This window comes from Pedobacter hiemivivus (assembly GCF_004331685.1).
Taxonomy (GTDB): Bacteria; Bacteroidota; Bacteroidia; order Sphingobacteriales; family Sphingobacteriaceae; genus Pedobacter; species Pedobacter hiemivivus.
Genome location: NZ_SJSM01000002.1, coordinates 403,700 through 461,370, shown reverse-complemented (window position 1 = coordinate 461,370; position 57,671 = coordinate 403,700). Strand labels below are relative to the sequence as shown.

At 39.2% G+C, this 57,671-nt stretch carries 53 protein-coding genes (2 of these 53 running past the window's edge); 21 read left to right on the top strand and 32 right to left on the bottom strand.

The features are described from left to right. Positions 1-104: the beginning of a TonB-dependent receptor gene (locus EZ444_RS05025; RefSeq protein WP_225874640.1), read on the bottom strand. The gene continues 2,770 nt to the left of window position 1, outside the view; only the first 104 of its 2,874 coding nucleotides appear in the window; its start codon is at positions 102-104; its stop codon lies beyond the left edge, outside the window. Between the two features lie 155 nt (positions 105-259). On the opposite strand from EZ444_RS05025, the gene EZ444_RS05020 reads away from it, so the two are divergent. From EZ444_RS05020 to EZ444_RS05010, 3 genes are read left to right on the top strand one after another with little or no spacing between them, the layout of a single operon-like run. Continuing rightward, positions 260-2,698, top strand: a complete 2,439-nt coding sequence (locus tag EZ444_RS05020) for a penicillin acylase family protein (protein WP_131607624.1) — start codon at positions 260-262, stop codon at positions 2,696-2,698. 4 nt (positions 2,699-2,702) lie between these two features. Next, the gene (locus tag EZ444_RS05015) at positions 2,703-3,053 is read left to right on the top strand and encodes a hypothetical protein (protein ID WP_131607623.1); all 351 of its coding nucleotides are present in this window, start codon (positions 2,703-2,705) and stop codon (positions 3,051-3,053) included. Between the two features lie 27 nt (positions 3,054-3,080). Next, the gene (locus tag EZ444_RS05010) at positions 3,081-4,064 is read left to right on the top strand and encodes a LuxE/PaaK family acyltransferase (protein ID WP_131607622.1); all 984 of its coding nucleotides are present in this window, start codon (positions 3,081-3,083) and stop codon (positions 4,062-4,064) included. On the opposite strand, the gene EZ444_RS05005 is transcribed toward EZ444_RS05010, so the two are convergent. The 3 genes from EZ444_RS05005 to tyrS all read right to left on the bottom strand — a co-directional run bounded on the left by EZ444_RS05005 (position 4,053) and on the right by tyrS (position 6,376). Next, positions 4,053-4,514: an RES family NAD+ phosphorylase gene (locus EZ444_RS05005; RefSeq protein WP_131607621.1), complete on the bottom strand. Its 462-nt coding sequence runs from the start codon at positions 4,512-4,514 to the stop codon at positions 4,053-4,055. The genes EZ444_RS05010 and EZ444_RS05005 overlap by 12 nt on opposite strands. After that, complete coding sequence (gene parS / locus EZ444_RS05000) at positions 4,514-4,990, bottom strand: type II RES/Xre toxin-antitoxin system antitoxin (RefSeq protein WP_225874639.1); 477 nt, start codon at positions 4,988-4,990, stop codon at positions 4,514-4,516. Before parS ends, EZ444_RS05005 begins: the two co-directional genes overlap by 1 nt. Positions 4,991-5,086: 96 nt before the next feature. Continuing rightward, complete coding sequence (gene tyrS, locus EZ444_RS04995; RefSeq protein ID WP_131607619.1) at positions 5,087-6,376, bottom strand: tyrosine--tRNA ligase; 1,290 nt, start codon at positions 6,374-6,376, stop codon at positions 5,087-5,089. 102 nt (positions 6,377-6,478) lie between these two features. Here tyrS and EZ444_RS04990 point away from each other — a divergent pair, with 102 nt between their 5' ends. From EZ444_RS04990 to dapA, 3 genes are read left to right on the top strand one after another with little or no spacing between them, the layout of a single operon-like run. Continuing rightward, positions 6,479-7,159 (top strand): ACP phosphodiesterase, encoded by a 681-nt coding sequence (locus EZ444_RS04990; RefSeq protein WP_131607618.1) that lies wholly within the window; start codon positions 6,479-6,481, stop codon positions 7,157-7,159. Between the two features lie 53 nt (positions 7,160-7,212). Next, positions 7,213-9,225, top strand: coding sequence for an NAD-dependent DNA ligase LigA (gene ligA / locus EZ444_RS04985; protein ID WP_131607617.1), 2,013 nt, complete (start codon positions 7,213-7,215; stop codon positions 9,223-9,225). A gap of 10 nt (positions 9,226-9,235) precedes the next feature. After that, complete coding sequence (gene dapA / locus EZ444_RS04980; RefSeq protein ID WP_131607616.1) at positions 9,236-10,117, top strand: 4-hydroxy-tetrahydrodipicolinate synthase; 882 nt, start codon at positions 9,236-9,238, stop codon at positions 10,115-10,117. A gap of 70 nt (positions 10,118-10,187) precedes the next feature. On the opposite strand, the gene EZ444_RS04975 is transcribed toward dapA, so the two are convergent. The 19 genes from EZ444_RS04975 to EZ444_RS04885 form a co-directional block, all read right to left on the bottom strand. Next, a complete protein-coding gene (locus EZ444_RS04975; protein WP_131607615.1) occupies positions 10,188-10,364 on the bottom strand; it encodes a histone H1 in 177 nt (58 codons plus the stop codon). 261 nt (positions 10,365-10,625) lie between these two features. After that, positions 10,626-11,867 (bottom strand): aminotransferase class I/II-fold pyridoxal phosphate-dependent enzyme, encoded by a 1,242-nt coding sequence (locus tag EZ444_RS04970; RefSeq protein ID WP_131607614.1) that lies wholly within the window; start codon positions 11,865-11,867, stop codon positions 10,626-10,628. A 167-nt stretch (positions 11,868-12,034) separates the two neighbouring features. Then, complete coding sequence (ftsZ, locus tag EZ444_RS04965; protein ID WP_131607613.1) at positions 12,035-13,672, bottom strand: cell division protein FtsZ; 1,638 nt, start codon at positions 13,670-13,672, stop codon at positions 12,035-12,037. Between the two features lie 129 nt (positions 13,673-13,801). Continuing rightward, positions 13,802-15,163: a cell division protein FtsA gene (gene ftsA, locus EZ444_RS04960; protein ID WP_131607612.1), complete on the bottom strand. Its 1,362-nt coding sequence runs from the start codon at positions 15,161-15,163 to the stop codon at positions 13,802-13,804. Between the two features lie 24 nt (positions 15,164-15,187). Next, complete coding sequence (locus EZ444_RS04955) at positions 15,188-16,129, bottom strand: cell division protein FtsQ/DivIB (RefSeq protein WP_131607611.1); 942 nt, start codon at positions 16,127-16,129, stop codon at positions 15,188-15,190. After that, a complete protein-coding gene (gene murC, locus EZ444_RS04950) occupies positions 16,122-17,477 on the bottom strand; it encodes a UDP-N-acetylmuramate--L-alanine ligase (RefSeq protein ID WP_131607610.1) in 1,356 nt (451 codons plus the stop codon). Before murC ends, EZ444_RS04955 begins: the two co-directional genes overlap by 8 nt. Further along, on the bottom strand, positions 17,477-18,592 hold the full coding sequence (gene murG / locus EZ444_RS04945; protein WP_131607609.1) for an undecaprenyldiphospho-muramoylpentapeptide beta-N-acetylglucosaminyltransferase: 1,116 nt from the start codon (positions 18,590-18,592) through the stop codon (positions 17,477-17,479). The genes murC and murG overlap by 1 nt, the downstream gene beginning before the upstream one ends. Positions 18,593-18,602: 10 nt before the next feature. Then, a complete protein-coding gene (locus tag EZ444_RS04940; protein WP_131607608.1) occupies positions 18,603-19,769 on the bottom strand; it encodes an FtsW/RodA/SpoVE family cell cycle protein in 1,167 nt (388 codons plus the stop codon). A 2-nt stretch (positions 19,770-19,771) separates the two neighbouring features. Beyond that, positions 19,772-21,115: a UDP-N-acetylmuramoyl-L-alanine--D-glutamate ligase gene (gene murD / locus EZ444_RS04935; RefSeq protein WP_131607607.1), complete on the bottom strand. Its 1,344-nt coding sequence runs from the start codon at positions 21,113-21,115 to the stop codon at positions 19,772-19,774. Next, positions 21,115-22,365, bottom strand: coding sequence for a phospho-N-acetylmuramoyl-pentapeptide-transferase (gene mraY / locus EZ444_RS04930; RefSeq protein ID WP_131607606.1), 1,251 nt, complete (start codon positions 22,363-22,365; stop codon positions 21,115-21,117). Before mraY ends, murD begins: the two co-directional genes overlap by 1 nt. Next, on the bottom strand, positions 22,365-23,819 hold the full coding sequence (locus EZ444_RS04925; protein ID WP_131607605.1) for a UDP-N-acetylmuramoyl-L-alanyl-D-glutamate--2,6-diaminopimelate ligase: 1,455 nt from the start codon (positions 23,817-23,819) through the stop codon (positions 22,365-22,367). The genes mraY and EZ444_RS04925 overlap by 1 nt, the downstream gene beginning before the upstream one ends. Position 23,820: 1 nt before the next feature. Beyond that, positions 23,821-25,923 carry a penicillin-binding protein gene (locus tag EZ444_RS04920; RefSeq protein WP_131607604.1) on the bottom strand — a complete coding sequence of 701 codons (2,103 nt, stop codon included), beginning with the start codon at positions 25,921-25,923 and terminating at the stop codon, positions 23,821-23,823. Next, positions 25,913-26,335 carry an FtsL-like putative cell division protein gene (locus EZ444_RS04915; protein WP_131607603.1) on the bottom strand — a complete coding sequence of 141 codons (423 nt, stop codon included), beginning with the start codon at positions 26,333-26,335 and terminating at the stop codon, positions 25,913-25,915. The genes EZ444_RS04920 and EZ444_RS04915 overlap by 11 nt, the downstream gene beginning before the upstream one ends. Continuing rightward, the gene (gene rsmH / locus EZ444_RS04910) at positions 26,332-27,237 is read right to left on the bottom strand and encodes a 16S rRNA (cytosine(1402)-N(4))-methyltransferase RsmH (protein ID WP_131607602.1); all 906 of its coding nucleotides are present in this window, start codon (positions 27,235-27,237) and stop codon (positions 26,332-26,334) included. Before rsmH ends, EZ444_RS04915 begins: the two co-directional genes overlap by 4 nt. Beyond that, positions 27,227-27,700 (bottom strand): division/cell wall cluster transcriptional repressor MraZ, encoded by a 474-nt coding sequence (gene mraZ, locus EZ444_RS04905; RefSeq protein ID WP_131607601.1) that lies wholly within the window; start codon positions 27,698-27,700, stop codon positions 27,227-27,229. The genes rsmH and mraZ overlap by 11 nt, the downstream gene beginning before the upstream one ends. A 201-nt stretch (positions 27,701-27,901) precedes the next feature. Next, complete coding sequence (locus EZ444_RS04900; protein WP_131607600.1) at positions 27,902-29,095, bottom strand: phosphoglycerate kinase; 1,194 nt, start codon at positions 29,093-29,095, stop codon at positions 27,902-27,904. A gap of 42 nt (positions 29,096-29,137) precedes the next feature. Continuing rightward, positions 29,138-29,569 (bottom strand): GNAT family N-acetyltransferase, encoded by a 432-nt coding sequence (locus tag EZ444_RS04895; protein WP_131607599.1) that lies wholly within the window; start codon positions 29,567-29,569, stop codon positions 29,138-29,140. Further along, positions 29,562-30,557, bottom strand: a complete 996-nt coding sequence (gene gap / locus EZ444_RS04890; RefSeq protein ID WP_131607598.1) for a type I glyceraldehyde-3-phosphate dehydrogenase — start codon at positions 30,555-30,557, stop codon at positions 29,562-29,564. The genes EZ444_RS04895 and gap overlap by 8 nt, the downstream gene beginning before the upstream one ends. Before the next feature lie 141 nt (positions 30,558-30,698). Next, on the bottom strand, positions 30,699-31,301 hold the full coding sequence (locus EZ444_RS04885; RefSeq protein WP_131607597.1) for a DUF1269 domain-containing protein: 603 nt from the start codon (positions 31,299-31,301) through the stop codon (positions 30,699-30,701). A 114-nt stretch (positions 31,302-31,415) separates the two neighbouring features. Here EZ444_RS04885 and xrtY point away from each other — a divergent pair, with 114 nt between their 5' ends. Further along, positions 31,416-31,931, top strand: coding sequence for an exosortase Y (gene xrtY, locus EZ444_RS27830; RefSeq protein ID WP_131607596.1), 516 nt, complete (start codon positions 31,416-31,418; stop codon positions 31,929-31,931). A 187-nt stretch (positions 31,932-32,118) separates the two neighbouring features. Here the strand turns inward: xrtY and EZ444_RS04875 are convergent, their stop codons facing one another. Beyond that, positions 32,119-33,699, bottom strand: coding sequence for a M1 family metallopeptidase (locus tag EZ444_RS04875; RefSeq protein ID WP_131607595.1), 1,581 nt, complete (start codon positions 33,697-33,699; stop codon positions 32,119-32,121). 108 nt (positions 33,700-33,807) lie between these two features. On the opposite strand from EZ444_RS04875, the gene EZ444_RS04870 reads away from it, so the two are divergent. Further along, positions 33,808-34,002, top strand: a complete 195-nt coding sequence (locus tag EZ444_RS04870; RefSeq protein WP_131607594.1) for a hypothetical protein — start codon at positions 33,808-33,810, stop codon at positions 34,000-34,002. Between the two features lies 1 nt (position 34,003). On the opposite strand, the gene EZ444_RS04865 is transcribed toward EZ444_RS04870, so the two are convergent. Further along, positions 34,004-35,914, bottom strand: a complete 1,911-nt coding sequence (locus tag EZ444_RS04865) for an AAA domain-containing protein (RefSeq protein WP_131607593.1) — start codon at positions 35,912-35,914, stop codon at positions 34,004-34,006. A 221-nt stretch (positions 35,915-36,135) separates the two neighbouring features. Here EZ444_RS04865 and EZ444_RS04860 point away from each other — a divergent pair, with 221 nt between their 5' ends. Further along, positions 36,136-36,453, top strand: coding sequence for a DUF6686 family protein (locus tag EZ444_RS04860; RefSeq protein ID WP_225874638.1), 318 nt, complete (start codon positions 36,136-36,138; stop codon positions 36,451-36,453). A 69-nt stretch (positions 36,454-36,522) separates the two neighbouring features. Here EZ444_RS04860 and EZ444_RS04855 read toward each other — a convergent pair whose 3' ends face one another. Further along, the gene (locus EZ444_RS04855; protein ID WP_131607592.1) at positions 36,523-39,327 is read right to left on the bottom strand and encodes an FAD-binding and (Fe-S)-binding domain-containing protein; all 2,805 of its coding nucleotides are present in this window, start codon (positions 39,325-39,327) and stop codon (positions 36,523-36,525) included. 102 nt (positions 39,328-39,429) lie between these two features. After that, a complete protein-coding gene (locus EZ444_RS04850) occupies positions 39,430-39,726 on the bottom strand; it encodes a hypothetical protein (RefSeq protein ID WP_131607591.1) in 297 nt (98 codons plus the stop codon). Positions 39,727-39,988: 262 nt separating this feature from the next. On the opposite strand from EZ444_RS04850, the gene EZ444_RS04845 reads away from it, so the two are divergent. The 4 genes from EZ444_RS04845 (at position 39,989) to EZ444_RS04830 (ending at position 44,162) form a co-directional block, all read left to right on the top strand. After that, the gene (locus EZ444_RS04845) at positions 39,989-40,225 is read left to right on the top strand and encodes a hypothetical protein (RefSeq protein ID WP_131607590.1); all 237 of its coding nucleotides are present in this window, start codon (positions 39,989-39,991) and stop codon (positions 40,223-40,225) included. Positions 40,226-40,297: 72 nt separating this feature from the next. Continuing rightward, the gene (locus EZ444_RS04840; RefSeq protein WP_131607589.1) at positions 40,298-41,467 is read left to right on the top strand and encodes an HlyD family secretion protein; all 1,170 of its coding nucleotides are present in this window, start codon (positions 40,298-40,300) and stop codon (positions 41,465-41,467) included. Between the two features lie 8 nt (positions 41,468-41,475). Further along, positions 41,476-43,641, top strand: coding sequence for a peptidase domain-containing ABC transporter (locus tag EZ444_RS04835; protein ID WP_131607588.1), 2,166 nt, complete (start codon positions 41,476-41,478; stop codon positions 43,639-43,641). 92 nt (positions 43,642-43,733) lie between these two features. After that, the gene (locus EZ444_RS04830; protein WP_131607587.1) at positions 43,734-44,162 is read left to right on the top strand and encodes an SRPBCC family protein; all 429 of its coding nucleotides are present in this window, start codon (positions 43,734-43,736) and stop codon (positions 44,160-44,162) included. A 128-nt stretch (positions 44,163-44,290) separates the two neighbouring features. On the opposite strand, the gene obgE is transcribed toward EZ444_RS04830, so the two are convergent. Beyond that, positions 44,291-45,292 carry a GTPase ObgE gene (obgE, locus tag EZ444_RS04825; RefSeq protein ID WP_131607586.1) on the bottom strand — a complete coding sequence of 334 codons (1,002 nt, stop codon included), beginning with the start codon at positions 45,290-45,292 and terminating at the stop codon, positions 44,291-44,293. A 74-nt stretch (positions 45,293-45,366) separates the two neighbouring features. Continuing rightward, on the bottom strand, positions 45,367-45,936 hold the full coding sequence (locus EZ444_RS04820) for an adenylate kinase (RefSeq protein WP_131607585.1): 570 nt from the start codon (positions 45,934-45,936) through the stop codon (positions 45,367-45,369). A gap of 444 nt (positions 45,937-46,380) precedes the next feature. Here EZ444_RS04820 and EZ444_RS04815 point away from each other — a divergent pair, with 444 nt between their 5' ends. From EZ444_RS04815 to EZ444_RS04795, 5 genes are all read left to right on the top strand, one after another. After that, positions 46,381-46,959, top strand: a complete 579-nt coding sequence (locus EZ444_RS04815; protein WP_131607584.1) for an RNA polymerase sigma factor — start codon at positions 46,381-46,383, stop codon at positions 46,957-46,959. A gap of 76 nt (positions 46,960-47,035) precedes the next feature. Further along, a complete protein-coding gene (locus tag EZ444_RS04810) occupies positions 47,036-48,148 on the top strand; it encodes a FecR family protein (RefSeq protein ID WP_131607583.1) in 1,113 nt (370 codons plus the stop codon). Positions 48,149-48,289: 141 nt separating this feature from the next. Next, complete coding sequence (locus EZ444_RS04805) at positions 48,290-51,793, top strand: SusC/RagA family TonB-linked outer membrane protein (RefSeq protein ID WP_131607582.1); 3,504 nt, start codon at positions 48,290-48,292, stop codon at positions 51,791-51,793. 17 nt (positions 51,794-51,810) lie between these two features. After that, positions 51,811-53,358, top strand: a complete 1,548-nt coding sequence (locus tag EZ444_RS04800; protein ID WP_131607581.1) for a SusD/RagB family nutrient-binding outer membrane lipoprotein — start codon at positions 51,811-51,813, stop codon at positions 53,356-53,358. Between the two features lie 8 nt (positions 53,359-53,366). Further along, entirely contained in the window at positions 53,367-53,891 is a 525-nt protein-coding gene (locus EZ444_RS04795) for a TlpA disulfide reductase family protein (protein ID WP_131607580.1), read from the top strand. Positions 53,892-53,946: 55 nt separating this feature from the next. Here EZ444_RS04795 and EZ444_RS04790 read toward each other — a convergent pair whose 3' ends face one another. Continuing rightward, positions 53,947-54,621, bottom strand: coding sequence for a peptidylprolyl isomerase (locus tag EZ444_RS04790; protein ID WP_131607579.1), 675 nt, complete (start codon positions 54,619-54,621; stop codon positions 53,947-53,949). An 86-nt stretch (positions 54,622-54,707) separates the two neighbouring features. Here EZ444_RS04790 and EZ444_RS04785 point away from each other — a divergent pair, with 86 nt between their 5' ends. Both EZ444_RS04785 and EZ444_RS04780 read left to right on the top strand, forming a co-directional pair. Next, positions 54,708-55,505, top strand: coding sequence for a helix-turn-helix domain-containing protein (locus EZ444_RS04785; RefSeq protein ID WP_131607578.1), 798 nt, complete (start codon positions 54,708-54,710; stop codon positions 55,503-55,505). Between the two features lie 67 nt (positions 55,506-55,572). Beyond that, complete coding sequence (locus EZ444_RS04780) at positions 55,573-56,040, top strand: DUF6265 family protein (RefSeq protein WP_131607577.1); 468 nt, start codon at positions 55,573-55,575, stop codon at positions 56,038-56,040. Here the strand turns inward: EZ444_RS04780 and EZ444_RS04775 are convergent. Then, complete coding sequence (locus EZ444_RS04775; protein WP_131607576.1) at positions 56,037-56,900, bottom strand: NAD(P)-dependent oxidoreductase; 864 nt, start codon at positions 56,898-56,900, stop codon at positions 56,037-56,039. The two genes, EZ444_RS04780 and EZ444_RS04775, sit on opposite strands and share 4 nt — an antisense overlap. 405 nt (positions 56,901-57,305) lie before the next feature. On the opposite strand from EZ444_RS04775, the gene EZ444_RS27730 reads away from it, so the two are divergent. Next, positions 57,306-57,437: a hypothetical protein gene (locus EZ444_RS27730; RefSeq protein ID WP_262711241.1), complete on the top strand. Its 132-nt coding sequence runs from the start codon at positions 57,306-57,308 to the stop codon at positions 57,435-57,437. Positions 57,438-57,573: 136 nt separating this feature from the next. Here EZ444_RS27730 and EZ444_RS04770 read toward each other — a convergent pair whose 3' ends face one another. Then, positions 57,574-57,671, bottom strand: the 3' portion of a protein-coding gene (locus EZ444_RS04770) for an MBG domain-containing protein (RefSeq protein ID WP_165503529.1). It continues 4,618 nt past the right edge of the window; the window shows 98 of its 4,716 coding nt (coding positions 4,619-4,716); its start codon lies beyond the right edge, outside the window; the stop codon is at positions 57,574-57,576.

Below are 57,671 nucleotides of genomic sequence, written 5' to 3'. Positions count from 1 at the left end.
TTATCGATAACTGAACCACTAATTAAAACACTTTGTGCAGACACCGTTAGCCCGGTAATGCAGAATAAAAGTGTAAAAATCGCGTTAGTAAACATTTTACTCATACTTTATTTTCGTTAGTTAAATCTTAACATAAACTTAATTAAATTTTTGACATTACCAAATATTTTTCAATTAAATATTTTGAGGACAAAATCTGGTTATTCGTTGGATTTCAATTAAGTTTTATGTTAAATTGCCATAGCAAAACATCCGGTTTATGAAGAATAGAGTAAGAGCTTCCATTTGCATTATCATCCCTTTATTACTAACATATACTTTTAATACAAAATTTGGCAATGTGCCACCGGTTCTAAAATTCTTGAACCCATTTACTGGCTTCTGGCAAAATGCCGAATCAACAACTGTAAAAGCAAATCGAAAGATTATTTTAAAGGGTGCACATCAAAATGTAGATATCGCATTTGACGACCGCATGATTCCCCATATTTTCGCAAAAAATGATCATGATATATATTATGCTCAGGGATATGTGACGGCAATGCATCGCTTATGGCAAATGGACTTTCAAACCCGATTTGCAGCCGGCAGAATATCAGAAGTAGTTGGCAAAAAAGCTATCGAACTGGATAAATATCAGCGTAGAATGGGCATGGTTTTCGGTGCAGAACGATCATTAGAAGGAATGATGAGCGATCCTAAATCCAAAGAAATGATACTCGCCTATACCGCGGGCATCAATGCATATATACATTCCTTATCAAAAGCACAATTGCCAATTGAATATAAAATTCTGGATTTTAAACCTGAGGACTGGAGCCCACTAAAATGTGCATTATTACTGAAACAGATGTCGGCCGTTTTAGCCATGGGCTCCGACGAGTTTTATATGACCAATATCAGAAACAAATTTGGCACTGATGTAGTAAAAGACCTTTTCCCAGATTATCCTTTTAAAGAAGATCCAATTATTCCTGTTGGCACAAAATGGAGTTTCGATCCAGTTCCAACACCCCAGGTTCCTGCATCTTTTAATGAAGCGGTTACTGGAACAATAAAAACAAAACAAAAAGTAGAGGGAATTGGCAGCAACAACTGGGCGCTATCTGGTTCAAAAACAGCTTCAGGGCTACCTATACTGGCAAACGATCCACATCTAGATTTATCACTTCCTTCTATTTGGTACCAGATCCAGTTACATGCACCTGGTCTAAATGCCTATGGGGTATCTCTACCAGGAGCCCCAGGTATTATTATAGGTTTTAACAAAAACATTGCTTGGGGTGTAACTAATGTAGCAGCTGATGTGCTTGATTTTTACCAAATAAAATTCAAAGACAACACCCATAAAAGTTATTGGTACAACAATCAATGGAAAAATACCAGCATCCGATTGGAAACCATTGTCATTAAAAATGACAAGAACATCATAGACACTGTATTTTACACCCACCACGGCCCGGTAGTATACTTACAGGAAGCAAAGGATTTCTCTAAAGCAAAAAATATCCCCATAGGGAATGCCTTACGGTGGATTGCACATGAAAGATCTAATGAACTCAAAACCTTTTACCTTTTAAACAGGGGAAAAAACTACAATGATTACCGCAATGCGCTAACCTATTACACTGCCCCAGCTCAGAACTTTGTTTTTGCATCAGCAGAAAATGATATTGCCATCACTGCAAACGGAAAATTCCCACTTAAATGGAAAGATCAAGGCAAATTTATCCTGGATGGAACCGATCCTAAGTATGACTGGCAGGGATGGATTCCTACGTCGCAAAATCCTACAGTTAAAAATCCAGCTAGAGGGTTTGTAAGCTCTGCAAACCAGTCTTCGACTGACAAAACCTATCCTTATTATATTAACTGGGAGTTTAGTCCATACGAACGCGGCAAGCGTATAAATGACAAGCTAACGGCAATGAATAAAGCTACAGCGGACAGTATGATTAATATGCAAACTGATAGCTATAGCATTCATGCACAGAATATCCTTCCTTCGATTCTGTCAATGGTAGACAAAAGCAAACTCAATGCAACTCAAAAAGAAGCACTCCGGTTTGTGTCCACATGGAATAAATATTATGAAGCAAATTCAATATCAGCAAGCATATTTGATTTCTGGACTAAACGGCTTCAGTTTGATGTATGGGACGATGAATTTAATGTCGCCAATATCCCGATGCGCTATCCATCGAGAGACCGAACGGTGCAACTTATCTTAAATGAGCCTAACTCCAAATGGATAGACAATGTAAATACCCCTAAAAAAGAAACACTTTCGGATTTAGTAAACGAAGCCTTTAAATATAGTTGTGATAGTCTCGAAAGAAAGTACGGTCCGATAGGAAAATCATGGGAATGGGCCAATGTAAAACACACCAACATCCCGCATCTCGCAAAAATACCTGGATTTGGGTCCAAAGTGCTCCTAACAGGGGGTGGTAAAATGACCATCAATGCATTAAATGAAGGCAATGGTCCTTCCTGGCGGATGGTAGTAGAATTAGGCAAAATGCCGAAAGGTCATGGGGTGTATCCTGGTGGGCAATCGGGCAATCCTGGCAGTCCTTTTTACGACAATATGATCGATAAATGGGCAAGTGGCAAGCTATATGACTTGTTTTTCATGCAATCGGCTACCGATACTACCGCCAAAATAATTTCTCAATTAAAAATATCCAAAAAATAGCAATATGGTATTTATAGTGATCCTTATTCTTTCCTTTTTACTCCAGATGGTATTGCCATGGTGGATCATTGTCATCATTTCTTTTGTGACCTGTGGCTTAATTGGCAAAACAAGCAAAATAGCCTTATGGGCACCTTTTTTCGCTATTTTGTTATTGTGGACAGCAGTAGCCCTTTTTAAAAGTCTGCCGAATGACAATGTACTGGCCATGAGGGTTGCCCAAATGTTCGGTGTACAAGCTTGGTGGCTCATTTTAGTCCTTACGGCTTTGCTTGGTGCTTTTACCGCTGGCATTAGCGGCTTTTGTGGATACCATTTCAGAAAAGCCGTACTTGTAACTAAAACGAATCCTTAATTAAAAATTGTTACGTATTTTTGCCTCGTGACTGATCTGACAAAGCAAATCTTTTCTATCAGCAATGTGCGTGAGTTTGAACAAACCAGCCTTGCTATATTTAAACACCAGGCCAAAAATTGCCAGGTTTACAAAGCATACATTTCAAATCTGAGGATAAATCCAGAGGATATAACTAGCTCATCACAGATCCCATTTCTGCCCATCAGTTTTTTTAAAACACATGAGGTGCTCAGCGCTACTGATACTACTGAGATTGTATTTAGCAGTTCGGGCACCACAGGAATGGTACAAAGCCGACACTTGGTTACCGATGTTAAAGTATACGAACAAAGTTTTAATACGGCCTTTGAGCAGTTTTATGGAAAGATAGAAAACACTTGTTTACTTGCCCTACTGCCTTCTTACCTCGAAAGAGACGGTTCATCACTGATATACATGGTTGACGCCTTGTTAAAGCAAAGTAAACATCCCGACAGCGGTTATTTCCTTCATAATCATGATGATCTATACAAAAGACTTCAAAAGCTACAGGAAGCCAATCAAAAAACCATATTAATAGGTGTTACTTATGCTTTATTGGACTTTATCGAACAGCATAAACTGCATTTTCCCAATCTGATCGTCATGGAAACCGGGGGGATGAAAGGCAAAAGAAAAGAAATGGTCCGTGAAGAACTCCATCAGCTTTTGCAGGGGGGATTTGGAGTAAACACCATTCACAGTGAATATGGTATGACTGAATTGCTATCACAAGCTTACTCTTCTGGGATTGGCATTTTCAACTGTCCGCCTTGGATGAAAATCTACCTTCGTGATACCAATGACCCTTTGAGTTTGGCCCCCAATAACAGAACAGGTGGAATTAATGTTATAGATCTGGCCAATATCAACTCCTGCTCTTTTATTGCAACACAAGATTTGGGAAGGTTATTTCCAGATGGTTCATTTGAAGTCTTAGGCCGTTTTGACAATGCCGATATTAGAGGCTGCAACCTGCTAGTTGGCTAAATATAATCGCTTATCAAATAAAAACGGTTTGCTATCTACAATCTTCACCTTAGCTAAAAGAGGGTGATTTACATTTAAAACGTAGTTATATTCATCTTCAACAATTGCCGATGGGACTTTTAGCAACAAAGCACTATTGCTTTTTGCAAAGACATCTCCCTTTTTCTTTAACAAAGATGGAGAAGGGAAACTGTTCCAATTTTTGGGTAAAAGATGCCTTTCTAATTCTTCAATGCTGTCCTCAGGAACTTCAAAAACAGTCATACAAAAACTCTCAGGATCTTGTATAGTTGTTAAATGCGCCAATACTTCAAGGGCTGCCAATGCTCTGCTACTGGCCAAATACAACATAGGTACGCCTACACTGTTCCAGCGTCCACCAAACAATCTGGCACCTTCACCACTCATATCCCTGGCTCTTTTACAAAGCGAAATTCGGTATAGCAACATTAGCTAAAAACGCCGTATTCTATGCGACCAAGTGTTTGTAAGATCAACTCAAAGCCTATAGAGGTATCCAAAAGATTTAAAGGTGTTTCTCCGTTTAAGGTATAATTTGGCGTTTTCATCCAGTCATTAAAATTATCCAGCGTACCAAAAACCTCTGTACCGCGTTGATACAACCGGGCCAGTTCTATGGCCTTTTCGGCGTGTTCGGTTTTAATGAGTGTAGAAGGGGTATAACGCTGTAGCGTACGCTCTGAGATATGCATAATATTGGCCACCTCCTGAATGGTAAGGGAAATTTGTTTGACAAGGCTTACCAATGCCTTTTTAGAAACTCCCTTACGAGCAAGATTTAACAGATCGAAATCTGTTGATACCGAATAATTACTACCTAACAGCCCTATTAATGAGGTTTGATTTAGCGCCCCATAAGCTACGGCTGGTTCTGATACGGTGTTGGTTTGTGCTTTCTTTTTCATATATATCAGACATTACACACAAATATACGTATTTTTGTCCGATAAACCAACACCTCAGCCAAATATAAATACCCTAATCTTAGCTAATTCACATAATTATGAATTAGCGATCAGCAAATAGTAGTTCTTTTTACCTTTTTGAACGATGATAAATTTATCATTCAAAAGGTCATTTGTACTCAGTTTATCTGCCGGATCTTTCAATTTTTCTTTATTTACAGACACGCCACCACCTTGTATCAATTTCTTCGCTTCGCCTTTTGAGGCAAAAACGCTTGATTTTTCAGCCAATAAGGTCGCTGCATCCATGCCGTCTGCTAATTCTGTTTTTGAAATTGAAAATTGAGGAATGCCTTCAAATATTTCTAGAACCTGAGCCTCAGACAACGTTTTGAAAAATTCCAATGAACCATTTCCAAACAAGAATTCAGAAGTTTTTATTGCAGTTTCTAACGCTTCTTCAGAATGGGTTCTGATGGTAATATCTTCTGCCAAAGCTTTCTGCAAAATACGAAGATGAGGGGCCGCATTATGCTCAACCTCAAGCGCTTCAATTTCTTCTTGTGTTTTTAAAGTAAAGATCCTAATCCACTTTTTGGTATCCTCATCAGAAGCATTTAACCAAAATTGGTAGAATTTATATGGAGACGTTTTTTTAGGATCTAGCCATACTGCACCACTTTCAGTTTTACCGAACTTGGTACCATCTGCCTTTTTAATCAATTGAGTAGTGATTGCAAAAGCCGTTCCAGCATCCTTACGTCTGATCAACTCTGTTCCGGTAACGATATTACCCCATTGATCCGAACCACCCATCTGAATAAGACAGTTCATATTTTTCCATAAATAGTAGAAATCATACCCTTGGATCAATTGGTAGCAGAATTCTGTAAAAGAAAGTCCTGAATCCCCCTCAAGACGTCTTTTCACACTATCCTTAGCCATCATATAGTTGACGGTAATGTGCTTACCAACATCCCTGATAAAGGTAAATAGGTTCATATCTTTAAACCAATCGGCATTGTTTACCATCACGGCACCATTACCACCCTCTGCAAAGTTTAGGAATTTAGAAAGCTGTGCCTTCATTCCTGCAAGATATAAATCAATGATTTCTTCGGTTTGAAGATTTCGTTCGTCAGATTTCCCAGAAGGATCACCAACCATTCCGGTAGCCCCACCTACCAAAGCATAAGGTTTATGTCCGGCGCGCTGGAAATGAATAAGCGTCATGATCTGTGTAAGGTGTCCTATATGCAGAGAGTCTGCAGTCGGATCAAAACCTATATAGCCAGAAGTCATTCCTTCACTTAACTTTTCTTCAGTGCCAGGCATCATATCCTGTAACATGCCTCTCCAGCGTAACTCTTCAACGAAATTGGTCATTATATTCTACTTTTGTTCGCAAATATAGGAAAAGCTAGGTTATCTAAAATTTGATAGCCGCTTAAAATGGCTTATTGAACAATAATCGCTATTTTTAGCTCCATGAACTTCTTGTCCCATTTTTATTTTGAAAGAAATAATCCAGATGAAAATATGGTATTGGGAGTTGTATTGCCAGATTTCATTAAAAATGCGCATAAGGATTACAACCTATACCCACTCAAAATCAGGCATCTTTTTGAAAAAGAACCACATCAGGCTTCCATATTAAACGGTTGGAAGAAACATATAGATGTAGATCAGATTTTTCACTCTTCTCCATTCTTTCAGCAACATACCAATGAATTGAAACAGTTAATACTTCCATGTTGCGAAAACAGTCCGGTTAAACCGTTTTTTTTAGCACACATTGGATTAGAGCTGGTTTTGGATCATTTACTAACTGTAGATGGATTGGTCAACATCAATACCTTTTACGATCAACTGAGTAGGGCAAATAAAACAGCATTAAACGACTTCCTACAAACCTCTTCTTTAGAAGATACGGAAGTATTTTTTAAATTCCTCAACAGTTTCATTTCCAGCAGGTATCTCCTCAGTTATCAAAAAATAGAAAACATAGCTTATGCGCTTAACCAAATCTGTAAGCGCTTATGGAACAATCCATTTACAGATACTCAGCTATCCGAATTGACAGTACAGCTTGATCAATTTAAAGACACCCTTAGAAATGACTATTTATCCATTTTTAAGGATATTGAAGAGCAGTTAAAGACGAAGTAAAAAAATCCGCAAATCTAAATCAGCTAAATAGCTAATTTGTATCTTCGCAAACTATGTCACAATTAGAGGTAAAAGACAAAATGGAAGCGTTGGTTAAGGAGCTTAATCAACACAGTTACAATTATTATGTGTTGGCTATGCCCACCATTGCTGATTATACTTTCGATCAAAAACTGGAAGAGCTCCATCAACTTGAACTGGCACATCCTGAATTTGCCGACCCCAACTCCCCTACGCAAAAAGTAGGTGGAGAAATCACGAAGACCTTTACTACGGTAAAGCACAAATGGCCTATGTTGTCATTGGGTAATACCTATAACGAACAGGATTTAAGGGATTTTGATGAACGGATAAAAAAAGCTATTGGTGAAAACTTTGAATATGTATGTGAACTAAAGTTTGATGGACTATCTATTAGTTTAACTTACGACGGTTCGAAATTGGTAAGAGCAGTAACGCGCGGCGATGGTACCAAGGGTGATGATGTAACTACCAATGTTAAAACGATCCATACCATTCCTCATCAATTAAAAGCAGATGCTGCTCCACCCTTGTTTGAAATTAGGGGTGAGATTTTTATGCACCGTGCGGCTTTTGAACGATTGAATAGAGAACGTGAAGAGTTAGGAGAAGTACAATATGCCAATCCTAGAAATTTTGCTGCCGGCACCGTTAAAATGCAAGACTCAAAAGAAGTCGCTAAACGTCCATTGGATTGCTTTTTATATTCATTAAACACAGATAAAGACTACTTTAAAACGCATTGGGAAAGTTTACAAACTTTAAAAAAATGGGGTTTTAATGTATGTGAACATACCAAACTAACCAATAACATTGATTCCGTACTAGAATTTATCCAACATTGGGAAAATGAACGTTTCAAGTTATCGTACGACATCGATGGAATCGTGATTAAAGTAAATAGCTATGCACAACAACAAGAATTAGGCTTTACAGCCAAATCTCCACGTTGGGCTATTTCCTACAAATACAAAGCGCAAGAAGTGGAAACAATTCTGGAAAAGGTGACCTATCAGGTAGGCCGAACTGGAGCTGTAACCCCAGTAGCCAACCTAAAACCAGTACAACTTGCCGGAACAACGGTAAAGCGGGCTACCCTGCACAATGCAAATGAGATAGATCGGTTAGATTTGCACGAAGGCGACAGTGTGTTTGTTGAAAAAGGTGGAGAAATTATTCCCAAAATCATTCAGGTAAACCTGGATAAACGCGAGCCAAATGCAAAAAGAATTATATATCCTACAGTTTGCCCTGAATGCGGCTCAGAACTCATTAGAAAAGAAGGTGAAGTCGCCTTTTATTGTCCAAATGACGAAGCCTGTCCCCCACAAATAGTCGGAAAAATCCAACATTTCATCGGCAGAAAAGCAATGAACATTGATGGATTAGGCGATGAGACGATTGAAACATTTTATCAGCGCGGCCTGGTTAACCACATCAGCGATCTGTATACCTTACATGAAAAAGCAGAAGATCTAAAAACATTGGAGCGCTTTGGCGAGAAATCTATTGAGAACATGCTAAAAGGCATCGAACTATCTAAACTAATGCCTTTCGAGAAAGTGTTATTCGGACTTGGTATCAGATATGTAGGTGAAACTGTTGCAAAAAAACTAGCCTTTGGCACAAAAAATATCGACAACCTGGCAACAGCTACCTTAGAAGACTTGGTGAGCATTGACGAAATAGGTCAACGCATCGCTGAGAGCATCATTGAGTATTTTGGGAAACCCGAACATATACAGCAAATAACGCTTTTAAAATCGTATGGTTTGCAGTTTGAAGCCGTAGAAAATGAAATTACATTACAAAGTGATAAGTTAACTGGAAAAACATTCGTAATTTCAGGCGTTTTTGAAAACTATAGCAGAGAAGAGCTCAAAAACATGATTGAAAGTAATGGTGGTAAGATATTAAGTGGCATCTCTGCGAAACTTAATTATCTTGTTGCCGGAGATAATATGGGACCATCTAAACTGGAAAAAGCAAAAAAATTGAATGTACCGCTTATTTCAGAAGATGATTTATTAGAGCTATTGAAGTAAAGAATAAAAAATGAACAAATTTCACGGAACAGGGGTAGCAATAGTTACACCTTTTAATGCAGATGGAACGGTAGATTATGATGGGCTAAGAAGACTCATCAACCATTTAATTGAAGGAAAGGTTGAATATCTGGTATCATTAGGTACTACAGGAGAAGCCTCAACACTAAATAAAGAAGATAAGCAGAAGATCTGGGAATTTACTGCTGAAGTTAATAATGGCCGCTTGCCATTGGTTGCTGGTATTGGCGGCAATGACACTGCTGAAGTAGCGAACAGCATTAAAACTTTTGAAGTAAATGGTTACGACGCCATATTATCTGCGAGCCCATATTACAATAAACCAACACAGGAAGGAATATATCAACATTATAAAGCCATCAGCGAAAGTAGTGCATTACCTATTTTCTTATACAATGTACCTGGACGTACAGCAAGCAATGTAAGTCCGGAAACAACATGTAGATTAGCTAGCGACTTCAAAAATATCATTGGCACAAAAGAGGCCTCTGGTAATTTTGATCAGTTTAACCAGATCATGCGGGATAAACCTGCTGATTTCCTATTGATCTCTGGAGATGACCCTGTTGCAATGCCTATGATCTCATTAGGTGCTGTTGGGGTGATTTCTGTTATTGGAAATGCTTTCCCTAAACAATTGTCTGACATGATCAGATTAGCACTTAAAGGCGATTATGCTGCTGCTCAGCCAAAGCATTTGAGTTTAATTGAAATTACAAGAATGATGTTTGCAGAAGGAAATCCTGCTGGCGTGAAGGCAGTATTGAAACATTTGGGCGTATGTGATGACCATGTTCGTTTGCCGTTGGTTAAGGTCTCAGATGAGCTTAGAAAAGCAATCATAGCTGAAACCAATAAGATCACCTCTTAAAAAAAGATAACCGCATAAAAAAAGCGTCTCGAAATCTCGAGACGCTTTTTTTTCGGTACAATAAAGCTAATTAGCCTTTGTTTTTAGTGTCCTGAACTTCTAAACGGATAGCCTGAGCCAGGTTTTTAAGATCTTGCATACCTTTACGTACACGAGTTCCAGCAGCACTGTTTGCTTTGTTGTAGAATTTGTCTGCATCAGCCTCTAAGGTTGCAACAAGTTCTTTTACTTCATTAAATTTTTTCATCGTTAATTCGCTTCTTTTAGTTTATTAAGGTTTTGATTAATACTCTGTTACTAAAGTAAGATGTTTATTTTAATAAAAGAATTTTTCCAATAACAAATAAATAAGCGAAAACCCTCTTTTTTTCCACATTAGGCAGGTTTATAAACAATTACCACAACATTAAATAAATCAAAACACTGATTAACAAGCAAATACAAAACAAACTAAACAAAAAACCTCCTTTATGAATACATAAAGGCGGTTTTTTGTTTTTATTAAATATTAGGCTATAGAAAACTGATTTTCTTTATAATACCCACTTTTCAATTTATCAGAGACCTCACTAAAAGCATCTAGCGTACGCTGTACATCTTCCATTGTGTGCATTGCAGTAGGAATCAACCTTAGCTCAATTAATCCCTTAGGGATAACCGGATACACTACAATTGAACAGAATATACCATAGTTCTCGCGAAGGTCCATCGTTAGTGCTGTAGCTTCCAACAACTCACCTTTTAAGAAAACAGGTGTAACCATCGTATTGGTAACTCCCAAATCAAAACCACGATCTCTTAGCCCCTTTTGAAGAGTTAAAGCCACATTCCATAATTTATCTCTTAATTCAGAGTTGTTTTTAAGCAATTCCAGACGCTTTAACAATCCAATAACCATAGGCATTGGCAATGCCTTAGCAAAGGTCTGAGAACGCATGTTATATCTGAAAAAATTAGTCATTTGTTCACTTGAAGCAACAAAGGCACCTATTCCGGCCATCGACTTAGCGAAAGTACCAAAATAAACATCTACCCCATCAATACAATCCTGTGCCTCATGTGTACCGGCACCTGTAGGGCCCATTGTACCAAAGCCATGCGCATCATCAATTAATAAACGGAAATTGAACTCTTTTTTTAAATCAACAAGTTCTTTCAATTTACCTTGAGCACCCGACATTCCAAAAACGCCTTCAGTGATCAACAATATACCCCCGCCACTCTGTTCTACTAACTTAGTAGCTCTCTCCAGCTGTTTACGGGCACTATCAATATCGTTGTGTTTATATACAAAACGTTTACCCATATGTAGGCGTAAACCATCTACAATACAAGCGTGCGACTCTGCATCATAGACAATTACATCATTTCTATCCACCAAACTATCGATAATAGAAACCATGCCCTGATAGCCAAAGTTCAAAAGAAACGCATCCGGTTTACCTACAAATGCTGCAAGCTCCTGCTCTAATTGCTCATGATATTTAGAGTTACCAGACATCATTCTGGCACCCATAGGATAAGCCATACCAAAATCTGCCGCTCCCTGTGCATCAGCTTTTCGTACTTCTGGGTGATTGGCTAACCCCAAATAATTATTCAAACTCCAAACCAAATGCTCTTTACCACGAAAATTCATGTGGGGAGCTATATCGCCTTCTAATTTAGGAAATGAGAAATATCCATGAGACCATTTGTGATGTTGACCAAGAGGTCCCATGTGTTTCGCTATCTTTTCAAAAATATCCAATGTTATATGTATTTTAAGTTATTATTTTTTTACAAAGTTATGTTTAATATACCTGATACAAAATAATTGACGTTCTATGACGCATTACTTACACAAGCATAATATATAGATACCAAAAAGCCTTAACAATAATTGCTAAGGCTTTTTAGTATTCCGATTAGGTTAAATTAATCAACATTATCGTGAAGGAAAGAGTTATTTGGTCTGATCTCAGTAGATCCGTCTTCATCGTTACTTAAAGTAAATCTCGAAACTTGAGATTCCGAAGAATGCTGAACCTGCTGCAATTGCATTTGCTTACGTTTATATGCAGGTTCGTTTTCTAGTTCCTGCAAACCATTACTGGTACGAAGCTTCATGCTCAAATCTTTCAATCTAAGAATTCTCTCTTTAGATTTCTTTAATTGATCTTCAATCGACTCATCATTTTTATCGTCATCAGCACCTGATTCAATAATTTCTTCCCTTTGAGGAACGATGTCATTATTGAACACTGTAGTGGGTGTTTCAAATACAAAATCAGTTTCTGCAACTTTAATCTCAAATTCAAATCCTGAATCCTGCGGAGTAGACTCAACAAATGGAGTTTCCTCTTCAAGCAAAGTATGTCTAACAATAGAATTTGCTGGTTCTTCAGCATTTCTGTTTTTGTTAGGATTAAACAAATCAGCAAAAAGATCTGATTGTTTAATTTCTTCTTTGGCTTTCATTACCGGCTCATTCGTATAAACCGGAGCTTTAGTCTCTATAAATGAATTTACAGGTTCTACCGGTCTAACCAACGGCGCCTCTTCAGGTGTAAGCAAAGAAATCTTTTTTACATTCTTTTTCTCTTCGTCACGTTGCTCAGTAGTTTGGAAACCAGTAGCAATAATAGTAACAGACAACTTATCTTCCAGGTTCTCATCAATACAGTTACCCCAGATTAAATCAGCAGATAAACCTGCTTTTTCCTGAATGTAATCCGTGATAATAGTCACCTCGTCCATGGTTACTTCACGTAAACCAGAACTTATATTTAACAAGATATATCTTGCACCTTCTATCTCGTTGTCTTTTAATAATGGCGAAGCTAAAGCTCCCTCAACTGCATTCAATGCTCTGTTCTCACCATCACATGCAAAACTACCCATGATAGATACACCGCTATCTTTCATAACAGTACGCACATCTTTAAAATCCACGTTGATGTATCCAGGAACAGTAATGATCTCTGCAATGCCTTTTGCAGCAGTTGTTAAAATATCATCAGCCTGAGAGAATGCAGAACCTAAGGTAAGGTTACCGAAGATTTCGCGCAACCTGTCATTAGATATAACCAAATAAGAATCGACATACTTTTTCAGTTCATCCAAACCATCATTTGCTTGCATCTTACGTCTCTTACCTTCAAAGGCAAAAGGTGTAGTTACAATGGCAACAGTTAAAATGTCAAGTTCTTTCGCTGCTTTGGCAATAATAGGACTGGCACCCGTTCCGGTACCACCACCCATACCAGCAGTTATGAACAACATTTTTGTTGTGCTACCAAGCATCTGCTTGATGTCGTCTATATTCTCTATAGCCGAATTTTTTCCAACTTCGGGAATCGAGCCTGCACCCATACCTTCGGTAAGACTAGCACCCAACTGAACCTTATTAGGAATAGGACTAAACTCCAAAGCCTGGGCATCTGTATTACAAATAATAAAGTCTACACCAGTAATTCCTTGACGGTACATATGGTTTACCGCATTACCACCACCGCCACCAACACCAATTACCTTGATGATTGATGACTTATCTTTTAACATTTCGAACTGCATATCTTTATGAATCAGTTATTTAAAAATTCGTTTTACCTGTTCATCTCTCTATGTAATATTAACACTTTTTTAACAGGCGTTTTCCACAAATGTTGATAATGTGGAAAAGTTAGCTATTGTGGATAAATATTACGGTTTTATATAATCTTCGTCACTCACATTCATATCGTCTTTGATAAAATCCTTTGTCTTAGCAAGGAGCTTATCAAACAATCCACCGCCAGAACGCTTAGCTTTTTCCTTAACTTCCTTCGCTTTCTCAACAAAAACACCAGGTTGTTTCATTTCCTCTAATAGCTCTTCTGCCTTTTGGATACCCTTGATCAACAAACCAACACTGGTTGCATACATTGGGCTTTTCAAATCATCATAAATGGTTTTCTGCATGTCTTCGTATTTAGACAAATGCTCATTTGGATAACCAACGCGGCAATCTAAACCAGTTACATATTCTACCAATTGAGATAGGTGTTTTAATAAAGCACCACCACCAGTAATCACCACTCCACCAATCAGTTTTTTCTCGTAACCTGATGATTTGATTTCGTAATACACATGCTCAATGATTTCTTCCATACGGGCCTGGATTACATAAGCAAGGTTTTTCACTGAAATCTCTTTAGGCTCCCTTCCTCTTAATCCAGGAACACAAATAATTTCATTTTCTTTATTTTCTTCTGCCAGGGCCGATCCAAAACGGGTCTTTAATAGCTCAGCCTGGTTTCTCATTACAGAGCAGCCTTCACGGATATCTTCTGTAACACTATTACCACCAAACGGAATAACTGCCGTATGACGGATGATACCTTCATGGAAAATAGCAATATCAGTGGTACCACCACCAATATCAACCAGGGCAATACCAGCTTCTTTTTCTTCGTCGCTCAACACCGATTCTGAAGAAGCCAGGGGCTCTAATATTAGTTCCTGAGTTTGTAACCCGGCATTGGTTACGCACCTCATGATATTTTTCACAGCAGTCACCTGACCAGAAATGATATGGAAGTTAGCTTCAAGGCGTACACCAGCCATGCCAATCGGATCCTTTACACCCGGCTCATTGTCGATCGTAAATTCCTGAGGTAAAACATGGATGATTTCTTCTCCTGGGGGCATAACCAGTTTAAACATATCATCAATTAATTTATCGATATCCTTTTTCCCAATCTCCGTATTCAACTCACGACGGGTTAAAATACCTCTATGTTGCAAACTCTTGATATGCTGCCCGGCAATACCTACATTCACAACTCGGATCTCAACATTTGATTGACCACTTGCCAATTCAACCGCCTGCGATATCCCTTGTACTGTTTTCTGAATATTAGAAACCACACCACGAGTAACTCCCGCAGATTCTGCTTTTCCTATCCCTAAAACTTCTATTTTTCCATGCTGTGTCCTACGACCAACGATCACACAGATTTTAGTAGTACCGATGTCTAATCCGACTACTATTGGAGATTGAATGGTAGATTTTTCTTTGCCCATAACTATATCGATTTGTTGAGTTTATTAATTTTTATTCCTGGTATCTTTTTTAACTTTTTCCTTCTTACTATTCCCTTCACCCTGTATATCCGTCACAATTTGCACTCGGACAACAGAATCAACGACTTTTCTGCTCTGTCTTGCAGTATCTGTTACACGATCCTTAATCACCTCCCCGGTTAAAGAATCAATCTTATTTTTTTCACAAACAACCTGATTGATGTATTTTATGTTAATCGTTTTATAACGATTCCATCCCACCTTGGGGATTGCTTTCTTATAAAACGCCAATAGGTTTCTCATCTTGGTTTCCAGCGAATCCGCTGTACCCAAAACAATACGGTGATTACCTACCCTAGGAATCAACTCTATATCTCTAGCATTATTTACATACAATTGCTCAATCTGAGCATCCCATAACGTATCCCTTTTAACGTATGCAGCCACCTTATACAAATCTACAGCCAACTTTGTGATCAGCGTATCTACTTTACCACTAAAGTGCTCCATAATATCACCGTTTGCAGCCAGTACATTTGCTGTAAAATTAGGTGAAACAGGCATTTTCAATCCGTTACTATCTATATAATAATCCTGCCCAGCTGAGTTAATCACCCTCAAAATAGGCTGTCTTTGTTTAATTTCTATCTGTATTACACCATTCATATCGGCATACACTGTAGCATAAGCAATGTATGGATTGGCGATAATGTTTTTCTCAATACGTTGCAGGTTAATACCGGCCAGGTTCTGACCAATCAATGAACCCTGACTCTGCTTCAAAATTGCATCAACCTCTTCCCGCTCAATAAAATTATCCGCTCCCGGAATCAGGATCTTAACATTGGTACAAACCAGCTTTTTCTTTTTGCCGTCAACGAAACTCATCAGCACGACCAAACCGGCCAGACAAATCATCCAGGCAAAACATTTAAAAATTGGTCTCCAATTAATCCTTTTAAGCATGGGTCAAAATGGCTTTAAGTGGTTGTATCAATGTATCTATATCTCCAGCCCCTACTGTTAAAAGTAACTCAGGCTTATTGTTTTCTATGTACGCAGTTATTAAATCTTTACCACATATCTCTTTGTCTTTCAATGACATTTTATCAAGCAACAATTGCGAATTCACACCAGGAATCGGCAATTCACGTGCAGGATAAATCTCCAGCAACAGCAAATGATCAACTGTACTTAAGACTTTTGCAAAATCATCTGCAAAATCACGCGTACGTGTAAACAGATGTGGCTGAAAGATTACCGTTAACTTTTTATCCGGGTACAACTGTCTAACCGCATCAAAACAAGCACGAAGCTCCTCAGGATGATGCGCATAGTCATCAATATAAATATGCTCCGGTGTATTTACTACATATTCAAATCTTCTTTTAACTCCTTTAAAAGAACCAATCGCCGCTGCAATTTTTTGCGGATCTATTCCAAGTTTAAGCGCAACCGCAATTGCAGCTACCGCATTTTCTACATTATGTTTACCAGGCAACATCAGCTGGATATCAGCAATAGTTACATCAGCATCCACATAATCAAATACAAACCTGGAACCTTCAACTCTGATATTTTGCCCTTTGATTTGCGAAGGCAAACCAACACTATAGCTTATGCCATTTGCTAAAGGAAGCCCGTTTTTAACAAACAATGTTCCACCAGGCTTCAACTGACCAGCAAACATCCTGAACGACTCCTCTAAATGACTTGCATCACCATAAATATCCAAATGATCAGCATCCATTGAAGTAACCACAGCAATATCTGGATGAAGCGTTAAGAAAGAACGATCATATTCATCAGCCTCAACCACTACCACATTGTTATCCCCAATGATGAAATTGCTATTGTAATTCGAAGCTATCCCACCTAAAAAAGCAGTACAACCATAACCACTTGCAATTAAAACATGCGCTACAATTGACGAGGTAGTTGTTTTACCATGTGTACCCGCAACAGCAATACAAAACTGTCCTTTACTAATGATGCCAAGGACCTCCGAACGTTTCTTTAAAATAAAACCATTGTCCTTAAAATAATTTAAGATCTCCGAATTTTTAGGAATCGCAGGCGTATACACGATCAGCGTATCATTATTTTTTTCATGAAATGTAACCGGTAAAACCGCGTCATCATCCATGTAGGAAACAAGAATACCTTCCTGTTCTAAAGCGACAGTTAGGTTAGTCCGTGTTTTATCATAGCCACAAACTACACATCCACGTTTAGCAAAATAACGAGCAATTGCACTCATGCCAATGCCACCAATGCCAACAAAATAAACGCGTTTTATGTTATCCAGTTCCATTAGCTATTACCCCCCCTTTCTGCCAACAACATTACCTCTTTTGCAATCACTTGATCAGCATCAGGCAAAGCCATCTTACCTATATTTTCAGTGTAGATTGAACTTCTATCTTTATCATTCAATAAACTTAAAGCCTCTTTTACAAGGATATCCTCTGCCGATTGATCCACAATCATCAAAGCCGCATTGTTTTTTACCAATGCCAATGCATTCTTTGTCTGATGATCTTCAGCCACATTTGGCGAAGGAACCAGTATAACCGGCTTTTTAATCATACACAATTCAGCAATCGTTCCTGCACCCGCACGTGAAATAATCACATCAGCAGCAGCATAAGCCAAATCCATTTTATTCAAAAACTCCAGAATCCGAACATTAGGATTAAAATCAAGACCCAAACGCTCAATAATTCCATTGTAATAGTACTTACCTGTTTGCCAGATCAGTTGTACATCAGCATCTATAAACTCAAGAATATGTTTTTCGATACTCTTATTTAATGTACCAGCACCCAAACTTCCACCTGTAACCAATATCGTTTTCTTTAATGGGTCAAGTTTCAACAGTTCTGCACCTGCATAATGCTTATTTAAAACATCCACTACATCCTTTCTTACCGGATTACCTGTTTTAAGCAACCTATCAGCAGGAAAAAACTGCTCCATTCCATCAAATGCAACACAAACCTTAGCTGCTTTTTTACCCAGCCATTTATTGGTCATACCTGCATAAGAATTTTGCTCTTGTATCAGGTAAGGAATATTTTTTAATGATGCAGCAAATAAAATTGGTCCGGACGCATAGCCACCGACACCCACAACCACATCAGGTTTAAAATCAGCAATGATTCGCAAGGCTTTACGCACACTTCCAAACAATTTAAACGGCAGCTCTAAGTTTTTCACAATAGAACCTCTTTGTATACCGCTAATATTTAAACCAATAATTTTATAACCAGCAGCTGGAACTTTATCCATTTCCATCCGACCGGCTGCACCAACAAATAAAATTTCACAGCCCGGCTCCATACGCTTTAGCGCATTAGCTATGGATATGGCTGGAAATATATGTCCGCCAGTACCGCCTCCTGAAATTATTATCCTCGTTGGTCTCATCTTTTAATCTTTATGCCATTGCTGGTATTTCACCAACAATTACTTTTTTAGTGCCCTGTTCTTCCACATCTCTGCTTACGCTCAATATAATCCCAAAGGCTATACTTGTAAATATCATCGAAGTACCACCCATACTCACCAGTGGTAGCGGAACTCCTGTAACCGGACCTAAACCTACAGCTACCGCCATATTGGCAAAAGCCTGTATGGTTAAACTAAAGCTTAGCCCTGCAGCCAGCAAAGCCCCAAAAGCCTTTGGGCTTTGGGTTACGATCCGTACACAACGGTAAAGCAACACGAGATACAATAGCATCACCGTCATCGCCCCCATCAACCCATATTCTTCTACTATAATTGCAAAAATAAAATCCGAATATGGGTGCGGTAAAAAGTTACGCTGGGTACTGTTCCCAGGACCTTTACCAAATACCCCACCAGTCGCCAATGCAATTTTTGATTGATCAGCCTGGTAAGTTTTATCCGAATGTTGCAGCTCAGGATGTAAAAATGAATTTACCCTGGATTTATAAGTAGCGGCCCTCGGCCCTAAAAACACAATAAACAACAACAGTACAGCTCCACCTGCGCATACCATACTAATCTGCTTAATACTGATCCTTCCAATAATCAGCAGCAAAATACTTACCCCAAACAGCATAATAGCTGTAGATAAATTGGCCCAGGCAATCAACACAAATACCGCACACACAGATCCCATGATCGGTATAAATGCTTTTCTAACATCCTTAATATTCTCCTGCTTCTTAGTCAGCATTCTAGCCAAGAATGTAATCAAGGCAATCTTCGCTAAATCTGAAGTCTGAAAGGTTAAACCAATTAAAGGAATCTTTACCCAACGGGATGCATCATTAATGTTAGCACCAAAAATAGCGGTATAAAACAAGAGCGGAATCGTAATGATCATTAAGACCTTCGAGATCCCAGCATAATATTTATAGTCCAATAAATGCGCAATATAGATCATACCAATCCCCATTACCACAAAGATCAAGTGCTTAGTTAGCAAAATCTTCTCTACAGTTTTCCCCGTCTTATAAGCATAAGTCCCGGTTGCACTGTAAACGGTAAGTATAGAAATTAGCGACAAAAGGATAATGATCAGCCAAATCCAGCGATCTCCCTTTGTTTTATCTAAAAGCCTATTTATTGTAGTCATAATTACAATTCTTTAACAGCTGCCTTAAATTGGTTACCGCGGTCCTCATAGTTCTTAAACAAATCAAAACTGGCACAAGCTGGAGACAACAATACGGTGTTCCCCTTTTTTGCCAAATGATAAGCTACCTGAACAGCCTCATGCGCAGAAAATGTATTTACAATAATCTCCACGTCATCTTCAAAAGCTTCATGAATCCGCTTATTGTCTTTACCTAAACATACAATCGCCTTAACCTTTTGGCGTACCATATCCTTTAGCATGTCATAATCATTACCTTTATCAACACCACCCATAATTAAAATCACACCTTCACCAACACTTTCCAGTGCGTACCAGGTAGAGTTCACATTGGTCGCTTTAGAATCATTGATGTAATCAACTCCAGAGATTTTTGCGACATGCTCTAACCTATGTTCAATATTTCTAAAATCACCCATACTTTCACGTATAGAGCTATTTCTAATATCTAATACTTTAGCCACTATGCCAGATGCCATAGAGTTATAAATATTGTGCTTTCCCTGTAGGGCTAATTCTGTAATAGACATGATTAATGGATCGTTTAGGTTTATATTGATGTGTATGTTGTTGTCTTCAAGGTATGCACCCGCTTCAATTTTCTTCCGGATTGAAAAAGGGTATTTTTTCGAATTTACTTTAGTGCTTTTCAACGCTTTTAAAGTTTCCTCGTCATCAGCACAGTAGATAAAAATATCATCACTGGTCTGATTTTGAACAATACGCATTTTTGATGCAGCGTAATTGTCCAGCTTATAGTCATAGCGGTCTAAATGATCAGGTGTTATATTTAATAAAACAGCGATATCAGCCTTAAAATCATACATATCATCCAACATAAAGCTGGAAATCTCCAATACATACCAATCAAAATCCGATGTCGCCACCTGCGCTGCAAAACTATGCCCTATGTTACCCGCAAGTCCAATGTTTAATCCTGCATTCTTCAAAAGATGGTAAGTCAACATGGTTGTTGTTGTCTTGCCATTAGAGCCAGTGATACAAATCGTTTTTGCATTGGTATAACGCTTGGCAAATTCAATTTCAGACACTACTGGAATCTGCTTCGCTTTAATCTCCTTGATGATCCCCGCAGTATCAGGTATACCCGGACTCTTAATTACCTCAACAGCTTTTAATATTTCAGCTTGACTATGCTTATTCTCTTCAAAAGGGATATTTAGCTCTTGTAATTTCTCTTTGTATTGCATCGGAATAGCGCCAAAATCAGACAAAAACACATCAAAACCTTGCTTCTGCGCTAGCATTGCCGCACCTACACCACTTTCTCCCCCACCTAAAATTGCGATTCTCTGCTTTTCCATTATCTTAATTTTAAAGTGATGATGGTAATGATCGCAAGCAATATGCTAATGATCCAGAATCTAGTTACAATCTTAGCTTCATGATATCCTTTCTTCTGGTAATGGTGATGTAAAGGAGACATTAAGAAAATCCTTCTGCCCTCGCCAAACCGTTTCTTGGTATACTTAAAATAAGACACCTGAAGCATCACAGATAAGATCTCAATTAAGAAAACACCACATAAAACAGGAATTAGCAATTCCTTTCTAATCATAATGGCAAATGCCGCAATGATCCCACCAATAGCCAAACTTCCTGTATCCCCCATAAACACCTGGGCCGGATAAGAATTGTACCATAAGAATCCTACGCAAGCCCCAACAAAGGCACCCGCAAAAATCATCAACTCACCCGAATTTGGGATATACATAATATTGAGGTAGTCGGCAATTACCGTGTTACCAGACACATAAGCCAACAAGCCGAGTGTAATTCCTATAATCGCAGACGTTCCCGTTGCCAAGCCATCGATTCCGTCAGTAATATTCGCCCCATTAGATACCCCCGCAATAATTATGACAGTGATAAAAATGAAAACCAAGGCTGCATACTTCTCATAACCATCGCCTAAAAACTTAAGCACTTTGGCATAATCAAATTCATTATTTTTATAAAAAGGAACGTTAGTCAAAGTAGATTTCACATCCTGAGTGTAATAAAAGCTCTCCCCCTTTTGTCTCAAAACCATAGGAGCTGTAGCCGCTTTAGCCACACTTACTTCTTCCACTGTTTGTCTAACTACAATATTTGGATGGTAATACATGGTACAACCAATAATTAACCCAAGTCCAACCTGTCCAACAATTTTAAACCTACCGGCTAACCCTTCTTTATTCTTCTTAAATACTTTGATATAATCATCCAAAAATCCGACAGCACCCATCCACACAGTAGTGATGAGCATCAAAATCACATAGATATTGGTTAAGTTGGCCAGCAATAATGTTGGTACCAAAATACCGAGCAAAATGATGATACCACCCATCGTTGGTGTACCTTGCTTCTGCATCTGGCCTTCCAATCCAAGATTCCTTACCGTCTCTCCAACCTGCATTTTATGCAGATAATTGATCAACCTTCTACCATAAACAGTAGTGATAATCAGCGAAAGAATCACCGCCAAAGAAGTACGGAAAGTGATGTATTGAAACAATCTCAATCCCGGGAAATCGTAATGCTGGTTCAGGTATTCAAATAAATAATATAACATTAGCTGATCAAGTTTAATTGTTCCATTAACACTTCCTTATCATCAAAATGATACCTCACCCCATTTATCTCCTGGTACTTTTCATGCCCTTTACCTGCAAGCACAATAATATCTCCGGGCTTAGCCAAATGGCAAGCCGTTTTAATCGCTTCTCTTCTATCTACTATACTCAATGTTTTACGCCTATTTGTTGGAGAAACCCCCTTTTCCATTTCCTCTACTATCGTCTGCGGGTTTTCAGTCCTTGGGTTATCCGAAGTCAGGATCACCTTATCGCTCCAATCACAAGCCACCTGAGCCATAATCGGACGCTTAGTTTTATCCCTATCCCCACCACAACCAATAATGGTAATCACTTGCTCTGTTCCCTTTCTAATGTCATGTATTGTACTCAACACATTCTGAACAGCATCAGGTGTATGCGCATAATCCACAATACCAATAATACCGTTGGCCATCATGTAATCAAACCTACCCTCAGCGCCAGTCAGACTAGTCAAAGTAGTCAATACCGTCAATTGATCCTGATCAAGCAACATCGCAGTGCCATAAACTGCCAATAAATTATAAGCATTAAATGAGCCTACAAGCTTAAAGAAAACATCAGCATGATCAATATTCAGATGCAGACCATTAAAACTGTTTTCAATAATATTGGCTTTAAAATCAGCAAGCTGTTTTAAGGCATATGTCTTTTTTACTGCCTTCGTATTCTGCAGCATAACCATTCCATTTTTATCATCAAGATTGGTTAAGGCAAAAGCCGAAGATGGCAACACGTCAAAAAATGCTTTCTTCGCTTTGATATAATTATCAAACGTTACGTGAAAATCCAGGTGGTCATGCGTAATGTTAGAAAACACACCACCAGCGAAACTCAATCCTTCAATTCTATGCTGAACAACAGCATGAGAACTCACTTCCATAAAGCAATAATCACAACCCGAATCAACCATATCCTGCAAAAGCATATTCAATGCTATTGGATTTGGGGTAGTATGCGTCGCCACAATCACGCGATCATTAATGTGATTATCAACAGTCGAAATCAGACCAACTTTATAACCCAGCTCACGAAACAATTTAAACAATAAAGTGGCAATGGTCGTCTTGCCATTGGTGCCAGTAATACCAATCAACTGCAATTTAGCAGAAGGATTACCATAAAAATTAGCAGCCATTTTACCAAGCGCAACCGAACTATCAGCCACCTGAATATAAGTTACACCAGCAACAGTTTCCTCAGGAATCTGTTCACAAACCACGACAGAAACACCCGCACTTACAACACTACCGATGTAAGCATGACCATCAGACAAAGTACCTTTTATCGCAAAAAACACATCATCCTGAGTCACCTGACGAGAATCAAATACCAAAGCACTCACCTCCTTGTTGGTATTCCCAACCAGGTTAGTTATTGCTATTCCATATAAAATTTCCTGCAGCTGCATCTTATTGTAAATCTATTTGTACTGATAAACCTTTTCCTATTTTATTTCCGGCTGCGATGGATTGACTCACAACCTTTCCGCTACCTTTCACTCTGGTCTTTAAACCAGCATTACCCAAAAGATACAAAGCATCTTTTAAGCCCATCCCATTCACATCAGGCATCACTCCTTTTATCAAGTTAAATTCTTCGTAAACTATACCATTACTGGTATCCACACTATTAAAGTAATCCGATTTAGCCGCATATAAAGCTTTAACACCTAAAGCATTGTACACCCTTTTAACCGCCTTACTATGACCAGCTTTAGCTTCCGGATTAATCGTATTACCAACATAATGCTCCGAAATGTTGTTATACATTTCCATGTCACTTGCATAAATACGATCCGCTATTTCTTTAAATACCGGACCAGCAACCGTTGCTCCGTAATAACCATTTTTAGGCCCATTGATAGACACTATAATTGAATACTTCGGTTTCTCTGCAGGAAAATATCCGCAAAACGAAGCTTGATAGCTTGGCTTACCCTTATAACCTTTACGCCCATCAGCAACCTGAGCTGTACCTGTTTTTCCTGCAACCCTATATAATGGAGAACCCATCAGTTTACCGGTCCCCTTGGTCACAACCGATTCTAACATCGCCTGTAACTTTTTAATCGTTTTTTCAGAACAGATACGATCAGAAATTACTCTTGCCTGATACTGCTCTATCGGATTACCCAAACGTCTGATCTCTTTCACAAAAAGCGGCGCAATGTATTTCCCATCGTTAGCAACCGCATTATAAAATGTCAACATTTGCAATGGCGTAATCAGCATTTCGTAACCATAAGCCATTTGCGGCAAGGTCAAATTCTTGTTCCAACTTTTAAACTTCGGATTCTTAATCACCGGTTTTGTTTCACCCGGAATCTGCAATCCCAAGCGCTCATTCATATGAATATCATAAAAGTGATCTGTAAACTGAGATGGATCATCCTGATAATGCATATTTACCAACTTAGCAACCGCCGTATTTGCCGATTGCTCAAAAGCTTTCATCACTGTAACTGTACCTATTCCACCATGAGAATCCTTAATCGTATGCCCCTTAACCCTGTAAGTACCATCACCCGTAGACACCAGTGTGTTTGTATCTACTTTTTTGTCTTCCAACAAGGCCATATAAGAAGCCAACTTAAAGGTTGAACCTGGATCCTGACTACCACCTATAGCGTAATTAAACTGCTCCTCATAAACCCCCTCACTTACCCGGGTATAATTAGCCACAGCCCTAACTTCTCCGGTAGCAACCTCCATCAAAATAACCGTACCATAATCAGCATCGCTAATTTTCAATTGCTTTTCCAGCGCTGTTTGCACAAGGTCCTGCATATTGATATCAATCGTAGATATAATATCAGCTCCTTCTTTAGGCGCTACCTCAGCCTCATCATTAACAGGCATCCAAACACCACCCGAAATACGCTGAACCAATCGTTTACCACTTTCGCCGTTAATATATTCTCCAAAAGCACCTTCCAAACCAACGCCATTCGGAACATTCTCGTTCTTATAACCAATGGTTCTAGCCGCTAAAAACTTAAACGGTCTGATTCTTTTATTTTGCTGAACAGCAATCAAACCCCCAGTATATTTTCCGATATTAAACAAAGGGAAAGTTCTGATGGTCTTCAATTCCTGATAACCAACTTTACGCTTAATCAACAAGTAACGAACACTATCCCTACGTGCAGCACGCAGGTAACGCGAATACTCTTTAGGTGATTTATCTTTAAAAAACTGAGACAAGCTAAATGCTAATGAATCTACTTTTTCATTAAAAACATCCTTATCCTGTATTCCACCAGCAAACAAATCCATCCTCAATTCATACTCAGGAATAGAGGTTGCCAGCAGACTACCATCTACTGAATAAATATTACCCCTTGCAGCTTCAATATTGATATACTTTGTAGAGAGACTATCGGCCATGGCACGCCATTTATGTCCCTCCACAAACTGTACATCGCACAGTCTGACCAATACCGCCACGGCAAGCAGTACAATCAGCCCGAAGGACAGATAAACACGCAATAAGATGTTATCTCTAATATTCATTAGTGTTTATTACAATTTTTTTAGGTGGCTCAGTCAGTTCTTTTATCCCTAAAGTGTCTACTTTTTTTGCTACTTCCGTCAGTTTACTCTTAAACATCAGGTCGGCCTTTAGCGACTTATATTCCCAACTCAGCTCTTTTACTTCTTTATTTAACTTATCAATACTCCTGATATTCTTAACAGCCATATGGCTATTGGCTATGTATAGCATACATAAAACCGAAAGAAATATCAAAAACGGCAACATCTCCGTTGCAGCCTCTTTACTTACTACCCCCTCAGTAAACAGCTTTTTAAAAAAAGCATTACTACTTTCAGGCTCTTTTTGTTTCGGTTTAGGTTTAACCTTAACATCGATCTCCTCTTCTAATTCCGGTTCTTCATCTAGATGTTCCCTAAACCTGTTGTTCATAACCGCTCTCCCACTCTTAACTTAGCACTCCGCGACCGACTATTACGTTCCAACTCAGCCTCATCAGCCACAATAGCTTTCCTCGTAATCGCTTTAAACGGTTTTTGCTCGTTACCAAAAAAATCTTTATCTACTTCACCTCTAAACTTTCCTTTTGCAAGGAAATTCTTAACCGGCCTATCTTCTAATGAATGATATGACATCACCACCAAACGACCTCCTGGTTTTAAAACATCAGCAGTTTGCAACAGAAAATCTTCCAACACTTTCATCTCGGCGTTCACCTCAATGCGTAAAGCTTGAAAAACCTGCGCCATATATTTATGCTCTTTACCTTTAGGAATGTGCGCTGCAGCAACCACCTTAAAGTCAGCCAAGGTTAAAACCGGACGATCAACACGACCAGTAACAATAACCCTAGCTAAAGATTTTGCATTTTTAACCTCACCATAAATACCAAAAATTTTATGTAACTGATCTTCAGTATACGTATTCAAAACATCGGCAGCTGTCAACTTACCTTGTTTATCCATACGCATATCTAAGGCAGCATCAAACCTGGTAGAGAAACCTCTTTCTGGCTCGTTAAACTGATGAGAAGAAACTCCCAAATCAGCCAAAATACCATCTACAGTTTTATAACCCAACAAACGCAGGTTATTTTTAAGAAAAGCAAAATTCTGATCTACAAAATGAAAACGGGGATCATCGATCTTATTTCTTTGCGCATCAGGATCCTGATCAAACGCAATTAAAACTCCGTCTTTACCTAATTTTTTAAGGATCTCACGAGAGTGTCCACCACCACCAAAAGTCACATCCACATACACTCCATCCGGCTTAATATCCAAGCCTTCCATACACTCCTTCAACAAAACAGGAACATGATAACTATTTTCCATCTTCCCCCCTGTTTTTATTTCCCATTACTTCCTGAGCAAGAAAAGCAAAGTTCTCAGGCTCCTCATCAAACAAAGCTTCATAAGCCTTTTTCGACCAAACTTCCACCTTATCAAACTGACAAGCTAAAACAAGATCTTCACTAATTTCAATACCCACAGATTCCAATAAAGACTTCGGTAAATTCACTCTTCCGGCAGCATCCAACGTCAAAGACGTCGCGCCGCGAGTGAAATAACGAATAAACGCTCTTGTTTTTGGTTCGTACTGGTTCAACTTACTCATCTCCTCCACCATGCTTTCCCAAACTTTTTTGGGATAAATAACCAAATGCTTCTCAAAGCCCCGGTTAATCACAAGTCCCTCATCCTCAACATTAGGCAATTGTTTTTTTAGACTCGAAGGGACCATCAAGCGGCCTTTCGCATCTAATTTACAATCAAACTCTCCTAATAGCTGTACCATTTCTCTATGTGCACTTTTTATGTAGTGTAAAAATAGATATTTCTACCACTTTTTACCACATTCTACCACAAAAAATTATCAACATATTTCATACCAATATTTTTCTGCCTTTAAACCATCAAAAACGCAGAAAATATGGTGGTAAACAAAAACAGGCGTTTCGTAAAAACGAAACGCCTGTCCTAAAAAATATCCTTAGCGTTAGTCATTAATTGCCTTAACACCAGGCAACTCCTTACCTTCCATATATTCCAGCAATGCACCACCACCAGTAGACACATAACTAACCTTATCTTCTAAATTGAATTTAGCAATCGCCGCAGCCGAATCACCACCGCCAATTAAAGAGAAAGCACCGTTTTTCTGTGTTGCAGCAACAACAGCATCCGCAACCGCACGTGTACCTTGCTCAAAATTTGCCATTTCAAATACACCCATTGGGCCATTCCACAACAAAGTCTTAGAGTTAGCGATCACTTCAGAAAACAAAGCGACTGTTTTTGGACCAATATCTAAGCCCATCCAATCTGCAGGAATCTGTCCTGTATCCACCGTACCCTTACTTGCCTCATTATCAAACTTATCAGCAATAACCGTATCTAAAGGCAAATATAAATTAACACCCTTAGCTTTAGCCTGCTCTAACAATTCTAAACACAAAGCCATTCTATCTGCTTCTAGTAAAGATGTTCCGATTTCACCACCTTGTGCTTTTGCAAAAGTATAAGCCATACCGCCACCAATAATTAAGTTATCTACTTTATCTAGCAAACTCTCAATCAGTAAAATTTTATCCGACACTTTCGCGCCACCCATAATTGCAGTAAAAGGCTTAGCAGCACCTACATTTACCTTTTCAGCATTTTTCAATTCTTCAGCCATTAAATAACCGAAGTATTTTTCAGTAGGAAAAAACTCAGCAACAATAGCTGTCGATGCATGCGCACGGTGCGCTGTTCCGAAAGCATCATTTACATATACATCACCTAACTTCGCTAATTTTCCAGCAAAGTCACGATCACCTTTTTCTTCTTCTTTATGAAAACGTAAATTCTCCAAAAGCAAAACCTGACCAGGTTCTAAGTTCTTTGCTTTTTCTACAGCATCAGCACCAATACAATCATCAGCAAACTTCACCTGCAAATCAAGCATCCTCGAAAGATCACCTAAAATATGCTTTAAAGAGTTTTTATCATCTGGTCCACCTTTAGGTCTACCTAAATGCGACATCAAAATTACAGCACCACCATCATTCAGTATTTTTTGAATAGTTGGCAATGCAGCACGCATCCTTTTATCATCAGTAATATTAAAATCACTATCAAAAGGAACGTTAAAATCTACTCTAACTAAAGCCTTCTTGTCTTTAAAATTGCATTGATCTATTGTTTTCATTTTAAATATTTTGTTTTCGATTAAGGTTGGTTTGCGTGTATTTTATGAGATAATTTTAATCATATTAAAATGAGGACCTATCTCTGGCACCTCATATTCTTCCGAAATTACCTCAAAGCCCAGTTTTTCATAAAAACCGACAGCAGAACTACGCGCATGACACCAAATATAAGAAGCATTAGCAGATCTCAGCTCATTAATTGCAAATTTTATAAGATCCGAGCCACAACCTTTACCTGAAAAAGCAGGATCTGTAGCCATACCTCGCAATCTAAAGCCTCCAGCACCTCTACCCTCACAATCTTCTGGAAAAAAAGTAGCTATTGAGGCCAATCTATCTTCCACAAAACATCCCAAATGAAAATTACCCTCAGTTTCGTCAGTCGGAAAAATGCATTTATCCAGCCCAGCATTGTTCCGCAAGACAAGATTTCTTAATCCAAGCGTTTCTGTCGTTGTAATGTATTTAATCATGATGCTTTTCTATTTTCTGAACTAAATCAGCCAATCTGGAAGAATAACCAGATTCATTGTCATACCAGCCTACAACTTTTACCAGATCGCCAACAATAGAAGTCAACTGTGCATCAAAAATGCAAGAATGCGGATTATCCAAAATATCCACCGAAACAATCGGATCTTCGGTATACTCCACAATAGCACTCAATTCATTCTCAGAAGCCTTTTTAAAGGCAGCATTAATATCTTCTTTGGTAGTAGGACTTTTTAAAATACAAGTAAAATCGGTCAATGATCCATTCAATACAGGCACCCTTATCCCAGCACCACCTAGCTTACCTTCCAAATGCGGAAAAATATTAGTGATGGCTTTAGCTGCTCCTGTACTTGTAGGAATAATAGAAGCAGAAGCCGCGCGAGCTCTTCTTAAATCTTTATGAGGCGAATCATGTAGATTCTGATCACCCGTCATAGAATGTATCGTAGTAATATAACCATCTAGTATCCCCCAATTGTCGTCCAATATCTTTACCATTGGTGCAACATTGTTAGTTGTACAAGATGCGTTTGACAGGATAGGCGAACTCAAATCTATTTCTGCATCGTTCACCCCCAACACCACCATCGGCACTTCTTTATCAGGTGATGGTGCAGATATCAATACCTGTTTCGCACCAGCTTTCAAATGAAGTTCAGCGCCGGCCTTTGTGGTAAACTTACCGGTCGACTCCAAAACAAGGTCAATCCCTAAAGTAGCCCAAGGCAAATCTTCAGGTTTCTTTATATTATATACTAGAATTTTCTTTCCATTGATGACCAAGCCATCATCCTCATAACTCACCTTTCCTTTAAATCCCCTATGAACGGTATCGTACTTAAAAAGGTGAGCTAAAGTAGCTGGATCGCCAAGATCATTTATGGCAACAACATTGATGTTTCTTTCTATTGCACTGCGTAAAAAAATACGTCCAATTCTTCCAAAACCATTAATCGCTAATTTCATTTGCTCGTATAAATATGGGCGCAAAAGTACCTATATTCTTTAACGTAGTGGTAGTTTTATTGTTTATTTACTATTCACTAACACTGTCATGAAGCCAACTAACATCAACTACCCGGTCTATAGGTCAGCATCGATGTTAAATTATTTTTTAATCTCCGTAAGTCTCTTTTTCTGACTTTTTAGCCTACTCTCAATTCTCTTCTGTTTTTCTTCATCCAAGCCTGTCCCTGCCTGCTGATCACTATTAATCCAGGCTTCATATTGTTTAGCCTGATAATCAGCATCAAACACCTTATTATGCACTTCATAACGAGTAATCAAGGTAGCTAAAGGCTCCAACACTGTATCAACAGGTGTTTTCCAGTCTTCCCAAACATGGGCAATTAACACTGATTTCCCGTTGGGGATTTGCTTTGATACCACATCAAGATAGTCAGACCGATCTTCCGCCCTCAAAGTCTCCCCTGCAGAGCCCGCAATCATCCCCCCAGCTACACCAATAATAAATCCCAGAGGCCCAGCTAAAAGTCCAACCAATCCACCAACTAAGGCTCCTCCCGCCACTCCAGAACCCGCAGCCTTATCAGTTGCTGATTTAATTGAGGTTTCACCTGTCTTACTCTTAGTTAGCAAGTACGACTCTCCTAAAGATAAATCATGGATCAAATCCAATTCCTGTAATGCCTTTAAACCGGTAAATGCATCCGCCTCATTGTCAAATACTGCTTGAATTATCTTTTCCATACGCTTTGTCTATCTATGATTATATAAGACAAATGGAAAGGAGCTTTGTTTTAGGTAAACAAAGCCATAGCTTTTTTTAATTCACCTAAAAAAATAAACTTTACTAAAAAATATATGCTGGGTGGAGTCCGATTTTCAATAAATTTCCTGATACTCTTTGTTACCTTTTATGGCTTTAACATAGGGTATATTGGGATCACAAGCCCTGGAGGACTATACTTCCCATTTTTAGATGATCATTTGAATTATATAGAACTGTGGCGTAACCTATATATTGCTGCCGCAGCAAAAATACTAGAACTCATGGGTTATGTGGTTTACACAACCAACATCAGTTTAAAAGTTGAAAGCCATTCAGGATTCAGACTCGTCTACTCCTGCCTTGGCTATGGAATCATGAGCTGTTTCTCGGCCTTTGTCCTTGCCTTCCCAAAACCACTTCGCTCACGCCTTACCTTTATTTGCGTCGGACTAAGTCTAATTTTAAGCATGAATCTATGCCGCTTGATACTGATCTCTTTATTTTACAATCCAAAAATAACCATGCTTTCTGTCAATCACCACGACATTTTCAATGCGGTTTTGTATATTGCAATTCTATTCATAAGCTATATATGGGTTAATTCCTGAGACAACCTTAGTACCAGGACAACAGCTATCAATTCCTAAAAAAATCGTAATCGAGTTCAAAAAACAACCTATAATTGCGGGGACGTTGTTGGGGCCTTACCGGGGTGTTGACGAGGCATTGCTGGGGCCAGCGGCCTGCTCAACACCCCTCCAAATATTGGCTAATATACCTTGAAGGTACCAGATGCTATTGAAACTTTCCTTCTTTCTTCAGCAATTCGAAATACTTATCTAAATTGATGCCGAGCGATTGCTCAAATGCAGCCTTTAAATCTTCTGGTTGTGGGTGTTTTCCTTTCCACAAGTTAAAATAAAGCTTAAAAGCATTATCCATCTTTTCACGCCCTACTCCATCTTCCAGAATATACAACCACAAAGCCGTTTTTAAGTACGAAGCTTCGCTATACTGATCAGACGAAGGAAACTTGTCCGAAGGGATATCAATAGCTGAGGTCATAGGCGCTCCACTCAAAGCACCATAAATCGAGGCCAAAAATTCTTTAACCGGCAAAGCCTGAACTTCAACAGGGATGCCATCGCCAAATATAGAATTGGACCGGTACTTTTCGGCTTCATATCTGAACTGGAAATAAGTATTCAATCCTTCATCCTGCCAGGCATGTTGTCTTTCATTACTCCCCAACATACTCATAAACCAATTGTGTCCAACCTCATGTGCAATCACTGCATCTAATGATTCTTTTTTAGCATCGGGACTGGTGATTAGCGTAATTGTTGGATATTCCATCCCACCACTGGAATTATTTTTAGGCCCTTCTACTACCTGCACTACAGGATATTCATATTCCCCAATCCATTTACTATAACGCTTAGTCGCGTCCTTTGCATAGTCAATGCTATAATTCCACAAAGTGCTGTCCTTATTGTGATAATAGGTAAAAGCATCAACTATTTTACCCGACTCTAGTTTTAAAGTATCGTATTGAATCACAAAGTCCTTATCTGCAAACCAGGCAAAATCAGGTACATTATTGATCTTATAATTCAATTTTTTAACGCCGTTTTTATTTTTTGCAACATAAAGCGCAGGCTTGGCATTGCGATCAGCAACATTCTTAGCACCTACCTTTTTATAGGTAGCCAGCTCGTCCACGTTTTGTAGCATACCTGTTGCCCCAACTACATAATCAGCAGGCACCGTAATATTTACATTAAAAGAAGCATAGTCACTATAATACTCTCCCATATCCAGATAAGGAAACTCATGCCAGCCATTCTTATCAAATACCGCCGGTTTTGGGTACCACTGACAAACCATAAATTCACCATCTGCAAAGCCAGATCTAGAGAAATACGAAGGCAACTTCACTTTAAAATCAGTAGTAATACTTACAGAATCGCCAGGCTTTAACGGCTTCGGCAATTTCAGTTTAATCACATCAATATATTGTGGATTTGGATGCGCTTCGGTAGTCGCAACTTTGCCATCGACTTTAAAATTCAAGCCCTCTATACTCCCATGAGTATATTTCTCCAGCTTTGCAGCTCTGGCGGTATCATTTTTCAATTGCTGAAACAAGGCCGTATTTTCATTTTTATAGGCATTAGGCCAGATATGAAACCAGATAAAGTTAAGCGTAGAAGGCGAATTGTTTTTATACACAATTGTTTCAAAGCCTTTCAATGACTTTTCCTGGTCGTTTAATGCGACATCTATTTTGTAACTTACATGCTGCTGCCAATATTTTTCTTGTGCAAAAACTATTGAGCTAAAAAAAATAAGAACAATGGTAATGTATTTTTTCATCGGTAAATGTTGTTTTTCGTACGAAAGATAATAATTTTTATGATGGATTAATCAAAACCTATTCCGGCCTGACGCTGTTTATTAAGATGAACCAAAAAACATACAGCAATGAAAACCCCTAAAAAACAAAACGCCAACCTCATTAAAAAACACAACCATCCAGATGGATTGGATAAATGGAATGACCGTTTAGACCGCAACCTGGAAAGCGAAAGAGAAGGCAATTCATTAGCAGATGAAAACGCCAGAGATTATTCAGAAAAATATGGAAGTGGAGACCAATCGGATGAAGATTCCGACTAAGCTAATCCACATCAGCAAACTCCCATGCACTCTGATAAGCATCCATCTGCTCCGCATAATTGATAAAATCGGCATAAAAAGGTAATCTCGATAAGGTTGCACTATCTCCAATTACAACGAGCTTTTTCCTTGCCCTGGTCATAGCCACATTCATCCGGCGAATATCCGATAAAAAGCCTATCGCTCCTTCATCATTACTTCTGGTCATGCCGATATAAACAATATCCCTTTCCTGCCCCTGAAAACTATCAATGGTATTCACTGAAATCTTACTGGCATATTCCTGCAAAGTAGGATGATTGATCAACAAGTCTTTTAACACATGAATCTGCTGCTTATAGGGTGAGATCACAGCTACAGTAGGAAAATTTTCAACGGTATAAACGGCACTTAGCTGGGTAAATAACTGCGTCATATGCTTCAATAAAAACACAGCCTCTTCTGGATTATAGGTACTGGTGCCTTCCGTTTTCTCCTCAAATCCACAACCAGCAGTATCAATAAAAGCCAATGGCGCATCCCCTTCAAATAACAAATGACTAGCTACAGAGCCATTCGCCTTTAGCTTCCCTTCATAAAACACCGAAGAAGAATAATTCATGATCTTCTCATTCATCCGATATTGTTCTTCCAGCAAAACAACAGCCTCTGGGTGCAATGCCACACATTTTTCCAGTAAAGTCATACTTAGACCGGCCTTAGCAGCTGCATTAGATTTTATAGTAGGTGATAACTGGCAGTGATCTCCCGCCAATACAAGTTTTTGTGCTTTCAAAATTGGAATCCAGCAAGCAGGCTCCAAAGCCTGCCCAGCCTCGTCAATTACAACCGTATCAAACATACGGTCTCTAACGGTATAATGGCTGGCACCAACCAATGTTGCTGTAATCACCTGAGCCTTATCTAACAGATCGTCCATGATATATTGCTCGGTATTGGCAACGGCTTTCATGATTTTATGCGCCTCATCAAAAAGGGCCTTACGTTGCTCCTTTTCAGCTCTACCAAAATTCCTTTTGTATTTATGAGCCATATTTTTATACTCCGCAGCCTGCTTTTTCAAGTCTTTAACCTCTTTTATAGTGCCATGGTTAGCCATTTTACCATCTAAAGTTAAAGAAAACAGTTTTTCCGAGACCCTTGCAGGATTCCCAATGCGAAGTACATTCAAGCCCTCGTAAGACAGCTTTTCAGTCAACAAATCTACAGCAGTATTACTGGGGGCTACCACTAAAATCTGTCTGCCTTTATCTTTAATTAATGCCTTAATCGCCTGTACAAGCGTAGTAGTCTTACCAGTACCTGGCGGGCCATGCACAATCGCCAATTGCTCTGCGGCAACAATACGGTTTACAGCCAATTGCTGTACCTCATTTAACTTAGCAATTGGATAATGAAAAATATCAGTCGCAAAAGAAGGGGTATCTGCTCCCGTTAACACTTTTATCAACTGATGATCATCACCCTGCTCATTCCGTAAGGAAGCCCGTTTAAGCGCTCCCTGCATTTCATCATAAGTGTGATCATCAAAAAGCACATCAATTCCCAATTTACCATCTCTGGCCCAATCAGGTAATTCATCTGTACGTAAAGTAATTTTTAAGCGACTACCGCCCTGGTAAGCAATTACGCCCTCAACCCGGTCGTTTTTCGGGTCATGATTCGAAAACAATACCGCAGGCATACCAAACCTTAACTGATGTGGCAAATCCTGATGTGTTGTCCGCTCTACTTCAACAGTCAGATAGTCTCCCCTACTCATTTCCGATCCACGGATGGCAATAGGATACCAGGTTAACCCGTTCGCTCTACGTTCTGCAACTGAAAGCGTTTCTTTCTGTTTGATATAGCTTTGTAAATCTTCCTCACGTTCCGTTTTTAGAAGATCAAGCAGTTTTTTAAAATATGGCATTCGCGCAAAGATAAGTATAAAGCTGTAACATAATGCCCCAGGCCTATATAGAGGCGACACAACGGAGACCAAATTTATTTTAATTCAACTATTTAGAATGAATATAAATAATAGACACTATATTTATAGCCAAATCAGGAAGTATTGATTTAAACACAAAATAATTCAATTCAGGGGGCAAAATCTCGCGACAATCATCTAATGACTAAAAATTAATTGCGATGTGTATTAACAAAATATTAAGTCAAAAAGGACAAACGATAATTAGTAGCTGTATAGGTTGCAAAAGATTTTACATCTGGCACGACAACCTGATGTTGAGTTTTACAGAGGAGGCATTTATATCTTTTAAAGAAGTGCTCCATAGCCTTTCTTTCGAAGACAGGTGCCTCCCCTTTCCCGGCGGAGAAGAAAGGATAATTCTACATACGCCACACGATGACATTAGTTTTGCTTTTGCTGAAGAAGAATTTGAGTTGTGCAAAGCAGCAATTGATGAAGCTATTTTTATGAAAGAAGTATACAAATTGATGCAATAAGAAAGGTTCTTTTAGAGATTACATTCATCTCAGATTATCCGTATGTGGAATAGAATTATAATGGCTATTTTACAAACACTCGTCAACCAGATACAGAATTGACTCATAATTTTTACTTACCGCATCAGACATCGCCATTTCGCAAGTCTTAGCAGTAGAATAATACCCTGAGTATTCAGCACTTTTCACCTCATTAGCCTCTGGGGCAGTAGCCGCAGCAGTAAGCTCAGGGAAAAGAAACCCCCTATCCCCTGCCATTCCGCAACAACCAGCCATCAAAGGTACTTCTACTTCATGCGCAAACCGGTCTGCAATTTGAAACAACTTGCCTTCCAGTCCCATTTTCTTTAACGTACAAACAGGATGTAAAACGATACTATCTTTTTTATGTACCACATTCAACTTAGGCAACACAAGATCATGTAAATAATCTATACTGTCGATGATGCTCATTTGATCAAAATAAGCTTTATTTTCATCAGAAAGAACTGTGCGACAATGCTGTAAAGTATGCGTACAAGAACTAACATCAAGCACTATAGGTAATTTACCACCTTCAGTCCATTTCCAAAGCTTCCTAACCGTTTCGTTTGAAGTATAAACATAAGCATCCTGATAACCTTTAGAGGAGAATAACTGTCCACAGCAAGTACTGTTAATGTCATCAGGAACAACAATTTCGATTCCAGCCTTAGCAGAAACACTCATAAAGGTTTGTGGCACACTCTTCTTGTTGTCCTTAGCTCCCCCCATCATCCGGTTGATACAGGTAGGAAAATAGACTACAGATCCATTGCGACTTCCTTCGATTTTACCTTTTGTAGGCTGCAACTGATTACTCCACAAAGGCATAGCAGGGATCATCTTTTTCAAACCACCTGTAATGTTTCTCATGGTGGATTCACCAAAAAGTCTGTTCATACCATCACCAGCTTTCACCGCCAAGCCTACTGTAAAGGCCGTGGCACCAAAGTTCTTTGCAACCGTCAAAGCCAGGCCATTAGCAGTTTTGCTATGGCTCTCTCTTCTTAAACGTTTCACCAAATCACCAGTATTGATATCAACAGGACAAGCTGTAGCGCATAAACCATCAACCGCGCAGGTATCCAATCCATCGTATTGGTATTCGCCAACCAACTGATCAAAATCCCGCTTATTGCCCTTTGCCTTTAATATGGCCAGTTCCCGTCGAATCACAATCCTTTGACGCGGTGTAGTGGTAATGTTTCGGCTTGGGCATTTATGCTCGCAATAGCCACATTCAATGCACTTATCTACCTCATGTTCTACTGAAGGCAAAGGCTTTAAATTGGTAATGTGTGCTTTTTTATTTTCGTTAATGATGACTCCGGGGTTGAGCAAATTCTGCGGATCAATGACAGACTTCAACTGCTTCATGATCTGATAAGCCTCTCCTCCCCATTCCGTTTCAATAAAAGGGGCCATATTACGACCAGTACCGTGCTCTGCTTTTAAAGTCCCATCATAGGTCTCAACCACCAACGTTACTACCTCTTGCAAAAACAAATCGTAACGCTCAATTTCCGCGGCGGTATGAAAAGCCTGTGTCACCACAAAGTGGATATTACCATCCTTGGCATGACCAAAGATGATGGCTTCATGGTATTTGTATTTTTTAAACAATTGTTGAAGATCAAGAATAGCATCCCCAAGTTTTGCGACAGGGAAAGCAATATCTTCCAGAATAACGGTAGTCCCGCTAGCCCGTACTGCACCAACAGCAGGGAACATCCCTTTCCTTAGTTTCCAGAAAAAAGCTTGTTCTTTTACATCTTCAGTAAACAAAGGCGCTTCAAGCATAGATAAGAAAGAAGCAGAAGCGAGAAATACATTTTTCTTAGCATGCAACTCTTCTAAGGTATTGGCTTGAAATTCGACCAACAAAGCGGCAGCCGTTTCCGGCAAAGTTTTTAATCTTAATGGCACTCCTTTCAAACTATCGATAGACCTTAAAGAAGCTCTATCCATCAATTCAACAGCCTCGGCACCCGAAACTGTTAAAGGAATGATGGCCTGACAGGCCGCATATATATCAGGGAAATATAAAAAGGCCGTGGTTTTATAAGGATAATCGGGAACAGTTGCCATTACTGCCTCAGCAATAAAGCCTAGCGTTCCTTCGGCACCTATTAAAAGATGTGCCAACACATCCAGCGGATGCTGATGATCAATAAAGGCATTTAAGGAATAGCCTACCGTATTTTTAGTCTCGTATTTTCTGCGGACAAGATCATAAAGTGCAGTATTGTCTCTAAGCTGATCCTGCATCCCCCTTATCGCCTCATAAATATGGCCGCATTCCTTTTCAAACCGCTCGTAATCAGCCACCTTTTCTGTGGTAAAAGTTTTACCATCAGGCAAAATGAAACGGATGTGTTTGGTGGTATGGTAAGAGTTTAACTTCACCCCACAGCACATGCCACTCGAGTTGTTCGATAGAATTCCGCCCATCATCGCAGCATCTATACTGGATGGATCAGGTCCAATCTTTCTTTTATATCGTTTTAAATGGCCATTTACCACGCTTCCTGTAATTCCAGGCTGCACCCTTACCAGATCTCCATTCTCTTCAATCGCTACCTTATTCCAGTATTGACTTAAATCTACAAGAATTCCATCCGTTATCGCCTGACCTGAAAGACTAGTCCCCCCCGTTCTAAAAGTTAAAGGCACCTGATGCTGATGTGAAAAGCGGAATAGTGCTATAATCTCCGATTCAGCAATTGGCCGCACTACAGCTTTAGGCCGTAAATAGTAAAATCCAGCATCCGATGCATAAGCAACAAGATCTATCAATCGTACCTTAATGCGTTCTTTCGGTAAAATATCTTCTAAAAGTTTCCCTATTTCCATTTAAAAAAATGCTTATCCAGGCAAACGAATCCATTACGAATACCTGCTATTAAGCAAAGAAACCATTAAAAAACCATAAATTCCAGTATTTTCTTATTGATTTTAATAGGACGCAACCAAGTTCATCAGCTCAATATTTGGTTCGACTTCCAGTCCACTGGCATCCCTTTGTTCCTGAAAAGCCTTAAACGAATCCATTTCGAGAAAAGTTTGTTGTGCTATTTCATCCTTATATAAGGATAGGTGTGTAAATGTCTTTCCATCTTCCCCCAGGTAAATACTATAACGAATGCCATCGTTATTCATTTTTTGCAAGTCATTTATAAATATGCTAATGTTCTCTTTGTTTTTAGCCACAAATGATGCTTTTACGGTATAAGTTACTTTAACGCTCTTCATAATTCTTTTTTTAATGATTTATCTGAACACAAGACAATCTTCAATTGACAATTGTGACAAAACAGGACAAAATCAATACCGATGTTCAGTAATCCGCTAAGCACTAACGAATTGAACAAACTGAATAAACCACCGAACAGCCAGCTTTATTACTTTCGTTTGTAATGTTGGCCAACATAGGCGTATCCTGAAAAGCCTTATACGAGTAAGGAAGAAATAAAAACATAGAATTACATCATTCCTAAAAACAAATTTTAAAACCATGAAAAAACTAGATTTAAACAATCTTGGTGTTCAAGAACTGAACACTGTTGAAATGACAACAGTAGAAGGTGGTGGTCTGCTAAGCGGACTTGGCTTTCTTAATGGATTAGGCTTAGGCAATTTAGGGGGCGCAACAGCTCCAGTAACAGGGGCTGTAAAAAGTATATTCACCGACACTTTTTCGTTTACTACCAAACAACTGCAGACTGTTTTAGGAGCCCTAGGCGGCTTGTAAAAAACAAATAAACTAATAAATAGCTGTTAACTAATCCTCCCAGTTAACGGCTATTTCAATATCACCGCTCACATGTCGCTATCCACTTATTCTTCAGCAGCCATTTCCAATACTTCCCTTGTTTATCGCTCCAAAATCAACAGGTCTACCCAAATTATTTACCTGGTAACCGTACTCACTATCCTGCTTACAATTGCAGCCCTACCCTTTATCAAAATACCCATCAGTGTAAAGAGCAATGGATTATTGCAATCTTCTATTGAAAAAACAGAACTTACCGTGCCTGTAAATGGCCGTTTGATAAAAATGCAATTAACGGACAACAAAAAGGTTAAGCAGGGAGAAACCTTATTAATTATAGATGCTACATTAGCCAAACAACAAGGCAGCATCGTACAAAACCGACAAGGTCAAACCGCAGCCTTTTTACAAGATATCCGCATCTTGATGGTATATATCAACCGTCATGGTTTCAGCTATCCCCCATTACAAACCGGACAATATACCGCTTCCTGGCAGCAATTTGCTCAGGAACTGGAAAATGCGCGTATCGCTAAAAATCAAGCCGAAAATACTTACGACCGCTACAATAAATTATACCAGAATAAGGCAATTACCGAATCAGAATATGAACGCTACAAATTCGAATTTGCACAATCGCAATCGGCTTATAAAATGATCATCAACCGCTATAAAACGCAATGGCAAACCGAAGCGAACAACCTTCGCACCGAACTACAACAGTTAAGTGGGCAACAGGTTGAATTGAATGAGCAAAAAAAGCAATATACCTTAAAAGCGCCAATTGATGGTTCGATACAAAACCTAACCGGACTACAAGTGGGTGCATACGTATTTGCAAGTCAAAAGATAGGCGAAATATCACCAAACGCGGCTATAACTGCATTTTGCTATGTTAAACCAGCTGATATAGGATTGATCAAAAAAGGACAGGATGTCCGTTTTCAGGTCGACGCTTTTAACTATAATCAATGGGGACTGGCAACTGGCAAGGTCCTCGACATTTCGGATGACATCATTGTCATCGATAATCAACCCGTATTTAAAGTCAGGTGCGATTTTACAAAAGGCTATCTGGAATTAAAAAACGGCTACAAAGGCTACTTAAAAAAAGGCATGAGCTTTACAGCTCGTTTTACCGTTGCCGAACGCAGTTTATACCAGTTGCTGTACGACAAAGTAGATGACTGGGTGAATCCAAACGTAAGCGGAAAGATATAAAAAAGGCTATGAGCATTAAAGTAAAACAACGTGACATTACTGATTGCGGAGCAGCTTGTCTCGCTTCTGTAGCTACACACTATAAATTAAATTTACCAGTTGCCCGAATCAGACAACTCGCAGGCACCGATAAAAAAGGCACCACCATATTAGGCCTTGTAGAGGCTGCACAAAAATTAGGTTTTGAAGCAAAAGGCGTTAAAAGCCCTTTCGAAAGTCTTTTTAAAATACCTACCCCTGCTATAGCCCATGTACTTGTAGACCAGGTTTTACAGCATTATGTAGTCATTTACAAAGTCAGTAGCAAGTTTATCCAGGTTATGGATCCCATTGATGGGCAAATGCAGCGCAAAACCCATGATGAGTTTGAAAAAGAATGGACCGGCACCTTAGTCCTCTTATTACCTGCGGAAACATTTGAACCCGCAGATGCAAAAACCTCCTTGCATGGGCGTTTCTGGAATCTGATAAAACCTCATAAGAGCATTTTAATACAAGCCTTATTTGGAGCCATTGTCTATACTATTTTGGGGCTATCCACTTCCATTTTTGTACAAAAACTAGTCGATTTTGTATTGGTAGATGGCAACAGGAATCTACTCAATCTTATGAGTATGGCCATGGTGGTGATCTTGACCGTGCAGCTTTTTATAGGCACAGCAAAAACCATTTTCACGTTAAAAACAGGGCAAATGATAGATACCCAACTCATATTGGGTTATTACAAACACCTGCTCAAACTACCACAACAGTTTTTCGACACCATGCGTGTCGGTGAAATTATTTCAAGGATCAATGACGCGGTAAAGATCCGAACATTCTTAAACGATGTCAGCATTAACTTTCTGGTCAACATTTTCATTGTCTTCTTTTCTTTTATCGTCATGTTTACCTATTACTGGAAACTGGCCCTATTGATGCTTGCCGTTATCCCGATATACCTTCTGATTTACATCGTAACCAATAAACTAAATAAAAAAGCACAACGTAAGCTGATGGAAAACTCTGCCGAACTGGAATCTCAACTGGTGGAGAGTTTAAATTCCATAGGTACCATCAAGCGCTTCGGGTTAGAGAACCATGCCAACGAAAAAACTGAAACCAGATTTGTAAAGCTGTTACAAACCGGTTTTACCTCTAACATGAACTCCCTATTCTCAGCAACATCCGCTGAGTTAATTTCACGATTGCTCAGTATTGTTTTACTTTGGGTTGGCGCTGGTTTTGTGCTCGACAATAACATTACTCCAGGTGAACTGCTCTCATTTTATACCCTTATCGGTTATTTTACCGGGCCAGTTTCCTCCTTGATCGGCATGAACAAGACTGTACAGGATGCTGTTATTGCTGCCGACAGGCTCTTCGAGATCATGGATCTTGAACGGGAGAACGATGAAAACCAGATTGAACTTACCGCAGATAAAATTGGCGATATACACTTTGAACATGTTTACTTCCGCTATGGAACAAGGGCTCCTGTGTTTGAAGATTTAAGTCTAACCATCCCTCAAGGAAAATTCACGGCAATTGTTGGCGAAAGTGGATCAGGAAAGTCCACACTCATGTCCATACTCCAAAGTATTTACCCCATACAAAAGGGCAATGTGAGCATCGGGAAATACGATCTAAAATACATACGGATGAACTCCCTCCGCCGCGCAGTATCTGTTGTACCTCAAAAAATTGACTTATTTGCCGGCAATGTGATCGACAATATCGCCATTGGCGATGATGAACCAGATATGCAGCGAATATTAGATATTTCAGAGCAACTTGGGATCATCGATTTTATAGAAACCTTATCCAAGGGATTTCAAACTTATCTAGGTGAGAATGGCACTACACTTTCAGGCGGACAAAGACAGCGCATTGCCATTGCCAGAGCGCTATACCGCAAGCCAGAAATTCTAATTTTGGATGAGGCTACCTCTTCATTGGATTCTGCCTCCGAACAATACGTCCAAAAGACAATTGATCTTTTAAAAGCGAATCACAAAACGGTGATTGTAATTGCGCACCGACTAAGCACCTTAAACCAAGCCGATAAGATCATTGTATTGGATAAGGGGGCTGTTGTAGAGCAAGGCACACACAATGAACTATTGTTCAACGCAAATTCGGCTTATGCCAATTTATGGAAAATGCAAATGCCCGAATTGTTAACCAGAACATAAAATAATGGCTTTATGATAATATTAAAAACTGTTTGCCCCTTCTGATAGTTTTAGAATAAGTAAACCGTTTTCTGTAAAATAAATAATAGCCAATGAAAACAGATCCATTTGTAATAGAAAGAACCTTTAGCGCAGCCCCAGCTAAAGTATGGGAAGCTATAACTGATACAAAAAAAATGAAGCAATGGTATTTTAACCTTGAAGCATTTAAACCGGAAGTAGGCTTTAAATTTCAATTTCTAGCAGGTAGTGACACCAAAAAGTACCTCCATATCTGTAAGGTTACTGAGGTAGAAGAAGGTAAAAAATTAACGTATTCCTGGTGTTATGACAATTACCCGGGGCAATCATGGGTTAAATTCGAACTTTTTGAAGCGGGTACAGATACCAGGGTAAAATTAACACATAGTGGCTTGGAGAGCTTCCCAAGCAAAGATGACCCTAATTTTGCCAAGGAAAGCTTTGCTGCCGGATGGACAGAAATCATAGGTAAGAACCTTAAGAATTTCGTAGAGCAGTAGAAACTTCGTAGCGTAATAAAATTGAAATGGGCTGTATCATTTTACATGATACAGCCCATTTCAGTTTTATTTTATCACTGTCGTTATCCTGAAGCGGTCGTCATCCTGAATTATTAATGACGATCGACTTATTTAGCATTAATAGCTTCCCAGATCATATCTTTCAACTGTACCAATCCCTTTTGGGCTACAGATGAGATAAATATGGATGGAATATTTTTAGGAAGTTCCTTTTTCATTTCCGCCATCAACTCATCGTCCAGCATATCTGATTTAGTAATCGCCAACAAATGTGGCTTTTGCATCAGTTCAGAATTGTAATCCTTAAGTTCAGATTTTAATATCTCGTATTCCTCTGTTATGCTTCTGTGCGTATCCGCCGGAACCATAAACAACAATACTGAATTACGTTCTATGTGACGTAGAAAACGATAACCTAAACCTTTACCTTTAGAAGCGCCCTCTATAATACCCGGAATATCGGCCATTACAAACGACTTGCTATCACGGTAAGATACGATACCCAGGTTTGGCACCAAGGTAGTAAAAGGATAATCAGCAATTTCTGGCTTAGCTGCCGAAACCACAGATAGCAAAGTTGATTTACCTGCATTAGGGAAGCCTACTAATCCCACGTCGGCAAGCACCTTAAGCTCCAGTACAATCCACTCTTCTCTTCCTGCCTCACCTGGCTGCGCAAAACGAGGTGTTTGTAGCGTAGGCGTTTTAAAATGCCAGTTACCCAATCCACCACGGCCACCGGCCGTTAGAATTTTAGTTTCTCCTTCTTCCGTAATTTCAAATAGCACTTCTCCTGTCTCCGCATCTTTAGCGATCGTACCCAGGGGCACGTCAAGAATTTCATCTTTACCAGACTTACCAGTAGATGTTCCGCTTGAACCAGATAAACCATCAGGAGCAATAATGTGTTTACGATATTTTAAGTGAAGTAGTGTCCAGAACTGAGTGTTACCTCTAAGGATGATGTGACCACCGCGACCACCATCACCACCATCTGGACCTCCTGTAGCTGTTCTTATATCACGGTGCAAATGTGCAGAACCTGCCCCTCCTTTACCAGAACGGCAGCATATTTTAACATAATCTACAAAATTGGAACCTTGCGACATAATTTCTGTTTTTTTTATAAATAACAATAGCGGGCAGCATTAAGTTCTGTCCCGCTATCAATAATGTTTTTGTACTAGTATTTGTCTATTACTGCGCTTAAATCAGCAAAGATGTTATCGATTTTACCGATACCATTTACTTTGCTCAATTTATTTTGTGCTTCGTAATAAGGCAAAACGTGGATCGTTTTGCTAAAATATTCTTCAATACGTTTTTGCAGCTTATCTGCCTGATCATCAACACGACCGGTTTCAATCTGGCGTTGTGCAATACGTTTAGTCAGTTCATCCTGATCTACATCAAGTGCAATTACACCCGCAATGCTACTGCCTTTGCTCACTAAAAACTCATCTAGTGCTTGTGCTTGAGGCACTGTGCGAGGAAAACCATCAAATATAAATCCTTTGGCCTGTGGGTTTTTATCCACTTCCTCTTCCAACATAGCGATGGTAATTTCATCAGGAACCAATTGACCTTCAGCAATTAAAGCACTCACTTGTTGTCCAAGTGGTGATTGATTTTTAATGTGTGCCCTGAAAAGATCACCTGTTGAGATGTGGATCAATTGATATTTTTCGATCAATTTTTCAGATTGGGTGCCTTTGCCTGCACCCGGTGGGCCAAAGAGAACAAAATTCAGCATTTGGGTTGTCTTTAAAGTTAAAAAGCCTTCTGCCAGCGTGGCATAAGGCTTTTGGTTGTTATTTAAGCTTTCAAAGTGGACAAGATGCAACTCAAGGAAGATTTAATAATACCTATTGTTACAAACTTTGACTTCACCATTGAAAATATTTTAATTTTACCTATTCAATCCAATCATTATAACACATCCATTTTCAATCCATTAAATCGCTGAATTCGAAAAATAAGGTGGTTAGTTTTGAGGCTGCAAATATATAATTATTAATTTACTATATTTATTTTTTTGCAAAATACTGAAGTCGATTCTGGGTATTAATCAAGTATCTCATCTAACATTCATTATGAAAGGAGCTTTATATTTCAAGTCATCAAAGCCTCATTTTAATACATATATTTCAAATTAAAACAAAAATATCTACCTTCGCCATAGATAATATATACAAATATGTCAACATACAGTAAGTTAAGTGATTACGAACTAACCACCCTATTAAAGGATGGTGATCGTATGGCCTTTACTGAAATATACGACAGGTATTTCTGGCAACTCCATGCCCACGCTTATAAATGGATGCGCAACCGGGAAGAAACCAAAGACATTATCCACGAGCTTTTTTTGGCCCTTTGGGAAAAACGGGAAACTTTATCTTTTGAGCCTAGCCTGCTCAGCTACCTCTCGGCAGCTGTAAGGAACCGTATATTTAATCTACTATCTCATAAACGTATTGAGTCAGCCTACTTAACCACACTGGAAACCTTTTCAAATGAAGACAACTGTGTTACAGACCACTTGGTTAGAGAAAAACAAATGACTGCACTCATTGAAAATGAAATTGCAGGTATGCCGGGAAAAATGCGTGAGGTTTTTCAATTAAGCAGAAAAGAGAACCTAAGCCATAAAGCCATTGCTGGTCAGCTTAACATCTCCGAATTAACCGTAAGGAAGCACGTTCAACATGCCTTAAAAATCTTACGCTTCAAAATCGGAATCTACCTGATTCTATCCCTGCTGATCGGTATTTAATTTTTTTCATTTTTATTTACCCCCTCCACAGTGTTCAACTGTATCTCTTTATAAGGCATTAAATGTCTGGTCGAATATGGAAGAAAAAAAGGCACAAGCACTGTTTCAAAAATATATAGCAGGTAATTGTACTGAAGCAGAAAAAGCGCTTCTTGAATCATGGTACCTCCAACATACCCCGGATATTTATCCGGATATGAATGTTGAAGAGCGCTTAGAAGACAAGCAGCAAATACTTGCAGCACTTGAACAAAGTATTGCACCTGTAAAACAAATTGTCTTTTGGCCAAAAATAGCGGCTGTAGCAGCTGTGGTATTCGCATTCGTCAGCTTTGGACTATATACTTATCTGGACAAAAATAAACCTGGACAGCACCATACAGCAGTGGCAAAAACGGATGTCCAACCCGGAAGAAATAAAGCAGTACTTAGGCTGGCAAATGGTCAAACTATTAATTTAAGCGGCGATAAAAAAGGAATTATCATTAAAGCCGATGAACTAGTCTACAATGATGGCACCCAAATTAGCACCAATGCGCTTAATGCTAAAGCTGCAGCACACAACATCATCAGTACCCCGGTAGGCGGACAATATCAGATCATTTTGCAAGATGGGACTAAAGTTTGGCTTAATTCGGCTTCATCATTAAGCTACCCGACCAGCTTTATGGGTAAAGAACGGAAAGTAGAAATTGCGGGCGAAGCTTATTTTGAAGTTGCACAAAATAAAGCTATGCCTTTTAAAGTGATGACTAAAGGTCAAACTGTAGAAGTATTGGGCACTCATTTTAATGTAATGGCTTACGAAAATGAACAGGCCATAAAAACAACACTACTCGAAGGATCAGTAAAAGTAAGCAACCAATCAGCCGCTAAATACCTCGTTCCAGGACAACAGGCTCAGGTAGCTGGACAGCACATTACAATTGCCAATCATGTCGATTTAGAGGAAGTCGTTTCCTGGAAAAATGGGTATTTCAAGTTTAATGAAGACATTAAAAGCATCATGAATAAAATTGCCAGATGGTACGATATAGACGTAGTATACAAGCCTGGAGTAGATTTAAACCAAACCTTTTCAGGTGAAGTCTCTAAAACCAGAAATGTGTCTGCCCTACTAAAGGTGATGGAACTAACCGGAAATGTAAACTTTAAAATTGAAGGAAGGAGGATCATCGTTATGCCATAAAACTACACATAAAGATGACCTTAAAAAGAAACCGGGAATGATTGGACTCATCCCCGGCAGAATTGTAAGGGCTCTAAAAACCGCGGCTTAAGCGGGATTATTATTGAATTGACAATTATCTAAACCCTAACTATCAAATGTATGATTTTTTACCTAAACGTTAAACGTGGTGGAAGCCACAGTATTATACGAAAACTCATCATGCGGATCAACTTATCCATATTTTTCATCTTACTAGCCATGATCCAAGTATCGGCCAGGGATGCATTCGCACAAAAAATTACGCTGGATAAAACCAATACCAGCCTTAACAAAATTATAAAAGAGATTCGCGCACAAAGTGGATACGACTTCTTTTATAACAATGCGCTAATTGTAAAAGCAAGACCGGTATCTATTCATGTTAGAAATGTATCGCTCGATGAAGCGCTACAAAAATGCTTTGCGAATCAAACATTTACTTACCGTATTACCGACAAAATGGTAATCATTATGGAAAAAGAAGAAGCTGCACCTACGCATACAACACTTGTACAAGAATCCATTACTGGAAAGGTAGTTGATACCACCGGGCTGCCTTTACCGGGTGCCACAGTAAGGGTAAAAGGTAGTACTAAAGTGACCATAACTGATGCTAGTGGCACATTTATTTTAAAGGATGTGAAAGAAAATTCGATCCTGGAAATTTCTTATTTAGGTTTTATAACCCGGGAAATAAAAGCCACAGCCAACATCGGTAAGATTATTTTACAGGTTGCACAATCAGGATTAAATGAAGTTGTAGTCACCGCAATGGGCATATCCAGAGAGAAAAAAGCACTAGGCTATGCGGTACAAGAAGTAAAGGCGGAAGAGCTGACCACTCGTCCAACTAATGCTTTGAGTGCCATTTCCGGTAAGGTATCTGGCCTGCAAGTCATTTCCTCTGGAGGTAATATGGGTGGTTCAACACGTGTCTTACTCCGCGGTATCAATTCTATAACTGGCAGTAACCAACCTTTATATGTAATTGATGGCACACCGATAGACAACTCAGACCTGAACACCTCTTCCACCGTAAATGGAAGTGCTGGTAAAGATGTAGGGAACATGATACAGGATCTGAATCCTGATGACATAGAAAACATTTCAGTCCTAAAAGGACCTTCTGCTGCCGCACTATATGGCTCGAGAGCTGCCAACGGAGTAATTTTAATTACGACTAAAAAAGGAAGTAAGAACGAAAAATTCGAGATTACCCTAAATACCGGAATTGATTTAGAGAACATTATCCGACTACCTACAAGACAGCATCTATACGGACAAGGCTATGCCAATACCTTTGCTAAGGCCACAATTAACGGAAAGGAATATAATATCGTAGATTATGCTGCTGATGAAAGCTGGGGGCCAAAATTGGATGGAACGCCTGTATTACATTGGTATAACCTGGATCCAGAATATCCTGCCGATTATCTAAATCCACAGCCATGGGTTTATCCTAAGAATGATGTCAACTACTTTTTCCGCACCGGTATTGCCAATACCAATAACATTGCGGTTAGTGGATCTAGCGGCCAAACCAATTACCGTTTATCCTATACCAATAAAAATGTACGTGGTACAATTCCAAATTCCAGTTTAGGACGTAATGCCGTAAACTTTTCAGGTTCTACACAACTAGGCATTGTAAATGTATTCAGCAACCTGAACTATGTCAAAAACAACACGCTGGGCAGACCCTGGACTGGGGCATCCAACCGGAACATCATGCTCGAAGCCTTCCAATGGGGCGGAGTACAGGTGGATTACAAAAAACTAAGCGAATACAAAAGAGCCGATGGTACTGCGCGCCCATGGAACAGAACAGGATATCAGAATACAGCTACTGACGAAGCAACCCGATTTATTGACAACCCATACTGGTCTGCCTACGAAAGTTACATGGAAGAAAATCGCGATAGAATTTATGGAAATATGGGCTTCACAGTGGATGCCAATAGCTGGCTTAAACTAACTGGAAAAGTACATGCCGACATCTACACTTCTGAGTACCAAGACCGCATAGCGGTATATTCACGTTCTCAATCACAATATCAGGAGTATACCAATCATTTTAACGAATTCAATTACGAGTTCCTGGCTTCAGCAAAGAAAAGCTGGGCAGATTTTTCCCTATCGGGTAATATTGGGGGAAACATCAGAGATCAAAAACGCCGTATTAGTGATGGATTAACTCAAGGGGGTCTCATTATCCCGCAATACTACAACCTTAAAAATGCACCTATCGTGCTAAACAACAATAACTTTTTCCACAAAAAAGTCTATTCTTTATACGGCAGTTTCTCGGCCGGATGGAAAGGAATGCTTTACCTCGATGGAACTTTGCGTAACGACTGGTCTTCGACCCTTCCTGTAGACAACAATTCATTCATTTACCCATCACTTACCGGAAGTTTTGTATTTAGTGAACTTGCAGGTTTAAAAAAACAAGAATGGCTTGATTTTGCCAAAGTACGTTTAGGCTGGGCACAGGTTGGTAATGATACGGACCCATATCAACTACTCCCCGTTTTTGAAGCGCAACAACCATTTAATGGAACTGCGAATTATCGTTTGCCAGTTACACTAAATAATCCGTTGTTAAAACCTGAGATTACCAGTTCTGTAGAAACAGGGATAAATGTACAGATGTTTAAGAATCGTTTAGGGCTTGATGTAACGTATTACAACAACAACAGTCGCAACCAAATTCTTCCTGTACCGATGTCTGCCGCCTTTGGATATGACAACAAAATACTAAACGCGGGAAAAATAAACAATAAAGGTATAGAGGTGACCTTAAATGGCACACCGATAAAAAGTAGCAACTTTGAATGGAACAGTACACTGAATTGGTCTAGAAACCGGAACAAAGTGGTTTCCTTAGACAAAGGTGTAAACACTCTTGAACTCAGCAACCTGCTGGTAACTTTGGTAGCACAGGAAGGCAAACCTTACGGACAGATAATGGGGAATGACTTTGTGTATGCGCCAGATGGACAACGCGTGGTACAGGCAGACGGCACTTACCTTAAAACCTCACAACAAGTAGCATTAGGAAGTGTGCTACCCGATTATTTGTTTGGTTTTCAAAATACTTTCACTTATAAAAAAATGCGCCTCAGCTTCCTCATAGATGGGAGAATGGGAGGAAGTTTCTTCTCCCAGACCTATAAAGTAGGCATGTATGCGGGCGTATTGGATAAAACTGCAGCAAATGGCATCAGGGAAACTGGCATTGTTGTAGATGGCGTAAAAGCCGATGTAGCTTTCCATCCTGATGGTTCGTATACAGTGACCAATACCCGTAAAAACGACACTAATATATCGGCACTGGCCTGGGCAAGGAATGAGTACAATGGACCAACTACTTTTAGTGTGTTTGATGCTTCATATATTAAGCTAAGAGAGCTTACCCTGGGCTATACTTTCGACCTGAAAAAGAACAGCGCAATTCGCTCCCTTGGTCTTACTGCCTACGGAAGAAACCTTTGGAACATCTATACCAAAAGTAAATACATTGATCCAGAATTCACCAATAGTGGCGGAAATGTACAGGGCATAGAGGGCGGTAATATTCCAGTCCCTATTACCTATGGTTTAAATGTAAGTGTTAAGTTTTAACCCTAAAAATTACTGAGATGAACTTTTATAACAAAATATCAGCCATTGCACTCTTGTCTCTTACTGCATTTATTTCATGCAAGGATGAGAACCTGGCCGAAATCAATATAGATCCCAACAGACCGGGCAATGTGACTACTCCTACCTTAATTTTATCTGCTGAAAAACAAGTCATGGACAATGTAAGGAATCTGGATTTCTCCTTGAATGGCACCATGCTGTTTGCACAGTACTACAGCCAGAATATTTATACAGATCAAAGTCGTTACGATCTTCCAAAGAGCACTTCGGATCGCTATTGGGCTGATGGGTTTAAAGCTTTAAACAACTTAAATGAGATCATTAAGCTCAACACCAATCCAGCCACTAAAGCCATTGCCGCTGCTGGCACTGTTGCGGGTACAAATGCCAATCAGATTGCGATTTGTCGTGTGCTAAAGGCCTTTACCTTCCATTCCCTAAGTGATGCTTTTGGCGATATACCTTACCAATCGTTCGGTAACGCAGATCCTTCATTTGAAGCTTTGCAGCAAAACCCTGACAATTATACCCCGAAGTATGCTACTCAGGAAAAAATTTATACGGACCTGCTGAACGAACTGAAACAGGCGGCGGATACCTTATGGAAATATTCGACAGCCAATACTTTTGGCGCTTCGGATATTATATACAAAGGCAAGAATGAAAACTGGGCAAGATTTGCCAACTCATTACGTCTACGCCTGGCTACCAGAATCCGTACTAAATTACCTACGCTTTCGCAGCAACATTTTGCAGAAGCATTAGCACAAGGTGTATTTACATCCAATATACATACTGCTGCTTTTAAATACAGTACATCGGCGCCAAACGAAGCTCCGCTTTATAAAGCAACGATTACCGCCAACCGTCAGGATTTTGCGGTATCACACATCCTCATCAATTCCTTAAAAGGAGAATTGGGCCCTTTTAACACTTTAGATCCTCGTTTACCGATCTATGCAAGGCCTAATAAAAACAATGAGTATGTAGGTCAGCCTTATGGTTTACCATTAGAAGCTGCCGGGATTAATAAACCTGCCGACATCAGTTTACCAGGTACGTTGGTTAATGCGGCTGATTTTAGTGAAGTACTTCAGGAGTATGCAGAGGTAGCATTTCTAATCTCTGAATATCAAAACTGGAGCGATAGCGAATACAAAAAAGGGGTCGTAGCTTCCCTAACCCGCTGGGGCATTGCAGAACCAACCGCACAGACTTATGCAAACAATCTACCTGCAGCAACTAAAGAGAGGGTGTTAACACAAAAATACTTTGCCCTTTATACCCAAGGACTTGAATCCTGGTCGGAAATTCGCCGCACTGGCTTCCCTAACTTTTTGGTTAAACCAAACGATGTGGTATGGACAAGGGTTACCCCTACAGAAACCTTTAATTACGTTTTCAAACCAGTGTTTGGAAATGGCATACCTAAACGCATCTATTATCCAATAAAAGAACAAAGTGTTAACAAAAACAACTACCAGCAGGCGCTTGCTGCCCAAGGAGATGATGTGATTACGACTCCCATCTGGTGGAATAAATAAATACAGCTATGAAAACACTATTAGTTTACCTAATCTGCTTATTCCCTGCCATTTTAATGGCTCAGGATAGCAATCCTGATGATAGAGGGTACAAAGTAAAGCTGGGTGATCAGGCCCCCAATGATTTTAAACTGGTTTTATCCAACGGGGAAACCACTAGCCTATCCAAATTGAAAGGAAAAGTAGTTGTTCTACAGTTTACGGCTAGCTGGTGCGAAGTATGTCGCGAAGAAATGCCACATCTGGAAAAAGATGTTTGGCAAGCGTATAAGGATAAAGGACTAATGCTAATTGGTGTAGATCGTGATGAACCCCTAAAGGTTGTGCAAAAATTTGCAAAGGACATGAAAATCACTTACCCATTGGCACTTGATCCTGCTGCAGATATTTTTGGTCGCTTTGCAGATAAAAAAAGCGGCGTGACCAGAAATGTAGTAATCGATCAGCAGGGCAAAATTGCCTACCTGACACGGTTATACAATGAAGAGGAATTTAAAGGTATGCTTGCCGCAATTGAGAAATTGCTGAAATAGTAAAGTAACACAACTGAAAACGGCTAAGAACGGATGTTCTTAGCCGTTTCTTTTTCTAGTATTTCAATTGCCGCCTAAGTTTTGCCGCTTCTGCTTTAGAAAGCACTACCGGGTTAAAAACAATGGCACTAAGCGGTACATCATTTTTATCTGTGGCCATCTGATTAATCGCATCTGCTACTTCCATTCCGCCTACTATTTCTCCAAAAATGGTATAATCCTGATCCAGATTTGGTGTGCCTCCTATTGTTTTATAAACTGTTCTTTGCGCTTCCGGGATCTTTCTGTTTTTCTTCTGCTCAATGGCATCCAATTGTGCATCATTTTGTTTTTTGCCTACTACCAGATAAATCTGTGTAAAGTATGATGCTTTATCAGAATTGTCATCTCTTCCAGCCCCCAAAGCTCCCTTTTTATGAAATAGCATAGGTTTAATCTCCGCCGGGAACCGCTTTGTACCTAGCTCAGGATGTTGTTTCTCTCTATTCAAAATGGTATCATCCAATTCGCCACCTTGACTTACAAAGGATTTTATAACCCGATTAAATTCGGCGTCTTTATACAATCCTATTTTAATGCCGTTTAAAAACATATCACGATGCTTTGGCGTTTCATCGTACAGCATAATCGTGATGTCACCTTTATTGGTTACAAAACGTACAAATGTAGATTGCGCTTTTGTTAACGTAACAAGCAGAATAAGGGAAAGGGAGAGTAATAGTTTTTTCATTGGTATGTAGATGTGTATTTTTTCCGTTCTAATTTTTTATTGTAAAGTAAATATAGTATTCTTTGGATGATTGTCTAATTTGCAAGATGAAGTTCATTAGAATCGCCCCACATCCCAATCTAACACAGCTCATTGAATGTTATTGGATGATGCAAAGCGATGATCCAACTCCCAGGATAGAAAAGATCATTCCAGATGGCTTTACCGAGCTGATCTTCAATTATGGAAGTGTCTATAAAGCAAAAACAGATAAAGAGTGGCATGTACAAAGCCCAAACTTATTAGCCGGGCAGATCAGCAGCTATTTTTACCTCGAAAACACCGGACCTACAGGATCTTTTGCTATCAAACTGAAACCGGCTGCATTAACTCAGCTATTTAACCTAAACATGCAGCAGTATCTGGATAAAATAGTTGATCTAGATACTTTCCCCAATCAACAGCTCTCTACCTTAAAAGACAAAGTGCTTCCATTCGAAAATGAGGACCAGCTTAAACTTGTTTTAGATAATTACTTTATTGAACTCAATAAAAACGTACCCGAAAATCCGCTAAAAGATACACTAGACCTCATATTTAATTCAAATGGAATGATCTCTGTAGCTGAGATGACTGCAGTTGCAAGGTTTGGTGAACGCCAATTGGAACGCTTGTTTAAAAAACACATCGGACTTTCGCCGAAATATTATGCCCGCATCATTCGGTTCAATTACATTTTTCAATTGATCAAATTAAAAAATAGCAGCTGGGCGGAAATTGTTTACCAATCTGGTTATTACGACCAATCACACTTTATCCGCAACTTCAAAGCTTTTACAGGTGAAGACCCTTCCTCCTATTTCTTTGAAGAGAAAAACATGGCTAATTTTTTCTTAAACAAGTAAATGAACCGAGTCGGTTTTGTACAATACTACTGAATTGACCATACTTATATTTGGTTAAAAAAACATTATGAGAACAAAAAAGCTACTTATTATCATCGCAATCTTACTAATGATGTCCGCTGCTTATGCACAGGAAACCAACAAACAGAAATTCAAAAAATTGGAATGGCTGGTGGGCAAATGGATTAGAACCAATCCCGAAGCTGGACAAGCCGGTTATGAAACCTGGAATAAAGTAACAGATTTAAAACTTAGTGGGAAGGGCGTAACACTAAAAGGAAAGGAAACCATTTTCTTAGAGCACCTTGAGTTTATCGTAAAGGGGAAAGATATTTTTTATTCAGTGCTAGTTACAGGTGAAAAGCTGCCAACTTATTTTAAACTGACAGCTTTAAGTGCTAATGGCTTTACCTGCGAAAATCCAAAGCATGACTTCCCTAAAAAAATAACTTACCAGCGCAACGGGAAGAAGGTAAAGGCAACCATTTCAGGTAATGGCCAAAGTATGGATTATAATTTTGTGGCGGAAGATTAGCTCCGCCTCAAATATTTAATTACGGCCATCAAATCTTCCTCTCCAAGTCCATCTGCCGCCGCAGCTTCAAATGTATTTAATAGTGGAGCAGAAAGCGGTGAGTTTAACCCGGCCTCTTTTGCCAGTTTTAGATCTTTAACAATGTATTTTAAAGCAAATGCTGATGGAAAACTATCAGCCAATACAGATGGGGTTTTCAATTTAATGATTCCATTTCCGCAAGCACCTTCATTGATAATGGTTAACATATTTTCTTTACTAATGCCATTTTGCTCGGCAAAAAGAACAGTTTCAGCCAATGCCTGAATGTTGATACCCAACAAGTAATTAATGGCCAACTTTGCCGAACTCCCTGCACCCTCAGAACCTAAATACAAAGCAAGTTTCCCCAATACATCTAAAACCGGCTTAGCCTTTTCGAAATCTTGCGCTTCACCGCCGACCAGAATGATCAATTTACCCTCTCTTGCAGGTTGCACACTACCGGAGACCGGAGCATCCAAAAACGACACTTGTTTAGTTCTGCAAAGTGCAGAAAGATAGCGAGAGGTCTCTGGTGCAACCGTACTCATGTCTATGAATAGCTTTCCTGGCTCTGATCCTCCAGAAAGCAAGCCATCAGTCTCATTGTAAACAGATTTCACGGCTACATCATCCGAAAGCATTGTAAAGACTACATCGCAATGCGATGCTAAGTCCTGAAGAGTTTTTGCTGACCTCGCTCCTGCGGCAATTAATTCCTGTTCTTTATCCTTACTGCGGTTAAAAACCGTCAGCTCATATCCAGAGTTGAGGATGTTAAAAGCCATTGGCGTACCCATATTGCCTAGTCCGGCCCAACCTATCTTTAATTTTTTCATATTTTATATCCACCTAAGGAGAGCTACCAAATTTAGCGAACGAAAATTAAAAAAACAGCCTGCCTTTCAATAATTACAGATCACCCGCAGCCGTCCATGATGGATCCGATTTGTAAAAATATTATCAAAATACTTAAATACCATCCAAAAACGCTGACCTAACTCCAGAAAGTTACCTTAAAGGTAACTTTTATTGAACGGCATTTAAGCGGACAATGAACGGACATTGATCGGACACTGAACGGGCTGAGCCGCTCAGTGTCCGATTAATATTCCTTAAGTAGTGGTAAAGTAAATTACTTTTTACTATAGCCAGAGTGAACCCACATAGTAACGGGGGCTGCAGTTAATATTTCCAGAATACCCCTTGTATATATTAAATTTGTAATCCATAATTTCTATTCAATGGTTTCAGAATCGATCACAAGAAAAGCATTCATTCGCAGTTCATCTATTGCAATAGCGGGTGTAATGGCCGGTAGTCAGGATTTAAGTGCAAAACCTGTGTCAGCGCAAGACAGCTTCGACAACCTTTAAAGGAAAATCCTTTGTTCTGAAAAATGTCCGAAATTTGGCAACCGGAAGAAACTTGATAAGTAAATGCAAAAAGCCTTAGATTTCTCTAAGGCTTTTTGCATTTACTCCCCTATAGAACTAAATTTAGCGATTATTCTTATCTTAAAATAGTGATAAATCCTTTTAATTTTGGACTGCCATTACCAAAATCAATGACATAGAAATAGGTTCCTTCCTCCAGGACGGCGCCATTTA

What these genes read in the sequence shown, in the direction of transcription:
- EZ444_RS05020 (WP_131607624.1), top strand. Translation starts at nt 260, where the DNA reads ATGAAGAATAGAGTAAGAGCTTCCATTTGCATTATCATCCCTTTATTA.
- EZ444_RS05015 (WP_131607623.1), top strand. Translation starts at nt 2,703, where the DNA reads ATGGTATTTATAGTGATCCTTATTCTTTCCTTTTTACTCCAGATGGTA.
- EZ444_RS05005 (WP_131607621.1), bottom strand. Translation starts at nt 4,514, where the DNA reads ATGTTGCTATACCGAATTTCGCTTTGTAAAAGAGCCAGGGATATGAGT.
- parS (WP_225874639.1), bottom strand. Translation starts at nt 4,990, where the DNA reads ATGAAAAAGAAAGCACAAACCAACACCGTATCAGAACCAGCCGTAGCT.
- tyrS (WP_131607619.1), bottom strand. Translation starts at nt 6,376, where the DNA reads ATGACCAATTTCGTTGAAGAGTTACGCTGGAGAGGCATGTTACAGGAT.
- EZ444_RS04990 (WP_131607618.1), top strand. Translation starts at nt 6,479, where the DNA reads ATGAACTTCTTGTCCCATTTTTATTTTGAAAGAAATAATCCAGATGAA.
- ligA (WP_131607617.1), top strand. Translation starts at nt 7,213, where the DNA reads ATGTCACAATTAGAGGTAAAAGACAAAATGGAAGCGTTGGTTAAGGAG.
- dapA (WP_131607616.1), top strand. Translation starts at nt 9,236, where the DNA reads ATGAACAAATTTCACGGAACAGGGGTAGCAATAGTTACACCTTTTAAT.
- EZ444_RS04975 (WP_131607615.1), bottom strand. Translation starts at nt 10,364, where the DNA reads ATGAAAAAATTTAATGAAGTAAAAGAACTTGTTGCAACCTTAGAGGCT.
- ftsZ (WP_131607613.1), bottom strand. Translation starts at nt 13,672, where the DNA reads ATGCAGTTCGAAATGTTAAAAGATAAGTCATCAATCATCAAGGTAATT.
- ftsA (WP_131607612.1), bottom strand. Translation starts at nt 15,163, where the DNA reads ATGGGCAAAGAAAAATCTACCATTCAATCTCCAATAGTAGTCGGATTA.
- EZ444_RS04955 (WP_131607611.1), bottom strand. Translation starts at nt 16,129, where the DNA reads ATGCTTAAAAGGATTAATTGGAGACCAATTTTTAAATGTTTTGCCTGG.
- murC (WP_131607610.1), bottom strand. Translation starts at nt 17,477, where the DNA reads ATGGAACTGGATAACATAAAACGCGTTTATTTTGTTGGCATTGGTGGC.
- murG (WP_131607609.1), bottom strand. Translation starts at nt 18,592, where the DNA reads ATGAGACCAACGAGGATAATAATTTCAGGAGGCGGTACTGGCGGACAT.
- EZ444_RS04940 (WP_131607608.1), bottom strand. Translation starts at nt 19,769, where the DNA reads ATGACTACAATAAATAGGCTTTTAGATAAAACAAAGGGAGATCGCTGG.
- murD (WP_131607607.1), bottom strand. Translation starts at nt 21,115, where the DNA reads ATGGAAAAGCAGAGAATCGCAATTTTAGGTGGGGGAGAAAGTGGTGTA.
- mraY (WP_131607606.1), bottom strand. Translation starts at nt 22,365, where the DNA reads ATGTTATATTATTTATTTGAATACCTGAACCAGCATTACGATTTCCCG.
- EZ444_RS04925 (WP_131607605.1), bottom strand. Translation starts at nt 23,819, where the DNA reads ATGCAGCTGCAGGAAATTTTATATGGAATAGCAATAACTAACCTGGTT.
- EZ444_RS04920 (WP_131607604.1), bottom strand. Translation starts at nt 25,923, where the DNA reads ATGAATATTAGAGATAACATCTTATTGCGTGTTTATCTGTCCTTCGGG.
- EZ444_RS04915 (WP_131607603.1), bottom strand. Translation starts at nt 26,335, where the DNA reads ATGAACAACAGGTTTAGGGAACATCTAGATGAAGAACCGGAATTAGAA.
- rsmH (WP_131607602.1), bottom strand. Translation starts at nt 27,237, where the DNA reads ATGGAAAATAGTTATCATGTTCCTGTTTTGTTGAAGGAGTGTATGGAA.
- mraZ (WP_131607601.1), bottom strand. Translation starts at nt 27,700, where the DNA reads ATGGTACAGCTATTAGGAGAGTTTGATTGTAAATTAGATGCGAAAGGC.
- EZ444_RS04900 (WP_131607600.1), bottom strand. Translation starts at nt 29,095, where the DNA reads ATGAAAACAATAGATCAATGCAATTTTAAAGACAAGAAGGCTTTAGTT.
- EZ444_RS04895 (WP_131607599.1), bottom strand. Translation starts at nt 29,569, where the DNA reads ATGATTAAATACATTACAACGACAGAAACGCTTGGATTAAGAAATCTT.
- gap (WP_131607598.1), bottom strand. Translation starts at nt 30,557, where the DNA reads ATGAAATTAGCGATTAATGGTTTTGGAAGAATTGGACGTATTTTTTTA.
- EZ444_RS04885 (WP_131607597.1), bottom strand. Translation starts at nt 31,301, where the DNA reads ATGGAAAAGATAATTCAAGCAGTATTTGACAATGAGGCGGATGCATTT.
- xrtY (WP_131607596.1), top strand. Translation starts at nt 31,416, where the DNA reads ATGCTGGGTGGAGTCCGATTTTCAATAAATTTCCTGATACTCTTTGTT.
- EZ444_RS04875 (WP_131607595.1), bottom strand. Translation starts at nt 33,699, where the DNA reads ATGAAAAAATACATTACCATTGTTCTTATTTTTTTTAGCTCAATAGTT.
- EZ444_RS04870 (WP_131607594.1), top strand. Translation starts at nt 33,808, where the DNA reads ATGAAAACCCCTAAAAAACAAAACGCCAACCTCATTAAAAAACACAAC.
- EZ444_RS04865 (WP_131607593.1), bottom strand. Translation starts at nt 35,914, where the DNA reads ATGCCATATTTTAAAAAACTGCTTGATCTTCTAAAAACGGAACGTGAG.
- EZ444_RS04860 (WP_225874638.1), top strand. Translation starts at nt 36,136, where the DNA reads ATGTGTATTAACAAAATATTAAGTCAAAAAGGACAAACGATAATTAGT.
- EZ444_RS04855 (WP_131607592.1), bottom strand. Translation starts at nt 39,327, where the DNA reads ATGGAAATAGGGAAACTTTTAGAAGATATTTTACCGAAAGAACGCATT.
- EZ444_RS04850 (WP_131607591.1), bottom strand. Translation starts at nt 39,726, where the DNA reads ATGAAGAGCGTTAAAGTAACTTATACCGTAAAAGCATCATTTGTGGCT.
- EZ444_RS04845 (WP_131607590.1), top strand. Translation starts at nt 39,989, where the DNA reads ATGAAAAAACTAGATTTAAACAATCTTGGTGTTCAAGAACTGAACACT.
- EZ444_RS04840 (WP_131607589.1), top strand. Translation starts at nt 40,298, where the DNA reads ATGTCGCTATCCACTTATTCTTCAGCAGCCATTTCCAATACTTCCCTT.
- EZ444_RS04835 (WP_131607588.1), top strand. Translation starts at nt 41,476, where the DNA reads ATGAGCATTAAAGTAAAACAACGTGACATTACTGATTGCGGAGCAGCT.
- EZ444_RS04830 (WP_131607587.1), top strand. Translation starts at nt 43,734, where the DNA reads ATGAAAACAGATCCATTTGTAATAGAAAGAACCTTTAGCGCAGCCCCA.
- obgE (WP_131607586.1), bottom strand. Translation starts at nt 45,292, where the DNA reads ATGTCGCAAGGTTCCAATTTTGTAGATTATGTTAAAATATGCTGCCGT.
- EZ444_RS04820 (WP_131607585.1), bottom strand. Translation starts at nt 45,936, where the DNA reads ATGCTGAATTTTGTTCTCTTTGGCCCACCGGGTGCAGGCAAAGGCACC.
- EZ444_RS04815 (WP_131607584.1), top strand. Translation starts at nt 46,381, where the DNA reads ATGTCAACATACAGTAAGTTAAGTGATTACGAACTAACCACCCTATTA.
- EZ444_RS04810 (WP_131607583.1), top strand. Translation starts at nt 47,036, where the DNA reads ATGGAAGAAAAAAAGGCACAAGCACTGTTTCAAAAATATATAGCAGGT.
- EZ444_RS04805 (WP_131607582.1), top strand. Translation starts at nt 48,290, where the DNA reads ATGATTTTTTACCTAAACGTTAAACGTGGTGGAAGCCACAGTATTATA.
- EZ444_RS04800 (WP_131607581.1), top strand. Translation starts at nt 51,811, where the DNA reads ATGAACTTTTATAACAAAATATCAGCCATTGCACTCTTGTCTCTTACT.
- EZ444_RS04795 (WP_131607580.1), top strand. Translation starts at nt 53,367, where the DNA reads ATGAAAACACTATTAGTTTACCTAATCTGCTTATTCCCTGCCATTTTA.
- EZ444_RS04790 (WP_131607579.1), bottom strand. Translation starts at nt 54,621, where the DNA reads ATGAAAAAACTATTACTCTCCCTTTCCCTTATTCTGCTTGTTACGTTA.
- EZ444_RS04785 (WP_131607578.1), top strand. Translation starts at nt 54,708, where the DNA reads ATGAAGTTCATTAGAATCGCCCCACATCCCAATCTAACACAGCTCATT.
- EZ444_RS04780 (WP_131607577.1), top strand. Translation starts at nt 55,573, where the DNA reads ATGAGAACAAAAAAGCTACTTATTATCATCGCAATCTTACTAATGATG.
- EZ444_RS04775 (WP_131607576.1), bottom strand. Translation starts at nt 56,900, where the DNA reads ATGAAAAAATTAAAGATAGGTTGGGCCGGACTAGGCAATATGGGTACG.
- EZ444_RS27730 (WP_262711241.1), top strand. Translation starts at nt 57,306, where the DNA reads ATGGTTTCAGAATCGATCACAAGAAAAGCATTCATTCGCAGTTCATCT.